Source organism: Ruminococcus sp. OA3, assembly GCF_022440845.1.
Lineage (GTDB): Bacteria > Bacillota > Clostridia > Lachnospirales > Lachnospiraceae > Ruminococcus_G.
The window spans coordinates 864434-922104 of record NZ_JAKNTO010000001.1 but is presented as its reverse complement, the minus strand read 5'-3'; the positions used below and the strand labels follow the sequence as shown (position 1 = coordinate 922104).

The following is a 57671-nucleotide window of genomic DNA, read 5'->3' as shown; positions in this document are numbered from 1 at the left end:
GCTGATGAAATAGTCAAAAAAATAATCGGGGTGTAGTCTTATGAAAAAAATGCTGTCATACAGCGGCCTCGTAACAAAGATACGTGCCATGCAGAGCAACCTGCTGACGGATGACCAGTATCGGGAGCTTGCGGAGATATCTTCTGTCCCTCTGGCCGTCGCCTATCTGAAGCAGCGGCCCGCGTACAGTCAGATCTGGGCGTCGCTCGACGAAAACGATCTGCACCGGGGTCAGATTGAGAAACTGCTGATCAACGCAGTCTATAATGATTTTGCCCGGCTGTACCGCTTTGCGAATATGGAACAGCGTAAATTTCTGGATCTTTATTTTAAACGTTATGAGATCTCTCTTCTGAAAAACTGCCTGAACAAAATATTTGACCACCGTGAGGTAGATCTGGACCTGTCCATGTTCAAATCATTTTTTGACAGGCATTCAGAGCTTGATATCAGCCTGCTGGCTGCATCAGGCTCAATAGAGGAGTTCATTGCAAACCTAAAGGGCACGGAATATTACGAGCCGCTCAATCATCTGCGGGAAATCGAATCCCCGACACTGTTCGACTACGAGACAGCGCTGGATTTATATTATTTCCGCATCATATGGAAAATAAAAGACAAGATTTTTGCCGGAACAGATTTAGAGCAGGTCAGAGCCGCATACGGCAACAAATTTGACCTGCTGAACCTGCAGTGGATCCACCGTTCCCGAAAGTTTTATAACATGTCATCTACCGATATCTATGCACTGATCATACCGATCCACTATAAGCTGAAGAAAGAAGAGATCGCCGCTTTAGTGGAAGCTGAGAATGATGCTGCTTTTGAAGATATTTTAAGCAAAACATATTACGGAAAGCATTACGAGATGCTTTCACCAGACACCATCGAAGATATGTATATCTACATCATGAAGCATGTACTTACGAAAGAATCCCGCCGGGATCCCTATTCGGTTGCTTCCATGTACTATTATCTTTACTTTAAGGATCATGAGATCCGACGTCTGACTGTGGCCCTGGAGTGTATCCGATACAGCATTCCTCCAGAAACTACGGTACAGCATATATTCAAATTTTAACGAACCCGGAGGTGTACTTCATTGATTGAAAAAATGAAATTCATAAGCATCACCGGTCCAAAAACGGATATTGACCGTGTCGTAAAAGAATATCTGTCAAAGTATGAAATCCATCTTGAAAATGCCCTCACAGAACTGCAGGGTGTACAGAATCTGGACCCCTTCATTCAGATCAATCCATATAAGGATTCCCTGAATAAGGTCAATGAATTCTGCAATCTGTTCGATGCACAGTCCACAGCAGCCGGCAGTCAGCTATCACTTGAGGATTCTCTTAAACTGGTAACAGAAACAGACAGAAACTATACGGAATACAATACCGGCCTTTTGGATCTGGAACAGCAGCGTACGCAGCTGGAAGAATCCATGAAACGGATACAGCCGTTTCGTGACCTTCACTATAACCTGTCTTCACTTTTAAATTTTGAATTTATCCGTTTCCGTTTCGGGCGGATAGAGAAGGAATACTACAGTAAATTTCGGGATTATGTATATGCAAATTTTGATACATTTTTCCATCCCTGCGGCGAAGATGATACTTATATCTGGGGTGCTTATTTCTGTCCGAGAGCACAGCTTCAGAAAATTGACGCAGTATACGCGTCCATGCATTTTGAAAGAATTTATCTTCCCGATGAATATTCCGGAACCCCGGATGAGGCATTCAACTCGATCGAAAAAGATCTTGAAGAGGTTAACTCCAGGATCAAAAACCTGAAGAACAAAATGAAAAGCCTCATGCATGACAACGCTTCCGGTCTCCTTGCCGCACAGAGCACGCTTTCGTCCTATTCAACCAATTTTGATGTGCGCAAACTTGCCGCGTGTACCAAAGACGAATACGAGGTGTTTTATATTCTCTGCGGCTGGATGACAGAAAAAGACTCCATCGCGTTCCGTCATGATATCAGGAACGATGAAAATATCTACTGCTTCATGGAAGATGAAAACGGCCATGATCTGGGAACTCCGCCTACCAAACTGAAAAATCCAAAACTGATCCGTCCTTTTGAAATGTTCATACGGATGTACGGACTTCCTGCCTATAATGAGATTGACCCGACGATTTTCGTATCCATTACGTATGCCTTTATCTTTGGATGGATGTTCGGCGATGTCGGTCAGGGACTGTGCCTGTTTATCGGCGGTCTGATTCTTTACAGGCTTAAAAAAATGGATCTGGCAGCGATCATCAGTACGGCGGGTATCTTCTCAACATTTTTCGGCTTTCTGTTCGGCAGTTTCTTCGGCTTTGAATCGGATCACCCGTTATGGTTGAAACCCAAGGAAGCGACGATGACACTGCCATTTATCGGCACACTGAATACTGTGTTTGTCGTTGCGATAGCATTTGGAATGTTCCTTATTATCGTAGCAATGATCTTCCACATTATCAATGCCGTTAAGGCAAAGGACACAGAAAATATCTGGTTTGACCACAATGCCGTAGCAGGCCTGATCTTCTACGGGGCAGTCGTAGCAGTCGCTGTACTGTTCATGACCGGTCATACACTTCCGGCAGCCATTGTTCTGATCATCATGTTTGTGGCACCGCTGCTTTTGATTCTATTCAAGGAGCCTCTGACAAACCTGGTAAAGAAAAAATCAGAGATCATGCCGGGTTCAAAAGGGATGTTTTTTGTACAGGGCTTTTTCGAGCTCTTTGAAGTTTTGCTGAGTTACTTCTCCAATACACTCTCATTTGTGCGTATCGGTGCGTTTGCAGTCAGCCACGCCGCAATGATGGAAGTAGTTTTAAGTCTGGCAGGCGCTGAATCTGCTGGCGGCACTAACTGGATTGTAATCATACTCGGAAATATATTTGTCTGCGGACTGGAAGGACTGATCGTTGGCATCCAGGTTCTTCGTCTTGAATACTATGAACTATTCAGCCGTTTCTATAAAGGTAATGGACGTGAATTCTGTCCCTTCATTAAACGGCAACATAAATAAAAAAAAGAACATATCAAAGGAGGTCATCCATTATGACAACATTAGTACAAATTCTCGTAGCTGCTGCATTGGTGTTAAGCATCATCATTCCATTCGGTGTATACCTGATCGGTGAGAAGAACAGGGGGCGCTATAAGACTGCCATAGGCGTCAATTCCTTCTTCTTTTTCGGAACCATGATCGTAGCCGCAGGAGTTATCCTGGCAGGCAAGGTAAATGTCCTGGCTGCTGCCGGTGATTCCATGACTGTCGGTGCCGGCATGGCATATCTTGCCGCAGCGCTCGTAACCGGATTATCCTGTATCGGCGGCGGTATCGCAGTAGCCAGTGCTGCTTCGGCTGCCCTCGGAGCGATCAGCGAAGACTCCAGCATCCTCGGTAAATCCCTGATTTTCGTAGGTCTTGCCGAAGGTGTCGCTCTCTACGGCCTGATCATTTCCTTTATGATCTTAGGTAAACTTTAATGAAAATGTATTTGATCAGCGACAATGTTGATACCCAGACCGGAATGCGGCTGGCAGGCGTTGAAGGTGTCGTAGTGCATGAACGGGAGGAACTGCGCCATGCACTGGAAAACGCACTCGCAGACAAGGATATCGGGATCATCCTGCTGACAGAAAAATTCGGCCGGGAGTTTCCGGAGATTATCGATGAGGTGAAGCTTTCCCATAAGCTGCCTCTTCTCATTGAGATCCCGGACCGTCACGGCACGGGAAGAAAACCGGATTTCATTACTTCTTACATTAATGAATCCATCGGATTAAAACTATAACCATCCAGTAAAGAAGGTGATTAATTTGACTACAGAGGAAAAGCTGCAGCATTTTTATGATCTCTCTATCGAGGGAGCGCAGGCCGATGCGCAGAAGCTCATCGACACTCATAAAGCTGCTTTAGATAAAATGTTCATAGAACATAAAGAAGTGAAAAACCGTCAGGCGGAATCCGAACTGAAGGCAGAATCTGACAAACTGAAACGCGATTTCAACAAGGAAATCTCCAAAGAACAGCTCCTCATCAAGCGTCAACTCTCTGCCGTGACTTCAGAACTCCGCGAAAAACTTTTTGCCGAGGTGGAACAAAAACTGCTTGAATTTAAGAGAACCCCGGCCTACCAGGAGATGCTCTGCCGTCAGGTAAAAGAGGCGCTGGATTTTGCGGCCGGAGATGAGATGACTGTGTATCTGGATCCTTCCGATACCCATCTTGCAGATGCCATCGCAGAGAAACTCGATATTACAGGATTTGCCCCTACTATCTCAAAGGAAAGCTTTCTGGGAGGAATGCGGGCCGTCATCCGTTCCAAAAACATCCTGATCGACAATTCTTTTACAACATTGATGAATGACGAAAAAGAGAAATTTACCTTGGAGGTATAGCACATGAACAACACAGGAATCATCTACGGAATTAATGGTCCTGTTGTCTATCTGAAAGGAAACACCGGTTTTAAAATGTCTGAAATGGTGCATGTCGGAGACGATCATCTTGTCGGAGAAGTCATTGCCCTGACCAGGGACACCACCACAGTGCAGGTGTTTGAGGAGACGACAGGGCTGAAACCGGGTGCCGAGGTAACTGCAACCGGCGATGCGATCTCCGTAACACTCGGACCGGGAATCCTCAGCAATATATTTGACGGCATCCAGCGTCCTTTAAGCGAGATAGCAGCCCAATCCGGTAAATACATCAGCCGTGGTGTCAGTGTCGAGTCCCTGAACACGCAGAAAAAATGGGATGTACACGTAACTGTGAAACCCGGTGACGAGGTAATCGGCGGTATGATATTCGCTGAAACCCAGGAGACCAGATCCATCCTTCACAAGTCCATGATCCCGCCTTTCCTTGGCGGTACGATCAAAGAGGTAGTGCCGGATGGAGCTTATACCATTCAGGATAAGATCGCCGTACTGGAGCTCGCAGACGGTACCACGCGTGACCTCACGCTGTGCCAGAAATGGCCGATCCGTATCCCCAGGCCAACGTTAAAACGTTACCCGGCATCCCGTCCTCTGATCACTGGCCAGCGTATTCTGGATACCATGTTCCCCATCGCAAAAGGCGGCACTGCAGCCGTACCGGGCGGATTCGGAACCGGAAAGACCATGACGCAGCATCAGATTGCCAAATGGTCTGACGCTGATATTATCATCTATATCGGCTGTGGTGAACGTGGCAATGAAATGACACAGGTACTGGAAGAATTCCAGGAACTTGTCGACCCAAAAAGCGGTAATCCGCTGATGGACAGAACCTCACTGATCGCCAACACATCCAACATGCCTGTGGCTGCCCGCGAGGCCTCTATTTACACCGGTCTTACCCTGGCTGAATATTACCGCGATATGGGCTATGACGTCGCTATCATGGCAGATTCGACGTCACGCTGGGCGGAAGCACTCAGGGAACTCTCCGGACGTCTGGAGGAGATGCCTGCCGAGGAAGGTTTCCCGGCTTACCTGGCATCCCGGCTGTCCGCATTTTATGAGCGTGCGGGTATGATGCAGAATCTGAACGGCACCGAAGGGTCTGTCACCATTATCGGAGCCGTCTCCCCGCAGGGCGGCGATTTCTCAGAACCTGTCACGATGAACACCAAACGTTTTGTCCGCTGTTTCTGGGGACTTGATAAAGCTCTGGCATATGCCCGCCATTTCCCCGCTATCCACTGGCTGACCAGCTACAGTGAATATCTCACAGATCTGGCGCCGTGGTATAAGGACAACGTGAACAAAAACTTTGCGGACCTTCGCAACCAGCTGATGGCCCTTCTGAACCAGGAGAGCTCCCTGATGGAGATCGTAAAACTCATCGGAAGCGATGTGCTTCCCGATGATCAGAAACTCGTGCTTGAGATCGCGCGTGTGATCCGTCTCGGTTTTCTCCAGCAGAACGCCTTCCACAAAGAGGATACCAGCGTGCCTCTGTCGAAACAGTATCTGATGATGGAGGTCATCCTGTACCTGTATAAGAAATCAAGAGCCCTTGTGGCGCTGGGTATGCCAATCTCCGTGCTGAAAGAAGAGAATATATTTGAACGCATCATCGCCATTAAATATGATGTGCCGAACGACAAACCGGAACTTTTTGACCAGTATATGAAAGATATTGACGCGTTCTACGACCGCGTTCTTGAAAAGAATGGATAAGGAGGGTACCACTCATGGCAATTGAATATTTAGGTCTGAATGAGATCAACGGCCCTCTGGCAGTATTGGAAGGCGTAAAAAACGCTTCCTATGAGGAAATTGTTGAATTTATCATAGACGGAAGCGAAAAGAAACTGGGACGTATCGTGGAAATCTACGAAGACAAAGCCGTCATTCAGGTTTTTGAGGGTACAGAGAATATGTCCCTTGTCAATACACATACCCGTCTTACCGGGCATCCGATGGAGATCGCACTTTCACCGGATATCCTGGGACGTACTTTTGACGGTATCGGGAAACCGATCGACGGCCTGGGACCCATTGTTTCCGATACCAAACTGAATATCAACGGTCTTCCGCTCAACCCGGTTACCCGTGAATATCCGCGTAACTATATCCGCACGGGTATCTCTGCGATCGACGGCCTGACCACCCTGATCAGAGGTCAGAAACTTCCTATCTTTTCCGGGAACGGTCTGCCCCATGACCAGCTTGCAGCCCAGATCGTACAGCAGGCTTCCCTCGGTGACAACTCTGATGAAGAATTTGCCATCGTCTTTGCCGCGATGGGCGTCAAATACGATGTCGCTGAATTCTTCCGCAGGACCTTTGAAGAAAGCGGTGTTTCTGACCACGTTGTCATGTTCCTGAATCTGGCAAACGACCCGGTGGTAGAACGTCTGATCACACCGAAGGTGGCGCTCACAGCAGCTGAATACCTGGCGTTTGAGCAGGGTATGCATATCCTTGTCATTATGACGGATATCACCTCCTTCTGTGAAGCCATGCGTGAGGTTTCCTCATCGAAGGGTGAGATCCCATCCCGTAAGGGTTATCCGGGCTATCTGTACAGCGAACTTGCCACGCTGTATGAACGCGCGGGCATTGTGCGCGGCGGAACAGGGTCTGTCACACAAATCCCGATTCTGACCATGCCAAACGACGACATCACACATCCGATCCCCGACCTCACCGGCTATATCACAGAAGGCCAGATTGTTCTGGACCGTCAGCTGCACGGACAGTCGGTCTATCCTCCGATCAATGTGCTGCCCTCGCTTTCCCGTCTTATGAAAGATGGAATTGGTGAAGGTTATACGCGCGGTGATCATCAGGATGTCGCCAACCAGCTGTTCTCCTGCTACGCAAAAGTGGGGGACGCACGTGCGCTTGCATCCGTTATCGGAGAAGACGAACTTTCCCCGATCGATAAAAAATACCTGGTCTTCGGCAGGGAATTTGAAGAACAGTTCGTCGGCCAGGGGCCGTTTGAAAACCGAACGATAGAGCAGACACTGGAAAAAGGCTGGGAACTGCTGGGCATTCTTCCACGCGAAGAACTCGACCGTATCGATACAAAGGTTCTGGACCGGTATTATCGTCCGACCGAAGTTGACCTTGCAGCTAAGGCAAAGGCTGAAGCCAAACAGATGACAGAATAGAGGTGATTGTTCATGGATCCAAATACCTTCCCCACCAAGGGAAATCTGATTCTGGCAAAAAACTCTCTGGCACTCGCTAATCAGGGATTTGACCTGATGGACAAAAAGCGGAACATCCTGATCCGGGAACTGATGGAACTGATCGACGAAGCAAAGGATATTCAGTCACAGATCGATATCACATTTCGTGAGGCTTACGCTGCGCTTCAGACTGCCAACATGGAAATCGGTATCAATCACGTGCAGACGATCTCCTATTCCATTCCTGTCGAGGATTCCATCCGGATTAAGACGCGAAGCATCATGGGAACGGAAATCCCCCTGGTGGAGGCGGATCCGATCGCCCCGCTGCCCACCTACGCTTACTACAGCACGCGGGAATCCCTGGACGAAGCCAGGCAGGCATTTGAACGCGTGAAAGAACTGACCATCAAATTGTCCATGGTGGAAAATTCCGCGTACCGGCTGGCTGCCAATATTAAAAAGACACAGAAGCGCGCCAACGCGTTGAAGAACATTACGATTCCTCACTATCAGCAGCTGTCAAAGGATATCTCCAATGCCCTGGAAGAAAAAGAACGTGAGGAATTTACACGGCTTAAGGTAATTAAAAAAATGCATTCCGGAAGATAACCGGAATGCATTTCTATTTCTCACAGTTTCATCAGATACTCCTGTACCGCTGTGATCGCATTGGCTCCATCCGCCGTCGCTGTGATGATCTGGCGGAGCATCTTGGTCCTGACATCTCCTGCCGCGAAGATTCCTGCATGTGTCGTCTTCGTGTCTTCCCCTGCAATCATGTAACCCGCCTCATCTACATCCGCCAGATCACGGAATGCCTCCGAATTCGGCTGAATTCCCACCGCTACAAAGACTCCGTCAACTTCACACATTTCTTCTTTTCCAGTCTTCACGTTATGCAGCTTCACAGCTTCCACCTGCTCCTCACCAACGATTTCATCCACGACACTGTCCCATTTCATCACAACATTGTCAAGTTCCATCAGACGTTTCTGCAGGATACCCGCAGCGCGCAGCTGGTCACGGCGGTGCACAACATAGACTTTCTTACAGCCGCGTGCGAGAAAGATTGCATCTTCCACCGCGACATCTCCGCCGCCTATTACGGCTACTGTCTTATTTCTGAAAAAAGCTCCGTCACACGTTGCACAGTAGGATACGCCCATGCCTGCAAGTTTCGCCTCTCCCGGCACACCCAGCATGCGGTGGGTGGCCCCCGGTGCCAGAATGACTGCTTTTGTCCTGTAATTTCCGTCTTTCGTGTGAACGGTCTTGACACCTCCGTCCTCCGTGATTCCCGTCACCTCAGCCCTCACAAACTCTGTGCCCATGTTCTCGGCATGTGCCCTGAATTTCTCAGCCAGTTCCATTCCGCTGACACCCGGCAGGCCCGGATAGTTGTCAACCTCATACGTATTCTGCACCTGCCCTCCGCTCACATAGGAAGCTTCCATGACAATCATAGACAGCCCTGCTCTCTGTCCGTATATAGCTGCACTCAAGCCGGCAGGACCGCTTCCTACCACAATCACGTCATACACCTGATTCATCTTTAAACCCCTTTCTGAATTGCTTCCACATCTTCCATCGCCTGGATAATCTGCACCTGATTCTTTTCACCTTCCTGATAATGTACCACTTTAATTCCGCTTACCATGGAGAGAGCGCTGTCAACGGTAACCGACGTATAATCCAGCTTCTCCTCGTCCAGATAGAAAAAGTACGTACTGGTCTTCGTCAGTTCATCGTCACTCTTTTCATAGGTCAGATCTTCGATTGCCGCCAGAAATGCACTCTCCCGCATCCCCAGCATAATATCATGCGCCACGCGGATCGGAACCTTGGTAACCGTCAGATCTCCATATACGGAAGTCACAAAACAATTCTGTATTACCGTGGCGTCGCTTCCATAATTATAAACCACCACATAAAGATTCTGCCCCTCTTTCACAAGTGTCACATATCCGTATTGACCGCTTTTGACCACTTCATCCGATCTTTCTTCATCGACCTCCCAGCCATTGTCGATAAACGCCTGTACCGGTGCCGGAAGCTGATAAAGACTGCCTCCGTACTCGACGGTAAAGTCCATGATATTATTGGACACCATAAGCGGTGCCTGGTAATCTTTTACTTCCTGCGTGGCACCTTTTTTGACTGCCTTATATAATTCCGCATCCTCCGGATTGGTCTGATTACACAGTTCTGCGGTATTCAAAATCTCCGTATCAGCGTCAAACGTGAGAACGGCTTTCCGGTAAACTCCATACTCATATGTCAATGTAATAGATTCCTGATCCTCGTACCGGTCCCTCGGCGTCCCGTATGCATCCGTCACCTGTACGACAGTCGCCTCCTGCATCACGATATTTCCCGGCAATGTGATCTTCTCCCCCGCGTCCTGAGTTTTCAGGGTCACTTTCCCTATATGGCATTCACTGATTGGCATTGGGTCAACCGAAAAATTCGTAATGTCCGCACTCAGTGATGCGCCTTCCATCTGAAATTTTTTATCTTCCAGATAGGATTCCCCGGAAATCTCTTCCGTATCCTCCCCTTTATACTCCCATCCATTATCCGTCAGTTCCTGATATGTCACGGGAAGCCGATAATTCACGCCTTTAATAGAAAATTCAAAGCTCTGCAGTTCCGATTCAATGCTTACTTCTTCGTCCTCCTGCTCACTCTCTTCCTGAGAAGCCAGAGGGACGCTCTTTTCTTCCTGTTTGCTGCAGCCGCCCAGCGCGAACACCGCGATCAACAGACAAAAAAGTACTGCTCTCTTCATATTCGTCCTCCTATCTACTATGCAAATTGTATCACAAAGACTAGTGTTTTCCAATGAATTTGTTTGTGATCTTCATCATAAACTGTTACCAACGGACGTATGCGGACCACTTATCCGGTCCCGAAAGGAATCCCATGTTTCATTTAAAAATTAAAAAGCCGGCGAAAAGCATTGTTGTACTGTTTCTGGCGGCAGTCTTTGTCCTCGGCCTCGTACTCGGTATATGGCGGGGTATCTCCTCCCCCGCCAACCGGAAGTTCGAAACGTATACAAATGACCTTTTCGAAGACCAGGTATCCCAAAATACACTCAATCTGCATTATACACTTGCAAATCCCAAAGAATACGGAATTGACGACTACACTGTTACACTTGGTGCCGCAGCCATCGAAGATGCCGATGAATATTACGCTGCCCTTGAAAACAGCAGAAATATCCTGTCTGATTTCTCGTATGACAGTCTGTCCAGGGAGAACCAGCTGACATTTGATATCCTGGATCTTTATTTCGAAACAGAACTGTCCCTCGGCGATCATTACATACTTTCAGAAATGTTGAGTCCTTCTCTCGGCATCCAGGCGCAGCTTCCTCTTCTCCTCGCCGAATACAATTTCCAAACCCGCCAGGATGTCACAGACTATCTAAAACTGCTCATGGATATTCCTTCCTATTTTGAAGATGTTCTGCGATTTGAAAATAATAAGGCAAAAAATGGCTGTTTTATGAGTGATACTACCGTTGACCGGATTATCGCCCAGTGCAGTTCCTTTATTTCCTCCGGCGAATCCAACTATCTGAATACGGTCTTTCAACAAAAAATAGAAGAAAACACGTTTCTGTCTGACAGGGAGAAGGAAGCCTGTCTGACAAAACATGCAGAGATCGTTCAAAAATATGTACTTCCCGCCTACGAGAATCTGATCAGCGGCCTGACACAGTTAAAGGGGAGCGGTTCCAATGACAACGGCCTGTATTATCTGGACGGCGGTCAGGACTATTACGAATACCTTCTGAAGAGCAACTGCGGCATATACAGCTCCGTCGAAGAGCTTCAGACACGCCTGGGCAAACAGCTGCTCAGTGATTACCGCGAGATCCAGTCCCTGCTCGAGAGCAATCCGTCTCTTACAACGTCCGTATTCAACCCCGTCATGACGGATATGACTCCTCAGCAGATGCTGACGGACCTTCAGACGGAAATCACCCGTGATTTTCCGGATCCTCCCTCTGTTACCTATGATATCAAATACATACACGAAGACCTGAAAGAATACTTAAGTCCTGCATTTTACCTGACCCCTCCGATCGACACGCATACCCCTAATATGATCTACCTGAATCCCGCATCCAGCCTCACAGGAGTCGAACTCTACACAACACTGGCCCATGAAGGTTTTCCCGGTCATCTCTATCAGACGAACTATTTTGCTCAGAGCAGCCACGCTCCCATACGCCACCTGCTGAATATGGGCGGGTATATCGAGGGCTGGGCAACCTATACAGAATCTTATGCCTACAATTACGCAGGGCTGGAGTCAGGCCTGGGACGCCTGCTGTGGCTGAACCGCTCCATGAATCTCTGTCTGTACTCCCTTCTCGATATCGGCATCCACTATTACGGCTGGACTCTGACCGACACCACCGAATATCTTCAGAGTTTTGGTATCTCTGACACTTCGGTCATCCGGGAAATCTTCCAGTGTATTGTGGAAGACCCCTCCAATTACATCCGGTATTATGGCGGCTGCCTTTCTTTCATGGATCTCCGTGAGGAAGTTGCTGCACTCGATGAAGACATCCAGCCGGTGGATTTTCACCGGGAAGTTCTGGAGATCGGTCCCTGTCAGTTCCCGATACTTGAAGAATACGTACTGGACGCATTTTAACCAATACAAAGAACCCGGATCGGATGCGTCAGCTCTGACAAATCCGAACCGGGTTCTTTTTTTACATTCTGCCTGCCAGAAAAACACTCGCCGCAATGCCGGCAGCCGTGGCAATGAGCGCACCCGCCAGCGTATACCGGCTTTTCTTTACTTTTGCAGCGATAAAGTATACACTCATCGTATAAAAAATAGTCTCCGTGCAGCTCATCATGATAGAGGCGGTTCTGCCCAGCATGGAATCTGTGCCGAATTCTTTATAGATATCCAGCAGAAGTCCGGAAGCCGCACTGGATGAAAACATTTTCACGACAGCCAGAGGCACAAGTTCGGCCGGAAAACCCAGCCCTCTCAGCAGATGCCCCATTCCAGCTCCCAGAAGCTCCAGCAGTCCGCTTGCCCTCAGAACCCCGACCGCCGTCATCAGCCCTATGAGCGTCGGTACAATCTGATAAACTGTGATCAGACCGTCCTTTGCCCCTTTTACAAAGGATTCATACACGTTCTGTTTCATCAGCAGACCGAAGCCGACGATATAAAAAATCACCAGCGGAATTATCATATCAGAAAAGAACAGAAGGAATTTCATTCAAACCTCTTTATCATATTCACTCTTTTCATTATATGTGCCGATAAATTTTTATATCCGGCTACCAGTAGACTTTTCCATATCGAAAGTACAACTTTTTAAGTCCCCACAGACTCTGGCAGACATGGCGGCAGGTCTTTTCATATATGATAAGCACTGCATCCGTATCTTTCCGCGATATGCGTTCCGGACCGAAAGCCTCCCTGAACACCGTCTGAACAGCAGTATATGCCTCCGCCGGAGAGATATCCGGTACCACCTCTGCAAGCGCATCCGGAAATCCCTTTTCTGTTCCATCATATTCCCTCAGGTGTCCGCCAAAATGCAGCACTTCCAGGACACGGGCATACAGCCGGTCCGCCCTGTACCTCCGGTACAGGTGCTTTCTCCGCCTTCTGCGGAGCACCAGGTACTTCCACATGCAGACTGCCGCTGTGCTCACAGCCGCCAGCACTCCCAGCATAAAGACTGCCGTTTCCCATCCTTCACGTATCGCCGTGCTCTCACGGTCGGCATCCTGCTCCTCACCGGAACGCTCCGGTTCTTCCGCCGCCCCGGGAGTACTTTGAACCTGCTGCTGTTCCTGCGCCGCATTTGCCTGCACCGGAGCAGATTCAGGAGACACGACACTGCCTGGGGGTGTGGTCTCCACCGGAATCCATCCCCTTCCATCCAGATAAACTTCCGCCCATGCATGTGCTCTTCCATCATCCAGTACCGCCCGATAAGTTCCGTCTTCCTGCTGTGCGAACGCATCTGCCTTCGCCAGGTATCCCGTCACATAACGTGCCGGAACATTATAATACCGATACATCAGCACCGCCGCCGAAGCAAAATGCTGGCAGTATCCGCTGCCCTTTTCCAGCAGAAAATATTCAACCGGGTCCTGTCCGTACGGTGCGACTCCAGGTGTAAGGGTATACGTTGCCGTAGAATGGAGCGTCCCGAGAATAAACTCCGTAATGCCCTCATAATCTGTCATCGGGTGTTCCTCGCACAGAGCTTTCAGCCGGGACAGACTATTGTCCGGTACCTGCAGATACGTCTCGGCGACATATTGCCGGTACCTCCCCTCCAGCATCTGATACTCAGGCCAGGCATCCACGGGCATCCCCGAGACGGTATCCTGGAATTCCTTCTCGCCATAAATCTGTGCGGTATACCCCTCTCCTGAATGCTCCTGAAGCTTTGACACCGTAGGCAGATATATCTCTGTTCTATTTTGATTTACATAACGTGCGGATAAGGTCTGTCCCTGACCGCCTGCGGCGGACTGCATCAGATAAAATTTTCCATTCTCAAATCTGTCCCGAACCTCCTGAAGGTCCTGCCCGCTCTCCTGCGCCGCCTCCTCAAGAAATGGAGTCTCATCCGCCGAAGTCCAGCTGCCATCCGCATACGCACCGCCTGTGAATCCCTTCAGATACAGATTTTCCTCCGGTTTGGCGGTGAGCACGAGTTCCAGCTGGTCTTTGCCGGTCGGGTAACTGTTGGAACGGCTGATCTGACCATTACTCTCAGAATCCGCGAACAATTCCGACACGGTCTGCCTGATATATCCCTCTGCTCTCGCAGGTATCGTCAGCATTTTCTCCATCTGATCCACAGTCAGCAACTGTGCCAGCAGCAGAAAAGCCAGCATGAATACGCCGAGCAGCGCCGTACACCTGCCCGCAGCGGCCGTCTGACTGCCCGGGGTCGTCAGCGGCGACTGTCTTCTGTCACGGGCTATACTGCCCATCACACTTGTTCCCATATGAAAGAAGGCGAACAGACAGAGCTCCGTCACATCCAGTACCTGTCCAAGCAGCGGTCCTGCGAAGACAATCGGAATGCTGAAAAAATAAAATATCCAGGCTTTCCTGACGATAAATACCAACCAGAAAATCAAAATGCCACAGAGAATCCCAAGCAATACCAGGGTCTCTGTAAGATCGATACGCTCCGGCACCGCTGCCTCTCCCTGGCTGATCTGAATCAGCAGCTTCAGCTGATGATGTACATCCCTGACATAATACGCTGCTGCGCATGCAGCTGTGATGCCGAGAATCCGTGTCAGTACGGGATGCCTGTTTCTCCCGAAATATGATAACCAGATAACACCGCAGACCGCAGTGACCACGAGTGCTCCCTCCACCTGCCGGCATGTCAGGATCAAAATAAAAGTCAGTGCGTAGAGAATACCCAGAACACCGCATACATAACAGAAAAATGTGATTACAGACCACAGGATACCCGTTTGGGTCAGCGGTGCACGATACCTGTCCTCCCATATCTCGGCTCCCGGATCCGTAATGTTTCTGTTCTTATGTTTTTTCTCAGCCAGAAAACCACCCCTTTTCAAGCTCCTGTTCATAATCCTCTTCTGAAAAATGAGCCAGCTGCTGCTGGTCCAAAAAGAGCTGGAGTTTCATATTCAGGCACAAAATCGTTTCATCCGGTCTTAAAAACTGAGACACTTCAGGCATCTCCTTCAGGTTCTCACCGGCACCTCCGGAATATGAGGCACATAAGATGATCTCTTTTAACATTCCCCGGTAATCCTCTTCATTTCGAATCATTTTCTCTTCGCCGCTTTTTTTCTCCATATCATGCCAGCACACACGGAATTCTCTCCCCGCATCCAGGAATCCGTGCAGTACGGAGGCTGACAGCTCACAGAAGGCATCCAGACGGCGGATATCCTCATCCCCGCTTTTTCGGAAGTCCAGATAAATGGTCGCTGTACACTGTGATTCCGCCGCAAACTGCCTGCTCATCATCTGGTCCATCTTGGCGCTCAGCTTCCAGTGAATGTCTCTCATGGAATCACCATCCTGATACTGCCGGATCTGGTACAGTTCAGGAGGCTGGCTCCCTGGCATGTCCGGTCTGGGCTCTCCCCCGGAGGGATAGATGACAGCAGCATTCCAGTCAGCCTCAATCTTCACAGGCCGTCCTGAAGGAAATACCAGGACCCTGAGATCCTCCACTTTTTTGCTGCGGCCTCTGAACAGCATGAGGTAATCATACACTCTTACCCTCCTGATCCCCACATGCAGAATCCCGCAGTATCTGGAAGCCGCCTGGAATTCCATCTTCACAGGCTGCCTGTGCCCCGCCATATATCCGTACAGTTTCTTTGTTCCCCGGACTGCAATTTCCGGATTATAGTATTCCAGCTCCACTTCAAACTGTGCCGCCGGCAGCCGGGATCTGTTCGAAACCCATACCCTCCCGGTCACCGACTCTCCTTTTGGCACGGTGTCACTTTCCAGCTCCAGCCTCACGTCCAGTCTGCCTGAGAGATACCTGGACAGCAGAAACATCCCCACCAGAAAAAAAAGCTCCGCCACAAACAGCATCATCAGGGCATTAGACCGGTATACTCCCGCCAGATAAAATGTAAGTGCCGAAAAGATCACATAACAGTTTCTTCTCATCCGCTATTTCCTCTTTAGTAATGGTTTGGGAACACTCTCCAGAATATCTTCCATGATATCTTCCCGGCTGATTCCGTCCATGCGTCCACGCACATTCATCTGAATCCTGTGCCGGACTACCGCCGGAAACTGGCTGATCACATCCGCCGGGGATACGAATTCATTTCCCTGCAGCCAGGCGATCGCACGCGCCATCTTTACCAGTGCGATGGTTCCCCTCGGACTCGCCCCTGTTTCAAGATACTTGCTCTCTCTGGTCGCAGTAATCAGTCTTACAATATATTCATAGATCGAATCATGAATATATACTCTGGAAACTTCGCTCTGCATATCCAGCAGCTGCTCCATCGTGACTCTCGCTCTCAGATTCTCCGTTCTTGTCCCTTCCTCGACCTCTTTCGCCATGGCGAGTTCACTTTTAAAATCCGGATACCCCATTGTCATACATACCATAAAGCGGTCCATCTGCGCCGGCGGCAGCATCTGCGTGCCCGCCGACCCATAGGGATTCTGCGTCGCAATGACGAAAAACGGAAACGGTACTGTCCTCGTCACCCCATCCACCGTCACCTGCCTCTCCTCCATCACTTCCAAAAGTGCTGACTGTGTCTTCGGGGACGTGCGATTGATCTCATCTGCCAGCAGCAGGTTGCAAAAGACTGCTCCCGGCAGATAAACAAATTTCTGCACGTCTTTTTTGTATACGGAAAACCCCGTAAGGTCAGACGGCAGGACGTCCGGTGTGAACTGCACACGTTTCCATTTCAGTCCCATCATTTTCGAAAATGCCAGAGCCAGCGTCGTCTTTCCAACTCCCGGAATATCCTCCAGCAAAATATGCCCGCCGGCGAGCAGTGCCGCCAATGCCTCCAGGGTAAATATTTCTTTTCCCAGGATCACCTGATTGGCGCCCGCCAATATATCCCAGGCTATATCTCTGTTCTTGTTCATTTTATATTCCCTCCAAATTATGATCTCCCTTGTCTTTCTATTGTATCATACTACCGGGACTTAACTGGAGGTCAAGTCATAATATATGAAATTTTTGTTAAACCGTTACTATTTACAGCTGATATGGATATATAGACAGACTCGTCATGCTTGCATGTAAGAGGATGACTGTACATCCATATCAAGCCTGCGAAGCAGGAACTCCACCCACATAAGCAGTCTTAGCTCCGTAAGGAGCGAGACTGGAGCCTCAAAGAGGCGACGAATGCGCATGTGGGTGGTGGGCTGTGAATAGTAACATTAAACCAACCCAATACCCCATTATGCCCTGCCCAGCCCTCTTGTATACCGCGCAATCAGCCAGATCACTGGAACTGCTAATAAAAGTTCTGTAAGCGGCATTGCAAACCACATCGCATTCGCTCCCGCCGCCGCAGGCAGGACATAGATCAGAATCCCGCTGATCAGAGTACCTCTGGCAAACGACACCAGAAAGGACGCCGCCGGTTTCATGAGCGCCTGAAAATAATAGGTGGAGAAAATATTCAGCGGAAGCAGCAGAAATGAAATCCCGTAGCATCTGATGATGAAAGGCGCGATTTCCAGCACCGCCTCCGTGGGTGCCATAAATATCCGCACAAAAACGTTGGGAAAGCCAATAATCGCTGCCGTCCACACAACACTGAAAAATCCCGCAGACAGCAGTGCATATTTCAGCGTTTCTCTGATCCTTCCCCATTTTCCGGCTCCGAAGTTCATGGAGATGACCGGCTGAGCCGCCTGACCAACACTGTATGCACAGCACTGCACGATCGTACTGATATTCACGATAATTCCGTAGACAGCGAGCGCGTCCGAACCCAAATACCTCATGATCTGGCGGTTAAACAGCATTGTCAGGATTCCCATCGCAATATCGATGAAAAAAGTGGAAAACCCGGTCACAATCACACGCCGCAGTTTTCCCGCCGCCTGCACCGGCCAGACCAGTCTGAGGGAACATTTCTTTGTGAGAAAATGCGTCCCCATCACCAGAAAGGTGATCAGCGCCCCCAGTGCCGTCGCAAGCCCCGCACCGAAAATCCCCATATCCAGAGAGAACACAAAAATATAGTCCCCGGCAATGTTAAAAATCCCTCCTGCAAGGACACCTGCGGTGGCAAGGCCCGGATTCCCATCATTTCTCAAAAAAGCTGCAAGCATCTGGTTGAATAGAAACAGCGGTACGGCAAATTTGACCGGAAGCAGATACTGCCTGGCGAGTGGAAGCAGTGTTTCTTCTGCTCCGAACAGCGTCAGAAGCTGCCTGTCAAAAAAAATAATGCCAAGCCAGCTAACCGCTGCAAAGACCACGGTTCCGACCAGTGCGACTGTAAAATACGCATTTGCACTGTCTGTGCCTGATCTGTTCCGCCCTTTCTCCGTGGCAAACAAAACGGACCCGCCGATGCCTGTCAGCAGCCCAAGGCTGTATATGATGTTCCATACCGGAGCAACCACCGCGAGCGCCGCGGTACCATTGGGACCCTGGTACTGTCCCACCATCGCCATATCCACCAGACCATAAATGGAACTTATCATGGCACTCCCAAAAGCCGCCGCCAGATACTTAAAATAAACCGTCCTGATTTTCCCCTGCAACAGATTCATAATAACCTCCTCCACACGTTCTCTTCAAAATATAAAAACCGGATAAAATAACAGACATCTCAGCCTGTCACCTTATCCGGCTTACCATTTCCACTGAATGATTCACCCTCCGAGTGAGCAAGAAAATTATAGTATAAACATTATAATATGTCAAGATTTGTATTAATACCATCCGCACATTTTTTCACTTCTCTATCAGTCTCTCGGTTTCATTACCGGAAGATCACAATTGTCCAGCACTCCTTTGGACAGCAGAAAACATACTGCTCCGGCGATCAGCTCCCATGCTGACAAGACAAAAAATCCAAGCGCCATTCCAGGCGTTCCCCCTATCGCAACTGCCGTTATCACCGATGCCGCCACCCCGGGCGCAATGATGATCATAACCGCAAAGCAATAGATCATGATCAGCAGACCGCTGCTTATATTCGCACCGGTAAAACGCATCGACAGATAATTAACCCCAAGTAAAAGAACGGAAAACAGCGTGTACGCCACAATACTGCCCAGAATGACCACTGCACCGGTCCCTGCCAGCAGTCCGCCGATTCCGAAAATCAGAACACTCTCCAGCAGCGTCTTCACCACAGACTCCATATTGCTCCAGACGATCTTCTTAAACGAAGATTCCGGAATCATGTAGATATAATGCGTATACGTCTCCCTCAGTCCCCGTCCTGTACCGATCAGGAAGATCTGCATCCACATCAGTATCTGCAGAACCATCATGAGCTCTTTCGTCATATACATCACGGTGATTGCTGAAATGACAACGATCACAGAAGTGAACGACAAAAATCCCAGCCGGCTCTGCCGAAAACTTTCTCTCACATGTTTTCCAAATAATGCCGCGGCCCCGCTGCCGGAGATCCCCGTCTTCGATACGTTTATCCGCTTTCCGGTATTCTGCGCTTCGTTGATATTGCCAGATGCAGCTGCTCTCTTTTTCTCAAACACCGTCTCGGTTGCCACCAGTGTATCTTCGTAGTAGTCCATCCTGCTCATTAATATATAGACGATCATGCAAAGGCCAAACACCAGATTTGCACTCAGGTACAAGAACCCCTGCAGCAGCTGTCCCTGAAAGAGATATGTCACTCCAGCCGCCGTCCATCCCGCAATCGGTACAAGCTTCATAAACGGCGAACGGACAGCCAGTTCAAGTGCGTGCGGAAACTCCTGCGTCTCTATCATTTTTACTGCCATATACGCAGCCAGCGGCACAAACATAAGGACCGCAATGATCCTGACCGCCATCTTTCTGTGCGGCCTGCTGTTGGTCACATTGTAAAGAAGCAGCGATACGATGGAGAGAACGACAACATCCATCATAAAACAGATCCAGACGAGAAGCAGTCCGCCAAAATCAATGCCGAACATGGCAAATGTACTTGCCTGAAACAGAAGAAAAAAACCTGCAAAAAATGCAACCTTCGCCAGACGCAGGATCCCGTACAGCAGGATTTTCCGAGGGCTGACAGGTGATACAAACAACAGGTTGACATCATTCATCTCAAAGATCTGGTCACCGCCGGAAACACCCTTTGACACACCAATGCCAACAAAAAATGTAATAAATGCAAACAGGACCCCCGTGAACACAAACATCGGCGCCTGCTCTTTGGCACCTGGTTCCGTAAAAAACGACATCACTGCAACTCCCGCTATCATCGCAATGATAAACAGGTACATGATAAGTTTTCCCGGTTTTTTCAGGAGCTCCTTCAGACTGTTTCTGGTGCTTTTCAGGACGATATAGATGAGACTGTTCATTTGCCTTTTTCTTCCCCCTCTGTGATTGAAAAGTAGATATCCTCCAGCGTCTGTCCGTCCGATAGTTCACCCCTGCGGCACAGTGCGGCAATCTTTCCATCTTTCATGATGCAGGTCGTATCCCAGTCCTCCTCCACACTGTCGATCATATGAGTACTGACCAGAAGTGCGCAGCCGCTCTTCTTAAGGTCCGCTATCATATGTTTGATCTCGCGAATCCCGTGCGGATCCAGTCCCACCAGAGGTTCATCCAGTATCACAACATCCGGACGCGGCAATACGGCACAGCAGACACTCACTTTCTGCTGCATGCCCTTGGAAAGCTCCTTCCCCAGCTTGTTTTTCTTGTCCGTCAGCTCGAATCGCCCGAGCAGCTCTTCGGCGTAATTCTCCCAGTCTTTCAGCCGGTAGGCTCTGGAGATGAATTCCAGATGTTCATAGACTGTAAGCATCGGATAAAGAGCGGGTACTTCCGGTACATATCCCAGCCTGCGTTTTGCCTGGGCAGAATGGTTGTCAAACCCATCCACGGTAATCGCCCCTTTAAATCGGAGTAGCCCGCAGATCGATTTAATCAGCGTAGATTTCCCGGCACCGTTTGGTCCGAGCAGTACTGTCAGCTCTCCGGGGCCAATACTGAGCGATACATTGTCATTTGCCAGAAACTTTCCGTATTTTTTTGATACTCCCTCAATCTTTATCACACATGTACTCCTTTAAACTGTATTATGCTATTTTTTTTTCGATTCTTTGATCAGCTGTTTCAGGTCTTCAAGCGCAGACTGATATCTGCTTGACACCATTGTGGGATTTCCGAGAATTCGTCCTCTGTGTTTTCTTCTCGGAGGATTTTTGAGGCTTCGCAGTTTTTCCATCGCCTCATTGACGGCTGATTTCAGCTCGTCCAGTTTCTGCATGGGAACTGACTGCTCCTCCACACTCTTCTCTTCCGGTCTCACATCTGCGAATGCCACCAGGGCGTCCAGACGCCGCTGCATGACTGCCAGATCTTCCTTTGCCCTGTCGATTTTATCCAGCAGGCTGCGCAGATTCAGTGCTCCTATGAAAGAAATCGTAAAATCTGTTGCTATATACGAACTCAGTGCCAGCACGGCTATCAGTGTTGCAAACGGCGGAAGCCAGCTCAGAAAAGTATCGATCGGCTTATGCACAAACCGTGTCATGAGTATAGTAAAAACCCCCCAGGCAAGCGAAGAACCCAGACAGATATATCCTTTGTAATTAAATTTTTTGTAACTGTAATCCCAGTACCTGACCTTAAACAGAGCTTCCATCAATATCCCTGTGACCAGTTCCAAAAGCGTGGCCCCGATCATACCGGAGATGAACGTCAGTACCAGATTGTCCTGGTATGGCGCCGACGCAACCAGCATCATAACTGCACCGCTGCCGTAAATTGGCAGGAACGGCCCATGCATAAATCCCCTGTTGATCCACTGTCTTTTCTTGGCTGATACGTATGCACTCTCCCAGCACCATCCGATAAAACAGTAAATATAAAAACACAGTATCCACTGAAGCATTGAATATTGATACATTACCAGATATCCTCCTTTATAGCCATACGCTGCACTCTCCTCTCTCTGTCAGACGATTTTCCAGATCCTCCCTGTGAAACAGAAAGTTTTTATCTGTATAGTATCTGGCTTTCTGCGGACATTTTTTAACACACGCTCCGCACTTGATGCAGATGCCCGTATATTCCCGGACATCTGCCCTGGAAATGGAACCCATAGGACAAACCTCCGCACATATCCCGCAGTTATCACAATTTTCATTTACATAAGATTTTACTCTGCGAATGTCGATGGGATTTCCATCCGGTCCCTTTGGTTTAAAGTACTCTGACTGAGGACTTTCCCCCGGCACTTCAATTCTGTTCTTCGCCGTCCCATTACAGACCATAGCTGCAAGTTTCAGCGCAAACTGATCAGCAAATGCAAGATCATCCTCATCCGGCCGGCCTTTTGCGAGCACATCTGAAAAGGCATGTTCTCCAACAAATGCAGCAGCGGCGGTACAGACAAACCCGTCTTCCGATAAAATGTCCCTCAGTTCTGCAAGTGCATCATCAAAATTCCTGTTTCCGAACAGAACAACCGGAATCGCCAGGGCATTGTTTCCACACACCGTTCTCAAAAACGGAAGCAGTACATTCGGAACCCGTCCCGCATACACCGGAGTCCCAAACACCACAAGGTCATGCTCTGAAAACGAGTATACCTTTTCCCTTGCCTCCGGATAAGTAAAGTCACACTCTCCCTTCTCACATGCAAACACCTCTGTCAGCTTATCCGCAATACGGCACACTGTTGTTTTCGTTGTATCCGTAGCGCTGAAATACATTGCCCATACTTTCTCTATCATACCCAATCCTCCAGAAACTGACCCGTATCGCCTGAATCAATAAGCCAGTCCTTTCCCTTTTTTACCATATGTAGTGTTGCGCTTCCGCTGTCTTCATTTCCCATAAATGAAATTTTGTAGTCTATCAGAACAGTACAGCCCTTATCCTCGTCATAATGTGTGTCCGTCACCTTAAATGCCACATCCGGACCAATGCCCAGGCTTCCGGCAAGACTGAGAACTCCCGTTGCCTCCAAATGCATTTCCTCACGATATTTATCCTGCAGGTCCTTATCAAAACATGCCAGCATCCCGTCTGTGTCCAGTCCGCTGACAGCCTTCTCCAGCTTCCTCACAGTGTCCTGAGGCGTTTGGGGCTTCAGCAGAAATGTATAAAGAAGCAGGATCAGCACTGCGATCCCCGCCGTAACAGCCGCAATGATCACTCCACTTTTTATTCCCCCTGAAAACTTGTCTTTTACAGATTCCCGGCAGGCCTCCGGCGTCTGTTCCTGCCGGGAACTTCCGCCTTTTTCCAGGTCTCTCAGGTTTCTTGTGGGCGCCCCACATTCCGAACAATACACAGCATCCTCCGCGAGCGGCGTCCCGCACTGACTGCAAAACATGGTCTGTTTCCTCCCTTATTTCAATATCCCGTTTATTATAACACAAAGGACGGTGTTTTCACACCGTCCTTTGGCTGAAACAGGGTTTACGGTTAAACCAGTTTCATCGTATTGATTTTTACGCCCGGTCCCATTGTCGGAGCGATTGTAACGCTCTTTAAAAAGGTTCCCTTCAATGCGCTTGGTTTTGCTTTGTTGATAGCATCTATAAGCGTCTGGAAGTTGTCCGCTAACTGCTCCTCTGAGAAAGAAGCTTTTCCAATTGGCACGTGAATGATATTTGTTTTATCAAGACGATATTCAATCTTACCGGCTTTGATATCCTGAACAGCTTTTGTAACATCCATTGTTACCGTTCCGGCCTTCGGGTTCGGCATCAGACCTTTCGGTCCAAGTACACGTCCCAGGCGGCCTACAACGCCCATCATATCCGGTGTAGCAACAACTACATCGAAATCAAACCAGTTTTCGTTCTGGATCTTCGGAATCAGCTCCTCTGCTCCTACGAATTCAGCGCCTGCTGCTTTCGCCTCCTCTGCCTTTGCATCTTTTGCAAATACAAGGACACGAACCTGTTTACCGGTTCCGTGAGGAAGAACAACAGCACCACGAATCTGCTGATCTGCATGACGTCCGTCACATCCTGTTCTGATATGTGCTTCGATTGTCTCGTCAAATTTTGCAACAGCTGTTTTTTTAGCTAAAGAAATGGCATCTGCCGGATCATACAGTACTGCACGATCTACTGCTTTTGCAGCTTCTAAATATTTTTTTCCATGTTTCATTTAAAATAACCTCCTGTGGTAATTGCGGGTTTTTCCCTCCCACTTATTGTTTGTCAGTTTCAATGGAAGTTTGCTTAAGATATATTTGTCTAAGCCTTATTCCTCAACAGTGATTCCCATACTTCTTGCAGTTCCTGCAACCATACTCATAGCCGCTTCAAGAGAACCAGCATTTAAGTCCGGCATCTTCATTTCTGCAATTTCCTGGATTTTGGCTTTGGAAATTGTAGCAACTTTCGTCTTGTTCGGTACACCGGAACCAGATTTGATGTTGCAGGCTTTTTTCAGCAGAACCGCTGCCGGCGGAGTTTTTGTAATGAAGCTGAAACTTCTGTCTGCATATACAGTGATAACAACAGGGATCAGCAGATCGCCTTTATCAGCTGTTCTTGCATTAAACTCTTTTGTGAACTGTACGATATTTACACCGTGCTGTCCGAGTGCAGGACCAACTGGTGGTGCTGGTGTTGCCTTACCAGCAGGAATCTGTAATTTGATATAACCTTCTACTTTCTTTGCCATTTTTGGCACCTCCTATAATGTGGTAATTACGGGGATTTCCCTCCCACGAGCCGGAACAGTCCGACTCTTTTTACGTTACAATTTCTTGATTTCTGCGAAACTGATTTCTACCGGCGTTTCGCGGCCGAACAGCTCAACATTGATCGTCACAACCTGCTTCTGCGGATTGATACTCTGGATCATACCTGTTGTATCCTTCCATGCACCGCCTGTAACAACAACACTGTCTCCTTCTTCGAAATCGACCATGACATTTTCAGCCTGAATACCCAGGGGCTTCATCTCTTCCTCTGTCAGCGGTACCGGTTTTGATCCCGGACCGACAAATCCTGTGACACCGCGGGTGTTTCTCACAACATACCATGTGTCATCGTTCATGACCATATTCAACAGAACATAGCCGGGAAACATTTTCTTCTGAACCTGCTTTTTAGCGCCGTTCTTCATTTCCACAACATCCTGCATGGGAACACGAACTTCCAGAATCTGATCTTCCAGGTGACGGTTTTCAATTGTTTTTTCAATATTGGCCTTCACTTTGTTTTCGTAGCCCGAATACGTATGAACTACATACCAGTTTGCTTCTGACATTTAACCACCCTTGTCCTTATTTAATCACCAGATTCATAAATTGCAGTACGAGACTGTCCAAAATCACGATAATTACTCCAAGGATCACTGTAATGGACACAACCGCTGCCATTTGCTTTCCAAGTGTCGTTTTATCGGTCCAGATGATCTTTTTAAATTCAGACTTAAGCCCTTTGAACCAGCTCTTTTTCTGAGCCTTTCCAGATTCTGCCATTCTCTCACCTCTTGCCAATTACTTGGTCTCTTTGTGCATTGTGTGTGCTTTACAGAATTTACAGTACTTCTTGGTCTCCATTCTTTCAGGATGGTTCTTTTTCTCTTTTGTCATGTTGTAATTACGCTGTTTACATTCTGTACATGCCAATGTGATTTTTACGCGCACGACTTCCACCTCCATGTGTTCTTTTGCGTTTTACGACAGTCAATTTTTTAGACATAAAAAAAAGACCTACTTCCACGTCGTTACATAAACATACCATGTAAAGTCCTGTTTTGTCAAGTATTTTCAGGAAATATACCGCCCTATATTCAGATTACAGATTTGCAGGAAACAAGCCTGCCGGGCGGACAGGCTTGTTTCCCAAAACTTTTATTATATATGTGACTGCATGCTTTGGATATAATATAATATGAAATCCACCGTCTGTTCTATACCCAGTCTGCCCGTATCCAGTGTCAGATGATACTCATCTGCACTTTTCCAGTTTCCTTTCATATAATACTGATAAAATTTCTCTTTTCTTTTGTCCTCCTGATCAATCAGCTTTTTTGCTTTGGATGCTTTAAGACCACACATTTCCATAACCTTCTGTATCCTTTTTTCTTTATCCGAATGAAGAAAAATGCTGACAAGATCTTTTCTTTCCCGCAGTATACAGTTTGCACCCATTCCGAGTATGATACAGGGCTGACGGCCGGCAATCTTTCTCATCTGCGAAAATGGAATTTCCCCTATCTGAGTACAGCTGTAATTTTCCGCTATCGCATACAGCAGACTGTCATAATATTCCTCTGTCAGAAACATCTTCATGTCCTCATAGAGACCACTTTTTTCAGCCTCTTCCTTCAGCCCTTCTTTTTCATACAGCCTTATTCCGAGCTTTCTTGCGAGCTGTTCGCCGATCTCCGGCGCTCCGCTTGCATATTCCTGCGAGATCGTAAGAATCATATGCTATCCTTTCCCTGTTCCTGTTGTTATCAGTTGCGGCTGGTTTTTAAATCCTGCGGCTCAACTACGACTGCTACAATAACACCGATCAGCAGAGACCAGAATGCAGAGCCTATCCCTAAAAAGGATAGCTGAGACAGTGCAACTATAAATGCAATCACCGCAGAAAGCTGAAATCTTCCCGCCTTAAAGGCATCCTGAAGTGATCCGAGAATGACTCCGATCAGAGACAAACCGCCAATGATATAAATCAAGTTAATCGGCATTGTATCCAAAAACGGTACAACAATACTGGCGAATATCGCCACAAAGGACGTAAAAATCATACATATGACAGCTGCCGCATAGCGGTCTTCCTTTGGACCTGATTCCGGTGATGCTGTCATCGCCGTCATTGGTCCTGCAATATTGGCATTGTGTCCCCCAAACAGAGAAGCAAGCACACCTCCAATTCCGGATATTACTGTCATTGCCTTAACCGGAGGCTCATACCCCTGTCCCTTCAAAACACCTACAGCCTGTGTATTTTCTGCACCAATGACAAGCAGGGTCAGCGGAATTGTAATAGAAATAAAGACCTTTCCCAGGCTTTTAAATGAATAACCCACAAACTTCGGACCGCTCCATTTCAGACCTGCCAGTGCGCTGGTATCATAAAGTCCACAGACCAGTACACCCACCACCACGATCACCAGCGCCGCCAGTACCGGTGGAATTGCGGGGATCTTCAGTCGTGTGAATGCAACCCACGCCGCAATCGCCAGAAGTCCAATCAGCAGCAGCTGAACATTTGTAGTCTGCGAGAGATCTGATGACCAGTTAAACAAATACTGTACGATATTGGTCCCAAACTTAAACAGGCAGCCTGCCGTCATTCCCATAACAATCGGCATGGGTATAAATTTCATCACCCTGCTGACAACTCCGCTTATGCCGAGCAGAAATACAATGATCCCGGACAGCAGATATCCTGTGCACAGCTGCGGAAGCGTCAGTCCGGCAGTCACACCGGACACCGCAATCGCCGCGCCGGAGATTGACCAGGCCCCGGGTATCGGCGTTTTATATTTCAACGAAAGTATTAGTCCGTTCAGGCATCCAAGCCCCCAGCACGCGAATATCCAGGAAACAACCGTCTCTCTTGACCACCCGCAATCATTGCCATAGGCATACAGCAGCAACGCAAAACACCATCCCGCAACTCCAGTTACAATACCCTGAGTGACACTCTTTATATGCACATGCTTTGGAAAATCTTTGATACCATCTATGATCCGATGTTGATTATCCATAACTTACGCCCCCTTTAACAAACCCCTTTTAGCTGTTGATCTCTTCAACACTGCGTCCCTTGGTCTCTGTACCGAATATCAGAGTAGAAACCGCACCAATTACAAAGACAACAGATGCCAGAATGAAAATATAGATCTGCGGCATATTCGCCTGCATCATAGCCCCGAACAGTGTCGGCGCAATCAGCGACGCCATTCGTCCGGCAGAAGAGGTTGTGCCCGTACCGATACCACGGATACGTGTCGGGAACACTTCCGAAGCGTAGGTGTAGATCAGCGACCAGATACCGAAGCTGAACATCTGCAGCAGCCCGCCGAAGATAATGATCTGCGTCATGCTTGTGGCTCCGCCATACATATAGGAAAAGACGGCAGCCAAAATTAAATACGAAAAGATCATCTTTTTACGCCCGACAATTTCCACCAGATAAGTAGCAATCAGGTAACCGGGAATTGCCGGCAGATACATCAATATTACAAAACCGTTGGACTTCACCACATCAAAGCCTTTTCCAACCAGCAGATCAGAGATCCATGTATTGAGACCATAGTGGCCGAACAATACACAGAACCACAAGATCCACATGGTCAGCGTTTTCCTGGTCTGATCTTTGGATTCAAACAGCTGGGCAAATTTTGATTTTCCTGAATTATCAACAACCTCTGCAACCGGATCCGGAATCGGAGCCAACGCTTTTCCTGTACATGCCTTTACCCGATCCTCATAATTGGTTACGATACGCTTTGCTTCCTCTATGTTTCCTTTCATCTCATGCCATCTGGCCGATTCAGGGATCAGGAAGATGACGATGAAAATGCACAGGCCGCCGAGCCCCTGCGCCAGAAATACGGCGCGCCACGGGAAGAACATCTGAAGTATCCATCCATACAGGCCGGCAACGATACACGCAAGCGGATAACCGCCTTCCAGCAGACAGATGCAGCGACCGCGGCTTTTTGCCGGAAACAGCTCTGCCAGCATGGACTGCGTGCACGGAAAATGAGCACCCATGCCGAAGCCAAGAATCAGGCGCAGCGGCCAGAACAAAGTTACACTGCTCGTTATCGCTATAAGCAGACTGGAGATGGACCACAGGCAGATTGCCGTGATCAGCATTTTTTTACGGCCGATTTTGTCTGCCAGTAAACCGGAGATCGTTGCGCCTAAAAACATACCGATATAAACGATCGTTGCAACCAGACCTTTTGTCGTCGAGTCAAAACCATATTCTGCTGCTATGTTTGTCATACAGAAAGTTGTAGTACCCAGGCCAACGGAACCCAGGATCCAGCAGATTTCATGGCATAACCACTGTTTCCACTGCACCGAGCACGTAGGAAGCCTCTCAAGCCGCCCGGAGATATTATTCATATTTTTTTCCATGTTGTCCCCCTTGTTTAAGCCCCGTTAATATTTGCAGTTATCCTGGAATGTCTCCCACATTGCCATGAAGTTTTCAACAGGTACGTCATCCTGAATATTATGTACCGGTGAGAATACAAAACCGCCCCCAGGTGCAAAGAGTTCTATATTTCTCTTGGTCTCCTCGCGCACTTCCTCAGGAGTTCCGTTTGGAAGCGTCGCCTGCGTATTGATGCCGCCGCCCCAGAATACGATATCATTGCCGAACTCTCTCTTCAGGCGTTCCGGCTCCATATTGGCCGCTGCGATCTGAACAGGGTTCAGACAGTCATAGCCTGCCTCTATAATATCCGGTATGACAGCCGTCACAGAACCGCATGTATGCAGTGTCGTCTTGATTCCAGGCTGGCGTTTCTTAATAAATTCATTGAGTTTCTTATGGAAGGGGAATACCAGCTCACGCAGAATCTCCGGTGAACAGAAGGTTCCCCTCTGTGTGCCGAAATCATCCGCCTCCGCTGTGACATCCAGCAGCCCGTCATACTCATCAAACAGATATCCGTACCACTCAACCTTTTTGTCATACAGTTCCTGAATAAACGGTTCGCATCTCTCCGGCTCTGCCAGCATCATTGCCAGCCAGTCTTCATATCCCCATACCAGGGGTCCCGTCTGCATAAATCCGTTTCCAAATACCTGACACGTTGTGGTCGCATATCCCGCAGCACGGTAATCCTCCATTTCCTTTCTGATACCCGGCACCAGTCGATTTGGTTTTGGGAATATATACCTGGCGTCTTCCTCCGCACTCTCTGACCCTCTCAGTGCACAGTCATACAGGTCATAGTACAGGCCATTCTTTTTCGGCATCCTGTACGTGGTGCCGAAGTCATTAGTAAAATAGGTATACTTATCATCTTCCCAGTTTTTCACATAAGGACTCACGTAATCTTTCTGATATCTGATCCGCGCATTCCTGACATCACACTTCAAAAGATCCATAACTTTATCGGATGCGTATACTAACTGGTAGGGTGTCTGGCAGATTTCGAGCTGCTCCTCTTTTAATCCAAAATAGTCAAGCAGCTTCACATAAAAATATTTGGTGAATTTGCAGGCATGCCCTGATCCCAGGTCAAGCGGAATGCGGTCAGGTTCTTTGTGGTCCAGTGCCATTTTTAATCTTTCGCGTGAATTCATATACGTATCCTCCCGTCTGTAATGTATTCCCGATACAACTAAAACCTGCATCTTGTATTGTTCCTCTGTTCAATACAACAAACAACTCAAAAATAAAGATGTATATTTTGCAAGATTTTAGAATTTTTAATCTACATACCTATAATATCTTACTTTTATGTTTTTGTATATATTATTATGTTTCAAAATTTCACAAGAAAGATTGTATCATTGATACATTGTTATTTAGGACGATATTCTATTTTTTTGTAGATTTTTTTGTATTCTTGTAACAATGTGGGGGATTTGATTGCATTCCTTGTTTCAATAGACTAAAATGTAAGTCATACAGGACAACCTTCATATATTAACGGAGAATTTACATCATGCTGGAAAAGGAATTTGCGCAGCGCTTTATTGAAAAGATCAGCGAGTACACGGATTTAAAATTTATGGTTTTTAACACCGAGGGTATTATCATTGCCGCAACAGAGAAAGAACGGGTTGGCGTCTTCCACGAGGCGTCCTATAATATGATCACACAGGGACTTCCCTATATCGTGGTACATCCTCAGGATGTCAAAAAATATCTCGGCGTCAAAAACGGGGTTGATATGACCATCATGAACAATAACAGAATCGTAGGAGGGATCGGTATCACCGGGATTCCTGAAGAAGTAATGGATATTATCACTATGGCAAAGATTACCATAGAAGCCATGCTGGAGCACGAGGTATATAAAGAAGAAATGGATCAGAAAAATAATGAAAGAGACGAATTCTGCAGCCTGCTTTTAAAGTCTGATTCCAAGGATACGGATAAAATCCACCTGATGGCACGTCATCAGATGATCGATCCCGGCATTCCACGTTTTGCTGTCATTTTTGAGGTGATCGACGAGGACTGCAGCCGCCAGAATGTCCTGGATATTCTTTACAGCAGCCCGGGATTTACCCAGCAGGATATTGCCTTTATCAGCAAGAGACAGGAGATTGTACTCTTTAAAAGCATGGACCGGCCACTGAATCAGATCTTCACTGAGTATAAAAATCATATCCGGGATTTTCTGATCCCGGTATACGAAAAACTCCTGAAAAAACAGATTCCGTGTCAGTATTACATTGGCAGCATGCAGAACAAACTGGAGAATTATAAGTTTTCCTACCGGCACTGCACCTGGCTTCGGGACTATGAAAATCCACGATGTTATTTTTATGATTATATGAACGAATACATACAGTCCCAGATCCCCGCTCTTGAGATGTATGGAGTCTTTAATTCGCTGGGTGATCTTATGTCTGACTCGCTGCGGCAGGATTTTGTTGAGATCATAACTGCACTGAACTGCTGCAACTATAACCTGGTGGAAAGCAGCAGATCTCTGCATATCCATAAAAACACCCTGATTTTCCATCTCAATAAGATCAAGGAACTGTACAACATCAATCCCCTGCAGGACGGAGAAGACCGTGCTTTTACAGATTATCTGTGCCGGTATCTGAAGTCCAGAAAATAACAGCAAGATTGACTTTCCCGAAAATCAAATGCTATACTTAATGGAGTGTGGGGAGGTGGAAAATATATTGAAAATTATAGTATCAGGCTCTGATATGCTACAGCATGTCATCTGTAACGGGGATGGCTTTGCACCCGATATCTCTCTTGACAGAATACCCCTTACCGATCGTTACTCCTCAGAAAACCTGTCAAATGTATGCCCTGATAAAAAAACGTGGCTCATCCTGGAGCTGGCAGATTTTATTCATGACGCTGTTCTGACAGAAACTGTGTCAGATGTCCGTGACCGCCTGTCTGAATACGTTCAGTTTATGAAAAATACCCTTGATCCGTCAAGAGTCATTCTCGTCAGGACTTTTTATCCGCAGAAGGCTGTCGACCGGAACCGCGTCAGTACGCTGTACCGCAAAAACAGGGAACTCATTAACCGTACCCTTACAGAAACTGAAGAGTGGATAATACAACAGCTCAAACCAGTCGTCATTGATATTGCCCGGTTCTATTATCTGGATCTCCAGAACAAAGATTACGGTCCGATCATTTCCTACGAGCCATCTTTTTTCGTTCATCTGGAGGCAATCCTTCGAAAAATCATACTGCATAATGTTCATCAGCCCGTATGGAATGCACATGACTGCGGGCTGATGCTTGATCGATGGCTTTCATACTATACCTATCACAGCTTCGACTATCATGATTCCCTGTATACAAACACTGTCATTGACCAGATCGTCCCTTCTTTAAGTAAAGATGTTGTCAGAAGATATCAGCATGAAATATTAAAAATGGCCGCTCATAATGCAGAATCCCTGCATGACCTGCTGGAAACTTTTGATTTTTCAAAGTGCCGGGGATTAAAAACGCTGCTCTCATTGACAGAACTTATTCACTCTGATGGATTCGCGCGGGAATTGAATGATCTGTCATTGATTTTCCGGGAGAATCTCGGTATCCGAACTGTACTGCTGATGAAATTGAAAAAGCTTTATCGCGAGGAAGGCCTTATCACACCGGAATACATCAACCTGCAGAATCTTGAGAATTTCTGGAATGCATGGGTGCTGTATCAGAAGGAAAACTACCGAGGCGCCGCGAAATGTCTGCTCCCGCCCCGTCAGTTTTATCGTATTGCAAGGTGTAATTCTGAATTTTCACTGAAAAAAACATTGGGGAAATACAGCTTTTATCATTCCATTGCCCCTGTGGATGTATGGGGGAGCTATCTGTCCAGAAATCTGGCATTTGCCAACCCGGATGCTTACCGTGTACAAACACATGTCAAAATCAAATACTCCAGTGCTTTACACACGGACCCGGACCGCACCGACAGGCTCCTCAGACGCCATATGGGCTGGATCATCGTGGATATGTTCGCCTTCGGCGAAAATGTTGATATTTTAACTTCAAAGGCCCTGCATAATATAAAGCAACTGGCTGTATCATTTTTCCAGATACTTCGTTCTTTTTACGGGGAACACATTATATTTAACCGGATAACAGTAGCCGGAAGTGATGCCATGGCATTCCAGGATCATCTGATCAAAACGTATCATTTACTCACAGTCCACTCCTCTCTGGATGAATTTATCCCCGGAAAGAAAGTAGAAAACAGCCAGCTTTCACAGATCATCAAACGCGATCAGATGATCTATGCGGACGTGCTGGTCTATTTCTACGGCAATGGTAACGTAGGTGACGATCTTTTTTTCGATATCCTTGTAAACAGATATAAAGATAAAGAATTTACCGTACTTTTACAGTCCGCCTCCGCGAAAAGCTTTTGCAGCCAGTATAAAAATGTGAAAATTTACAGCCAGGACAGCATTCTGAGGGTCAAATCCTGCAACACATTTATTTTGATCGGCGGCTCCATGTTCACGCAGCCTTTGAACTGGTACCGTAAAATTGCCGAAACGAGAGATTTTTTAAAAGTTTCCCGAAAGAAATTTATGCTTGGCATCAATTTCGGACCTTACACCGACGAAAACTATCTGCAGGAATATCGTAAAATTTTCAGACTCTGCAGCGACGTATGCTTCAGAGAACAGTACTCTTTCCACCTGTTCAGGGATTTAAAAAATGTGCGCTGTGAAGCCGACATTGTATTTTCCCAGCGCTACAGGGCCTGTGGAAACACCGGTGCTGCAATCTCTTTGATCTCCCTCTCCCACAGGAAAGAGCTGGAGCAATACCAGGATACGTATATCAGAAGCATGACTATGATGTGCCGGGACATCATCCGGGAAGGCCTGACCGTCCGGCTCCTGTGCTTCTGCGTAAATGAGAAGGACAATGTCGCCGCAGAAGCCATCTGGGAGAACCTGGATGAATCAGAAAAGGCAATGACTGAAAAGGTCTTTTACCATGGGAACCTGAATGAGTTCCTGCACATCCTGGGCAGTGTTAAATATCTGATCGGCACCCGATTCCACGCCAATGTCCTTGGGTTTTTAATGCAGAAAACCGTCTATCCGATCGTCTATTCCCAGAAGACGGTTCACATGCTGGAAGATGCCGGATTCAATGGTGCCTGTGGTGACATCCGGGCTTCCGAACTGATCACCTGGGATAAGGTAAAACAAAATGAAGGGAGTTGTTTAAAGAACCTGGACTTATTAAGAACAAGTGCCGGGCGTCAGTTTGCTGCCCTGGACAGGCATTTTTCCAAAAAGCATTAACGATTCTGCTCGCCCAGTTCCAGCCGTAAAAATGCATGTTTTGAATACAGGGAGAGCAGAATTGCTATGAAAGCTGCTCCGAACATGACGACCTGGGGTATGTTTTTACATGCTTCAAACAACACCCCGTAAGCGGCCTGCCCCAGCGGAGATGCACAGTTGACGACCGCCATTATGGAAGCCATAATTTTGCCGAGCAGATGGGAAGGTGTCTGGCGCTGCACGGCAGCACACATCTGGATTGTGAATAATGTAGACACTGCCATTGAGAAAAAACTCATGACACTGATCAGTATATAACCCCAGAGCTGCGGAACAAATGAACACAGGCCAAGTCCCATAAAGGCTGCAGCGACGGAGCAGATCACAAGAAGCCAGTGACTGTTGCCGAGTTTCCATCTGCTGCCAAGTATCCCTGTCAGACAACCGCCCGCCAGTCCTCCCAGCCCAAGAGCGCCCTGCGTGATTCCCAGCATGACGTCGCTCATCCCCAGAATATTTACAACCATCACGGGAATCCCTACGATGATCACCGCAGACAATACCATATTAAACAGTGCAAGGATGACGACTACCGGTATGAACACCGGTTTCTCATCATGCACGAATCTCCAGCTTTCCCGCAGATCGCCCCGGATGATCGAAAATATCCCTTCCCTGATCTGCTGTCTCTCAACCGGAATCCGGATAAAAATCTCCATTACCGCAGAGCTTATAAAACAGCCAATGCTGACCAGCAATATGGGAGTCAGTCCCCATGTTCCGAATAAAACACCGCCTATGACCGGTCCAAGCAGACTGGACAGCGTGCTGACCATGTTGATCACTGCATTAGCCTGCATCAGCTGTTCCCGTTCCACGAGGACGGGAATGCTGGCCTGCACGGACGGCTGGTAAGTCCCCGAAATACCATACAGTATCATCAGGCAGACGATCATCAGCGGCACAATGGGTACCGAGCCGTGAAGCAGATAAAAGACGAGGATCAGTCCCGCGGTCCCGAAATCCAGTCCAACCATGATATTACGTTTGTTTACCCTGTCTGCCAGCACCCCTCCAACCAGTGAAAAAAGAATCATCGGAATAAACGAACAGGCTGTCACCGCGCCAAACAGAGATGAAGATCCCGTCTCCCTCAGCAGATACAGCGGAAGCGCAAAGCGTAAGATTGCATTGCCAAAAAGGGAGACGATCTGACCGATCACAACAAGCGTAAAATCCTTTCTGAACAATGTCTGTTTATTTGTTTTCATAGTGTTCCTCCTTTTAATTAAACCGACCGTCGGTTTGTATTTATGTAAAAGTAAACTGCCTACATCAGGGCAGTTTACTCTGTGTTTTTAATTTTCTCTCTCTGGTCCTGCAGTATCTGACTGTAAGTTATCATAGCAGTAATCATATCTTCATCAAGCAGTTCAAATCCGATAAAAGCCCTGGTCATCTGATTATATACCTCGCAGCGGGCTCTCATCTCCTTTGGAGTTGTCGGCTTCAGCAGAGGATGCAGCCAGACATCAGCCATCATCATCAACACTTCCGCAACTTCCCTCGTATGTTCTATACGAATGGATCCGTCCGCAATCCCCTCCTCCAAAATGGGCTGGATAAAATACGGTACAACCTCTTCGTAAATCTCCCGGATATTCATCACCAAAAACTTTGGACTGTCCAACAGATAGGGAACCATACAAAGCATCGTCTCCTGATTGGTGTGCAGAAGTGACGTGCGAAAAATCTTTTTCAGCTTTTCAATGCCATTCAGCCTGCTGTCATCTCTGATTTCGCTCAGAATCGCACTATTTTCATCCCCAATACGGGTACAGATCTTTATAAAAATTTCTTCCTTGGATGAAAAGTGATGATAAATAGCACCCTTTGATAATTTTGTAACATTAATAATATCCTGTAATGTGGTTTTATCATAACCCTTCTCTGCAAACAGCCTTGCGGATGTATCCAGAATCCGTTTTACCGTCTCCTCAGGGTATTTATTTCTTGCCATGCCATCCTCCATACAGACTGTTGGTCTGTAAAAATAGTAGCATGAATTTTATGCTATGTCAATGGTCGGAAAAATTTATTCCCCTTCTGTTTTCTGTTCCTCGGCTCTGCAGCATTTGCCATAACTGCAATTACATCATACGCATCCTCACGTTGTTACAAAATCGCATTGACATTAGCAATGTTAAGTTGTATAATAACCGATAGTTAGTTGAAACTAACTTATTAAAACAAATTGAGGAGGAAAGGTATGAGTACCAAAACCAACAAGCTAAAAACCAAAGACCTGATCGTTGCCGGAGCCTTCGCCGCCCTTTATGTGGTCGTGCTGTTTGCGGTAGTTTCCATCATGGGGTTTGTCCCTGTCCTGTATCTTATCGCACCGTTTGTAAACTCAATCATTTTAGGATGCATTTATATGATGTATGTTACAAAGGTGCCTAAATTCGGGGCAATTCTGATTCTTGCGGCTGCCGTAGGGCTTCTCACTTCCACCGGTGGCGTATGGGTATCTCTGATTTGGTGCCTGGCTCTGGGGATCACAGCGGAACTGATTGTCCGGGCAGGAAGGCGTAAATCCAAAAAATCCTACATACTCAGCTATGTTGTTTTTGCCTGCTCCAGTATGTCTCCTTTCTGGATGCTGGCCTACGCCAAGCCAGCCTTTATCCAGTCCTGCGAAGCTTACTATGGCGCTGATTATGCCGCAACGCTGGATAAGTTCACCCCGAGCTGGATTATTGTGGTTCTGATTGGAATTGCCATGTTAGGCGGACTGATTGGCGGGCTGGTCGGATCCAAACTTTTGAAAAAACATTTCCAGAAGGCAGGGGTGGTTTAATGCAGCTTATTGAAGCTACCCAGCAGCCCCTCCTTCGAATTGACGCCCGCACAAAATTTGCGCTGCTCTTTGGGGTGGGCATATCATCTTTAATGTTCCCGCCCTTTTGGCTGGAGGCAACAACCTTTGTACTGATAGCGCTACTTTTGGCTCTAAACAGACGGCTAAAAACCTCAGGGAAGTTTACTGTCGCATTCCTTATTATGCTCCTTTTGGACTGGGCGGTATCTTTAAAAGTAAGCGGTGGCTTTGCGGCGCTGTTTTTCTCTCTTGTAAGGTTAGGGAGACTCATGATCCCGATTTTTATGGCGGGTATATTGCTGATGAAAACCACTTCCGTCAGCGAGTTTATGCTTTCCTTTGAACGGATGCATCTGCCCAGCAAACTAACTATTCCATTGTCGGTTATGTTCCGCTTTATCCCAACGATTTCTGAGGAATGGCACAGTGTTCGGGATGCCATGCGCTTTCGTGGAATCGGTATTTCTGTGCGTTCTGTGCTGACAAAACCGATGATGACGCTGGAATATACCATGGTGCCGCTACTGATGTCAACTGCTACGATCGCTGATGAGTTGGCTGCGGCTTCCCTTTCCCGTGGGCTGGACGCTGATATCAAGCGTACCTGTATTGAGGATGTGAGGCTACGGGTGCAGGATTATCTGTTAATTTTGTTTTCCTTTGTAATCGCCTTGACGGGAGGAATGTTATGATTGAATTGAAGCATGTCACCTTCTGGTACGAAAATGTTCCGGAAAATGTCTACAGTATCCGCGATATCAATTTAACCATACAGAAGGGAGAATGCGTTGTCCTTTGCGGCAGAAGCGGCTGCGGAAAAACAACGATCACCCGATTGATCAACGGTCTTATTCCTCATTATTACGAAGGAAATTTGTCGGGTCATGTCTCCATCAATAGAGTAGAAATAAAAAACCAGCAGCTTTCTAAAATCTCACAGCATGTTGGTTCCGTATTTCAAAATCCCCGCAGCCAGTTTTTTAACGTGGATACGACAGCGGAACTGGCATTCGGATGTGAAAATCAGGGACTGCCCAAAGAAAACGTACTGGATCGAATTGAGGAAGCAGCGAACCGCTTTTCTCTGAACGGTTTGCTGAACCGAAGTATTTTCGAACTTTCGGGCGGTGAGAAACAACGGATTGCGTGTGCCAGCGTTTATGCGGTCCATCCGGATATTTTTGTTTTAGATGAACCGTCTTCCAATTTGGATCCTGTTTCTATCCTACAGCTAAAAGATGTTTTACTAAAGCTGAAAGCGGAAGGAAAAACGCTGGTAATTTCCGAACACCGCCTGTACTACCTTATGGATATAGCTGACCATTTTGTTTGTCTTGATCAAGGCGAGATCCGTTCGGTATACAAAAGGGAAGAAATTGCTGCTTTCAACCCGGCACAGATCTCTGCGATGGGATTGCGGGCACTGAACCTGAACCAAGTGGATTTACGGACTGAACCAAAGAGTTCGGAATACTCAGGGCATGAATTTGCGTTTCAAAATCTGAACTGTAAAATATCCGGCCGCAGCGTACTACATATCGAATCCCTGCGGATTCCCGCAGGAGAGATCATTGCGGTGATCGGGCACAATGGGGCTGGAAAATCAACGCTTGCCGGATGTCTTTGCGGTATCCGGAAACATACGGGCAGAGTGCTTTATGACAAAACGGAACGGACTCCCCAAAAGCGCCTGAAAGAAAGTTACATGGTCATGCAGGACGTGAATCACCAGCTGTTTACGGAGAGCGTGCGTGACGAAGTGATGCTGAATATTCCGGAGGAACAGGCTGAACAAGCGGAAAGTATCCTGAGCGATATGGGAATTGACGAGCTTGCGGACTGCCATCCGCTGGCACTATCCGGAGGGCAGAAACAACGTGTTGCCATTGCAAGCGCCCTGTGCGCAGGGAAAAAAATCCTGATTTATGACGAACCAACTAGCGGACTGGACTATGAAAGCATGCGCAGTGCCTGTACTTTGATCCAGGAGGTTTCCCAACGGACGGAGTTGTCGCTTGTGATTACTCACGATTTGGAATTCATCATGTCCTGCTGTACTTTCGTACTGCATATTGACCATGGGACAGTCAAAGCATTTTATCCACTTGACAGCAAGGGTAAAGCAAGGGTAAAAGAAGAATTTTTATTATGCAGAGAAAGTGAGGAGGAATTATGAGCAAGCAGAAAACTAAAACGGGGATGGCCAGGATGATGCAGCTGGCAATGACCAAAAAGCCTTTGGTGATTGCCTCTGTTATTTTGTCCTCGCTGGCGGCGGTAGCCAGTTTTATTCCCTATATTGCGATTTATTTTATTATTCGGCAGATCTTATCTGTATATCCAGACCTGAGCGCATTGGGGCAGACCAGTATGTTTTCCTATGGCTGGATGGCGCTTGGAGGAGTTGCAGCGAATATCATCCTGTATTTTGTAGCCCTCATGTGTTCACATTTGGCGGCCTTTGGTACGCTGTATGAACTGAAAGTGAATTTTCTTTCCCACCTGGCAAAGGTGCCTCTTGGATTTCATGTAATGATTGGAAGTGGCAAACTCCGGAAAATTACAGATGAAAATATTGAAAATGTTGAAAAATTTATTGCCCATCAGCTTCCGGATATTGTGGCCGCATCTGTTTCTCCGGTTGTGATGGCTGTGATTCTGTTAAGCGTAGACTGGCGGCTTGGCCTGGCAGCTATCATTGGCGTAATTCTTGGTTTCGTAATCCAGAGCATCGCCTACGGTCGGGAAGGCGCCAAAAAAATGATGGACCAGTATCAAAATTCTTTGGAGAACATGAATAACGCAGCGGTGGAATACATCCGTGGGATTTCGGTCGTCAAAGCTTTTAAGCAGACAGTCTACTCTTTCCACCGTCTGCACGAAACTATCAAGGAATACACTTCCATGGTTATTCCCTACACGCTGAGCTGGGAAAATCTAATGTCTGCTTTTATGACGATTATTAACCATATTTATCTTTTTCTTTTGCCGGTGGGCATTCTGATTGGCATGAATACTGGAGATTTTAAGGACTTTGCATCCCGATTTATTTTTTACTTAGTCTTCGTGCCTTCCATTGCGGGCGTTCTTTCAAAAATCATGTATGTAAATTCGGATGCCATGCGCATTGCCAACGGCATAGAAGCGATGGATCAGATTCTGGCAGAGCCAGAACTTGGACAACCGCCAGTTCCTAAAACAACTGGCAGCTATGATATCAAGTTCGAAAACGTGTCCTTCTCTTATGAAAAGGACACGGGAAAACAGGCGATTTCCAATGTAAATTTTCATGCACGGCAAGGTGAGGTAACAGCAATTGTGGGTCCTTCCGGTGGTGGAAAGAGTACGATTGCTCATCTGATCCCGCGCTTTTTCGATGTGGATCAGGGCACTGTTTTCATCGGATCGGTGGACATTCGACAGATGGAAAGCCGTTATCTGATGGAACAGGTCAGCTTTGTATTTCAGGATGTTTACTTATTCAAACAGAGTATCCGGGATAATATTCGGCTTGGGAACCAGAATGCCAGCGATGAGCAAATTCAGGCGGCAGCTAAAGCCGCCCAATGCCATGATTTTATCATGGCGCTGCCGAACGGTTACGATACTGTCATTGGAGAGCAAGGTATCCATTTAAGTGGCGGTGAACAGCAGCGGATTGCGATTGCCCGTGCCATTGTAAAGGATGCGCCTGTGGTAGTGCTGGATGAGGCCACAGCCTTTGCTGATCCCGAGAATGAACATTTGATTCAAAAGGCTTTTGAAAAGCTGATGCGCGGAAAAACGGTGATTATCATTGCGCACCGTCTTTCCACTGTCCGTAACGCCGATCATATCATTGTGATGGACAATGGATGTGTAGCCGAAGAAGGGAGCCATGGTGACCTCCTGCAAAAAGGCGGACGGTATGCATCCATGTGGAAGACCTACAACGAAACAGCCAGTTGGACTATGGAAAAGGGGGTGCCGGTCAATGGCTAAGAAAAAATCAAGCTTTCAGGACGCGCTGATGCTGACAGACAAGGGCTATCGGGATTTGAAAAAAGCGATTGTTGCCTGCACGTTGACGAATTTCTCTATGTTTATCCCGGCCATGGTGATGCTTCAGGTTGTCATGGAAGTTCTGAAGCCGTTTACAGGAGGAAGCATCTCATGGACAAATATGTGGGTTTATTTTGGACTCGGCATCATTGGCGCAGTGATCGTATACCTCTGCAATAAGAACGACTACAAAAAGACTTATGTGGCCTCTTACATGGAGAGCGAAAACACAAGAATTGCTTTGGCGGAACACATCCGAAAGTTGCCTATGAGCGTGTTCAACTCCAAAAACCTTTCGGAACTTACTACAAATCTTATGGGTGATGTAGCGACTTCCGAACATGTGTTGAGTCATATTTATCCGCAGATCATCTCTAATGTGATAACCATTACTGTTGTCTGCATCATGTTTGCCTTTTATGATTGGCGTATGGCACTCGCCATTTTCATTTCTGTACCTGTCGCCTTTTTCATTATTTTTGCAAGCAGACGGCTTCAGGAACGGCTTGGGAAAAAACACGCCCAGGCGAAGCTGGAAGCTTCCGAACAGGTTCAGGAATATATAGAAGGAATCAAGGTGATTAAAGCCTGCAATCTGGACAGCCAGCAGTTTCAAGCATTGGAAAAAGCACTGCGCACTATGAAAAATCTCGCGATCAAATTTGAATTTGGTTCCGGAGTTTTTGTGACAGGGGCACAGATGATTGTCCAGTCTGGTATCGGAATTACAGTATTTGCAGGGACCTCCCTGCTGTTAAGCGGCAAAATAGAACTTGTCCCGATGTTGCTTTGCCTTCTGATTGTCACCAGAATTTATGGACCCATCATTACAGAACTTACGCTATTACCAGAACTATTCTATCACCAGATTGCTATCCGAAGGATGAGAACCCTGATGAACATTAAGCCAATGGAAGGAGACACCGAAAAACCGATAAAAGAGTATGAAATCGAACTGAAAAATGTCAGCTTCCGGTACAACACGCAGGGTGAGGAAACTATTAAGAATGTGAACGTTACCATTCCTGCGGGAGCAATTACGGCGTTGGTTGGTCCAAGCGGAAGCGGTAAAAGTACTCTTTCCCGTCTAATCGCACGTTTCTGGGATGTCAATAAAGGTCAGATGGAAATTGGCGGGATGGATGTAAAGGAGCTTGATCCGGAACACTTGATGGAATACATGTCCTTTGTATTCCAGGATGTGGTTCTTTTTAACGACACAGTTTACAATAACATCAAAATTGGAAATATGGATGCCACCGAAGAACAGGTGCTTGCGGCAGCAAAAGCTGCACGCTGCGACGAATTCATCGACAAAATGCCCGATGGTTATAATACCATTTTGGGAGAAAACGGTAGTACCCTTTCCGGCGGAGAACGGCAGCGCCTGTCTATTGCAAGAGCTTTACTAAAGGACGCCCCGATTGTTCTTTTAGACGAGGCAACAGCCAGCCTTGATCCGGAAAGCGAAGCCAGCATCCAGCATGCAATTGGGCGGTTAATACAAGGAAAAACGGTTCTTGTCATCGCCCACAGGCTTCGTACCATTGCAAACGCCGATAAGATTATTGTACTTGATGATGGTGAAGTTGTAGAGCAAGGAACACACAGCGAACTGATATTACAGGAAGGACTTTACAAAAAACTGTATACTATTCAGCAGGAGAGCCTTGGCTGGAGTGTATAGATGGTATACAAACAGCAGTAACCTAAAATATTTCAGAACACCCTTGACAAATCGCTTTCATTCCGTTTCCACACTGATCGTCAAGGAACTCCCCCGTCTATAACGTCCGGTTTATCGCCATCGACGATGATGTAGACAGCGCAAAGGGCGAAAATGACTTCGCTGTGTTTAAAAATGTATTTAATGACTATTACGCCAAGAATGCAGGTCACGATTAAAGTTTTTTTACTTATGTCGGAAAAATCCGAATTCCGCTTGCAAAACCGGAACTACTGACAGATACGAAAAAACTGGCGTGACCTCTTCTTGTCTGTGTTTCTATTTTATTCTTCCTGTCCCAGCTTCTTTTTCTCTTCCTCCGACAGCCCATCCAGCAGATAGTTTCTGCCCGCCCGCTGCTTCTTAAGATACTGCTCCTGAATCGCGGCATTGGCTTCCCGTATTTCCTCCTGCAGATCCCGCGCCGAGAGCAGCCCACAGCCCTGACCCCGGATGATGATCTGTTCCAGCCCGTCTGAGGTTGCCACCACGACCTGATATTTCTCCCGGTTTTCATGAGCAAATCTTTCTATATACTGATCTGCCGTCTCCGCCTCTTTCGTATATACCACATGTATATTGTGATACTCCATAATCTCCGTAGTATGGCCCCCAACGCGGTAAGCGTCAAACACAACGATCAGGTGACATCTGCGGATGGCCTGATAATTTGACAGAATATCCAGCAGCTTTCCTCTGGCACCGTCGATATTGACCTGTGCCAGCTCTTTCAAATCCTCCCAGGCAAAGATGATATTATATCCGTCTACCAGAAGATATTCCTCCAGCTTTCGCCTGACACTGTGTTTTCCGGGCACAGGCACCTCCACCGTACGTGCACTTCGCCGCTGCTTCCAGCCCCCGGCAGTTTTCCTGCCCTTTTGATTTGCGCCATATGCCTTCGCCAGAATGGCGTCCACTTCCTCAGTATCAATCCACGGTTCCTCAGTCTGGGCTCCAACAGGATACTGTCTGGGCGCCTCCCGGGACTCCCCCGCCTGCTTCTCCCCCTCAGGAATCAGCTGAGGTTCCAGGTGCATATACTCCTCCACCTGATCCCAGTTTACCACGAACCCGGCACCATGTGCGCAGAATACGGATCCCGTGGGGTTCTCCAGGTCGTGCTCCGAATCATAGCCTGTTCGCAGGATGACCTCCTCAGCATTGTGGCATGGACCGTATCCCTGCAGACTGCAGAAAAGTCTCCCGTGCCCCTTTGTGTAGGATACTACCTCCTGCGAATAGCCCCGCATCGCAGACACCGGCGCGCTTCCGGTCAGCACGGATAGTCCCCCCTCAGATACCGGCTGCCGAAAAGTGCCGTGCATGCGCTCCAGATCAGCCATCGCACGGCCTGTCATCTGCGACGGAACTTCCAGGCGGTATTCATAAAATGGTTCCAGCAGCACGGATACTGCCCGTTTCAGCCCGTGCCGCACCGCACGGTACGTCGCCTGCCTGAAATCTCCGCCTTCCGTATGCTTCTTATGCGCCCGGCCCGCCGCCAGTGTGATTTTCATATCGGTGATCGCCGACCCCGTCAGCACTCCCCGGTGTTCTTTCTCTTCCAGATGTGTCAGTATCAGCCGCTGCCAGTTTCTGTCCAGTACATCCTCACTGCAGCTCGACTCAAAGACAAGACCGCTGCCGGCTTCCCCCGGCTCCAGGATCAAATGTACCTCTGCGTAGTGCCGCAGAGGCTCAAAGTGTCCGACACCTTCCACCTTATCGGCGATTGTCTCCTTATAGACAATATTTCCGGCACCGAATTTCACATCTGCGCCAAACCGCTCCTTAATCAGACTCTGCAGCACCTCTGTCTGCACCTCACCCATCACCTGAGCCTGGATCTCCTGCAGATTTTCATCCCAGACAATGTGAAGCTGGGGCTCTTCCTCTTCCAGCTGCCGTAGTCTTGGAAGCATCGTGCTGACGCTGTCTGACGGATCCAGTATCATCTGATATGTCAGAACGGGTTCCAGTATCGGCATGATAGATTCCTCCTCGATCCCAAAGCCCATGCCCGGCCGGGTCACTGTAAGTCCCGTCACAGCACATATCATACCCGCCGCAGCCTCGCTGACAGTCTCATATTTTTCTCCTGAGTAAATACGGATCTGGTTGATCTTTTCTTCCCAGACAGTATCTCTGTCCATTCCTTCCCTGCGGTTTGTAAGTGATGTTTTTGTCTTCAGGCTCCCGCCGGTAACCTTGAGGTATGTCAGACGGCTGCCCTGATCATCCCTGGCGATCTTAAAAACCCGTGCACCAAATGCCTCAGGATAACATGGCGTTTCTGTATACTGCACGAGACCCGTAAGAAATTCTTCCACGCCCGTAAGCTTCAGCGCCGAACCAAAAAAGCAGGGAAATACCCTGCGTGCCGAGATCAGGCTTCGAATGTCTTCAGATTCTAGCGTCTCATGTTCCAGAAAATGCTCCAGTGCCCTTTCATCGCACATCGCAAGACTCTCATAAAAGTCATATTCATGAGGTCCGCCAAAATCAATACAGCCATCATCCAGCCGGCTTTTCAGCTCTGCAAGAAGCTTCTGACTGTCCGTCCCTTCCTGATCCATCTTGTTGATAAACAGAAATACTGGTATCTGATACCTCGCCAGCAGCCTCCACAGTGTCTGCGTATGCCCCTGTACACCGTCCGCTCCGCTTATCACCAGGATCGCATAGTCCAGCACCTGCAGCGTGCGCTCCATTTCCGCAGAAAAGTCCACATGACCCGGAGTATCCAGCAGTGTCACCTGCAGATCCCCCAGGCTCATCTGTGCCTGTTTGGAAAAAATAGTGATTCCGCGGGTTCTCTCAAGGGCATACGTGTCCAAAAACGCATCCTGATTGTCGACTCTTCCCATCTTTCGGATACTGCCGCTCTTAAAAAGCATCGCCTCCGATAATGTTGTTTTGCCCGCATCCACGTGGGCCAGAATACCAATTACTGTCCTTCTCATCCGTATACTCTCTTATTCTTTATTTTTCATTCTTCCATTTATGAATCTGTTCCAGCCGCTCCCTCACCTGCTTTTCCTGCCCTTCCTCTGTGGGCAGGTAATATCTTCGGTCTGCAAGCGCATCCGGCAGGCATTGCATACGGCTCAGCTTCTCCTCAGTGTCGTGGGCGTAGATATAATCCTGCCCATACTTCATATCCTTCATCAGGCTGGTCGGTGCATTCCGGATCGGAAGAGGCACCGGCTCGGCAGGCAGCTCCCGCACGTCTTTTTTACAGGACTCACACGCCCTGTAAAGTGCATTGGATTTGGGTGCCATTGCCAGACAGACCACCGCATGTGTCAGATGAACATCGCACTCCGGCATCCCGAGAAAATGACACGCCTGATATACGGCCACAGCAGTCTGAAGCGCTTCCGGTTCCGCCATTCCAACATCTTCGCTGGCAAACCTCACCAGGCGCCTGGCAATATACAGCGGGTCCTCCCCTCCGTCCAGCATACGGCACAGCCAGTACACTGCTGCATCCGGATCACTGTTTCTCATGGACTTGTGCAGCGCCGAGATCAGATTATAATGTTCTTCCCCGGTCTTATCATACAACAGAGAACGCCGATTCATACACTGTGCCAGAGTATCCTCATCCACACAGATCTTTGCCTTCTCATCCATCCGGCCGTTTAGTACTGCCATTTCAAGCGTATTCAGTGCAGTCCTCGCATCGCCGTTGGAAAAACGTGCAATCGCGGACAGCATGTCATCATCAATTGCGATATCCTGATTTCCGAATCCCTTCGTACTTTTCAGGGCGTACAGCAGCAGCTCCTTCAGGTCCTCCTCCCCGAGCGCTTTTAAAATAAATACCTTACACCGCGACAGAAGCGCTGAATTGATCTCAAAAGAAGGATTCTCAGTCGTCGCACCCACCAGAATAATGCTTCCTTTTTCCACGTACGGCAAAAAGGCATCCTGCTGAGCCTTATTAAACCGATGAATTTCATCAGCGAACAACAAAGTCCTGACGCCTGACCTGCGGTTAAACTCCGCCTGGCTCATAACTTCCTTTATCTCTTTGATCCCGCTGGTCACCGCGCTGAACTCCACGAATTTGGCCCTGGTCTGATTCGCGATAATCCTCGCCAGTGTCGTCTTACCCACACCGGGAGGCCCCCAGAATATCATGGAAGATACCTGATCTTTTTCAATGAGCTGCCGCAGGATCTTCCCCTCTCCGATCAGATGCCGCTGGCCCACATATTCATTCAGCGTTTCCGGACGCAGGCGGCTGGCCAGGGGTGCACTCGTCCTGCGGTCATCAAACAGGCTTAACTGCTCCATCATGATCTAAACACCTCTTATCCTCCCTTTTATGCTCTTTTTTCTCCTGATACATTCGTTGATCCGCAAGTTTGAGCAGTTCCCGATAATCAGTACCGTCCTCCGGATAGTATGCACATCCGGCGGAAAACCGCACTGTAACAGCCACATCCGAACTCAGTTTCACCGTGTAGCCCTGCATCGCCTCACGTATGATCCCGATCCTCTCCGTCAGTTCTTCCCTGTCATCAGCACAGATGATCAGTGCAAATTCATCACCGCCCAGCCTCGCGACGATTCTGTTCTCTGAAGGTCCGGTGCATAAAATCCGGGCAACTCCACACAGATAACGGTCACCGCTTTCATGTCCATACTGGTCATTGACTCGTTTCAGCTGATCCGAATCAGCGAGCAGGATCACAGCATATTTAAATTCCGGTGCGGGCACAAAAAACGCTTCCAGACGACGATAAAACGCCCTCCGGTTGTATAATTCAGTTAAAAGATCAATATCCCGTTCACGTTCAATATGCTGGCGTTCCATCACATCATTCGTTACATCCATGAGAATACCCAGCATATTCTTTTCATACGTGATCGACTCCATACGGATAAAACGTTTAATTTTCCCGGGAAGCTGATAAATTTCTTTTCTCCCATCCACCATATGCCCGCGGATTTCTTCCAGCTTCCTCTCAAACAGCATACAGTCCGACAATATCAGCCTTGCCTCATCCTGCGACAGTTTTAAAATCTCCGCAATCCGCCTGGTCGCCATCACACGTTTCATATTCTGCCTGTACTCATAGACTCCCACCGGTATACTGACAACATCCAGAACTGTCGAGAGCTTATTGGTGGTGTCCAGCAGACTCCCTATCATTTCATTGATCTGTTCACTCAGCTCCGCGAACTCCGGCGTGGTATCCACATCAACCTTCGTATCAAGATCTCCTCCCGTTATCACTCTCATCTTTTGGTTCACGGCAGAAATGCCTTTTAATATATAGCGGTCCAGATACCGGGATATTGCAGCTATCATAATAATGCCGAGAAGCAGCAGGTAGCCGCCGAGCATAAGACAGTTTCTGTTGACATTCTGATACATGCTGTCATGGGGAACGATACGTCCAAGAATCACCGATCCGTTTCTTTCAAATACACAATAACTTTTCTCACCGTCCACAACCGCATGGAACCCGTTTCCACCGGCGTTTACTTCCTGGGGATCAATCCCCAGCTCCTCTATATTTTTATCAATATAACCGGAACCTGTAGCGCCGAGTACCTGATATGTCTCAGGGTCCAGCGCACAGATGACCGCCCCTTTATCCGCCGTAACGATGGAAAAAATATAAGACAGCTCATTGCGCTTCATTGCCTCAAGAACTCTGTGCGGTTCCATACCTATCTGTACAATCCCTTCACCGTCTTCTCTCCAGACCGCCGCATACTGCATCAGTTTCTGCTCCGCTGTATTCGGGGTTATCTCCTGGCATAATTCCAGCGACCGGTCTTTCAGCATCGGCAAAAAAAACCGCATCTGTTCTCCGGAGTTGAAATTCAGGCCAAAGTACTTTGGCTGTGAACCCGCATACAGATTCCCCTGTGTATCAAAAATGTGAAATTCATCGATCTGGAGAAATTCTGCAATCTTTTCGAGTTCATCCTGATCGTTAATGATGTCCGGATTGTTCTGAACAATATAGGCTGCCGCCTTGGCGTTTACCAGACAGCTCTTTGCAAAATCTTCCTTAATCTGTTCTACCTCTTTTTCATTCTGGACCAATATCTGATTGATCTGCCAAAATAACTCCTGGGAGTTCACGCGCATGGTATCCTGAGCCTGGAAAATTTGAAGCAGATAGTTCAGCAGAAGCGAAACCAGCATGGCCGCAAAAATAATAATACACAGCCTCTTATTTATCTGTTTTTTCATCGCTTACTCCTTTTCACAATTTCACATGTGTCAGATATACTGTTTGCTCCACTCCTCAAATGCCGATATGGGAAGAGGCTTTGAAAATATATATCCCTGTACCATATCACAATGTACAGACCTCAGATACTCCAGCTGCTCCGGGGTTTCGATCCCCTCTGCAACCGTCTGCACCTCCAGCTTGCCGGCAAGCTCGATCAGACAGCTAATAATCTCCTGTCCTCTTTCGTCGGAAATATTCATGAAAAATGAACGATCCAGTTTCAGCGTATCCACGTCAAATTCTTTCAGAAGCCCCAGCGAAGAAAAGCCGGAGCCAAAGTCATCAAGAGAACACAGAAATCCCATTCTGTGCATATGGCGGATGCTTTCCTGTACCGTTTTAATTCTTTGAGTATCAAAAAAAATAGACTCTGTCAGTTCAAATTCAATCATTCCGGGCAAAATCTCATACTCATGCGCAATTTCAGCAAATTCTTCCAGAAAACCGGCATTCAAAAAGTGCAGCCTGGAAAGATTGACGGATATGGGCACAGGCTTTTTCCCTTCCTTTATCCAACTGTTCAGAAGCATACAGACCTCTTTAAACACATAGAAGTCCAATGTGCATATTTTATCGCTGCGTTCAAAAATCGGAATAAACTCTGCCGGGGAAATCATGCCTCTCTGCGGATGATTCCACCGAACCAGTGCCTCGGCACCTTCCAGCCGATTCTCCCCCAAGCCTATTTTAGGCTGAAGGTATATCTCAAAATGGTGTTCTGAAACAGAACGCTCAAACAACTCGTTGAGTTCATGTTCTTTCCTCAGTTTATCCGTAAAGCTGTTGTCATAGAAAGAACATTCCTGCTGCATTCCCGGACTCTGATTCTGATAAGCGGTCCTTGCCCGATCCTGGAGAAGCATGATCTCCATTCCAGGATCCTCCACAAGACAGGCTCCCTGTTTAAATGAGAACTGATAACAGGGCAGATCAACGCCGTGAAAAGAATTAATATCCTCAATGATCACACCCAGTTTTGCTTTGATCGCCTCGGGGGCGTGTTCTTTTATGCAGAGAAAAAAATGATCCGACTCGCTGCGCGCTGCAAACTCATTCTTCTCCGCTCTCATATGATGTTCCAGTACCCGGCAGACATAGCGCAGGATATCATTGCCGACACTGATTCCAAACCGTTCGTTGATCATCTTGAACCCCTTCACATTGAGCAGGACGATCGTATAAGTACAGGGTTTTATTTCATGCGATATTTCCCGGAATTTCATTTGAAAAGCTGCGTTGTTCATTCCTCCCGTTACAGGGTCAGTAAATGCAGCCCGTTCAAGCTTTTTCCGGTAATCGTTATAAAAGCGAAAAACCGCAAATAAAAACATGGAGAAAAAGGCTATCGTAACTCCCACGATGATGAACGACTGGTAGATATATCTGTCAGCACCTCCGGATATGATATCGGCCGGAATAATGGTAAGCAGTATCCAGTCATTGATCCCAAGCCCATTATACGCTAAAAAAAGCTCCTCATGTGTGACAGCTGTGAACTTCAGCATACCATCCTGCCCGGCACGCATTTTCTCCTGCATCTCCCGGATCCCGGCAGCCACTTTCTCATCTGATTCGAAAATATCTTCCAGTTGCATAAATGGATTTAAATCTTCGGGTGAAATCACAACCTGACCATCACTGTCGATAATACAGCTCAATGCATTTCCATTAAAACTTTTCGATGCGATCATCCGCTGCATATTTTCCTTACTGCGGCCACCAATCAATACTCCTGTCACCTGACCATTTTCATAGACCGGAACAGAGTAAACGATAATTTCGCCGCCCAGGTAGCTGGCACAGACTTCTCCCTCAAATGAAGACTGCACGCTCTCCATCTGTAATAGCATCTCTTGTTCCCGCTTGCCAGAGAATAATTCAGATTCCGAGGAAACGGTATTACCGTTGCGGTCCAGCACTACCAGAGGGTCAAACTCCTGAATATGCGCTTTTCTGTTCAGAAATTCCTTCAGCTCTTCTCTGTCCTGTCCACTGTCAAACCGTGAAACCGAATCAGACAACTCTTCAAGATCTGTCATCTTATGCTGTATGGTGCCCTGTATATCCCCTGACATCTGTGTAGTTACGTCATTCAGATATTCCTTTGTACTGTCGTTCAGTACAATACGAAGCTGCGCCGCATTCCAGATCGAGGCAGTAAAAACCATAATTAAAATTATGGACAATAATCCGATCTGTGCGCCCCGGACAATAAATGCCTTTTGCTTTTTCATAGTCTAACAATCTCCATTTTATATGAAATTCAGTCTCTTTGCACTACCTTTTATTACGATAACTATATTTTAATTTATAAAAATCGAAAAAACAATTATATATTTGTGTACGTTTGCATATAGCTTGCCCCATTTTATGATATAATGAGCGTCAGTGAGGAAAGCGTGTCCGCACGTTTGACGAAGGGAGGATCTGTATCTTGGAAAAAAAGAGAACCTTATTTCATTATCTGTACCAAAATCTTAGTTATCAGATCACAACCGGGTATCTGCCGCATGGTGCAGCTCTGCCCTCGATCAATCAGCTCTGTCAGATTTATCATGTAGGAATCCGTACGGTAAAAGATGTGCTCGCCGCCCTGAAATCTGAAGGCCTCATTTGTTCCCAAGAGCGGAAGCCTACCGTTGTTATTTACAGACCTCCTGACGGAGATTCTGCTTTGAGCCCCACCAGGAATATTTTGGAGCAGAAAGATTCTATCCTGGATGTCTACGAAACGATCACTCTTTTAATGCCCCGCCTTTTTTCTTTTTCAGCCCTCTCCTGCGGGGATGAAGTACTCAGTCCACACTTTCATTCGCTCACCCGGTGTAAGCCTGAATGCAGTGCGCAGAGATGGCACATATGTTCATCGCTGCTTCACGATATGCTGGATTCCACGGGAAACCTGTTATTCCGCGACATTTTTACAAGTCTCGAACTGCACGCACGGGTCCCGTTCTTCCTGAACAGCAAGGAAGCAATGTCTGTCATCGCAGATTATACGGACGGCGCACGCACGCAGTGGGTAATGGATTCATTAAAAGAAAAAGACCCGGGTGAAATCCAGGCACGTTTTAGCTCCATTTACTGCGGAATGCAAAATGCCATAGCCCGGTACTTGAACACGCTGTCACAAACTCCGGACATAAAACCATCACAAAAAAACAATTGCTTTTTCTGGAATGCAGAAACCGGGCGGGACCATTATTACATGCAGATCACACGGGATCTGATCGACAAGATCGGAATTGGCCTATACAAAGACGGGGAATTCCTGCCGCCGCAAGCTGAGCTTGCCCTGCAGTACAATGTCTCTGTCTCGACGATACGCAAAGCCATGTCAACATTGAATGAACTCGGTTTTGCGGAAACCTTTAACGCAAAAGGGACACAGGTCACGCTGTTCAACGGCCAGGCAACCTGTTCCTGCATGAAAAACAGGACCTACAAAAATGACACCCTTCTGTATCTTAGTGCACTGCAGTTTATGGCGATCGCCATACAACCGGCCGTGCGACTTGCATTTCCTCATATCGAGAGGAGCACATGGGATGCCATGCGGCAGAGGTTTGGACAGCCTGACATCATCCCCCTTGATCACATCCTTCAGTGTATAACAGAACAACTGCCCCTTCAGCCTTTATGCCTCCTCCTCCAGGAGACGAATAAATTACTGCATTGGGGATATTATTATTCCTTTTATCTGGATGGAAATCGTTCTTCCAATACATTGAATCAGATGTGCCTGCAGGCGTTAGACCTGCTGAATACAAAGGGTGCCGAAGCCTTTTCCAGGCAGCTTTCTTTATGTTACTGCCACGTTTTTGAATTTGTACGCGATTTTATGGTTGGCCGGGGCCTCCCTGAAGCCAGGTCTCTGGTCACGCCGGACCCCGGATTATAGAAGCCGCACCGGCCTCACATCTGAATGTTTGTGACCGCTGATGACCACAATTAATTGAAAAATTACAGTATTTTAGTTATTCTATGTCATAATGGGCAGGAGGAAAAGTAGTGAAGAATAAAGACACTCGTTTTTCTTATGTATACAACGATCTGAAGGGCAGAATCAAAAGCGGACAATTGCAGCAGGGAAAACATCTGCCTTCAGGCAGGCAGCTCTGTAAAAACTACCAGGTCAGCATCCGCACTGTCTCGGAGGTCTTAAATGCATTGAAGCAGGATGGGTTTATCCGTATTGAGCCCCGCACTGCACCATTGGTGTGCTACGAGCACCCGGACAGAAGTTCTTCTGCCATGATAAAATCTGTACTGTCACAGCGCGACGGGATTTTGCAGATCTACCAGACAATGGTATTGCTGATTCCTCCGCTGATCGCTTTTTCAGCGGAGGGATGTGCCGTCAAAGAACAGCCCCATTACAGGCAGCTTTTAAAATCAGGACTCTTGCAGCCGACTATCAGCGAATGGCGCACCGTCTCTGACCTGTTCAAGGACGTTCTCTGCTCCAGCGGCAATTCACTGTTTGGCGATGTCTATGCAGCATTTGAACTGTACAGCCAGATGAGCTTTTTCACAGAAGAACAGCAGGCTTTCACAGACATCTCCTTCTCAGGACTTGCCCCCCGCATGATCCCGCTGATTAATTTATTGTGCACAAACGATCCGGACCAGATCCACGGCCCATTCAACCAGCTGTACGAGGACACGGCCAGATTAACCGCCAGATGCCTGAAACAGCTGGAAACCCGGTTTCCGGACTGTCCCAAGCAGGATACTCCGGTCTTTGCCTGGAGCGCACTGCGCGGTCAGGATTACTATTACACGCGTATCGTCCGCGATCTGATAAATAAAATCGGAACCGGCTTTTATCCGGCAAATGCCTATATTCCACATGAAGCAGAACTTGCACGCCAATATGGGGTGTCCGTCTTTACGATTCGCAAAGCCCTTACCGAGACTGCACGTTTAGGCTTCAGCAAGACGTTGAACTCCAGGGGAACCGTCGCCCTGATTCCGAACGATTCCGTTGTATTCCGTCCTCTGCAGAATCAAACAAGCAAGCGGACCACCCTTCTGTATCTGTACGCACTTCAGTTCCTTGTATTTGCCATACGTCCGGCTGCCACATGCGCCGCACCTCATATTACACCCCAGGACCTGGAGGCGGTCGCTCACAGGTTTAAAGAACCTGATAACATTCCTCTCGCAGATATTCTGCAGCTCATTCTGGACCGGCTGAATCTGCATCCCTTAAAAGTAATTCTGGGAGAGCTGGGAAATCTCTCACACTTCGGATTCTATTTTGCATTTTACCGCAGCAAACATGACAGTACCAGCCTGATAAATGAAAAAAGTCTCCGCGCGTTTGACTGCCTGCATACGGGTGACGTGGAGGGCTTTGCGAACGGCCTTTCTGAATGTTACAGTCATATACTGCGTGTTGTCCGGCGTTTTGTTATAGAAAAATACAGCCTTTATGAGGCGAAATATCTGAGAATCCCGGATATTTCTTTTATAACATCTTTAAATGATACTATAGAATAACGTTTTTTCACAGAAAATACATATAAATTTCTGTTTCAGGTGCTATAATATAGAGGTGCATACAGAACTTTGCTTTAAAGAGCTCATAACTACACCTGTAGAGAGAGTTCTTTTTGTTTTTTGTTATGTGCGGTAACATATCACATGATTACAGGAGGTATCAGATATGACTACATTGAAAGCAGAAAAAAGAAACCCGGAAATAAAAGCAAAGAAATTAAGACGTGAAGGCTTCGCTCCTGGCGTACTGTTCGGAAAGGGAATGGATGAATCCGTTCCGCTTCAGTTTGCCGAAGCAGACGTACTGCAGTTTATCAAAAAAAATGGGGAGGGTTCTCAGGTAATTCTGGACCTTGGAAGTGAAAAGACGAATGCTGTCGTCAAAAGTATTGATTATAATTCAATGAAAAAACAGGTCATGGCATTTGACCTTCAGGCATTAGTCCACGGTGAGGTGATTTCTACTTCCGTGCAGGTGAAACTGGAAAATTCAGACTGTGTACAGGGTATAGTGGAACAGGATCTTTCCGAAATCAGCTACAAGGCTGACCCGTCCAATCTTCTGGATACGATCATTATTGATTTTGAAAAACTCGCACCTGAGATAAAAGTCATGCATGTAAAAGACCTGGTATTGCCGGAAAATAAAGATGTTCAGTTCATAACACCGGAAGACGCCATGATTTTCCATATTTCAGATTATGTTAAGAACACAGAAGCTGAAGAGAGCGAAGTTAACGAAGCTGAAGACTGACCATAACATTTTACAGAGCAGTGATATAAAAAAGACCAGAGACAGATAGATACTGTCTCTGGTCTTTTTATGTTCAGACCCTGAACCGGTCATAAGAATCATAACAATCCAGACACAGGATCTGATCTCCTTCGAGACGCATCATATTCTCAGACGCCGTCTCACCGCAGCAGCTGCAGGTCAGAGACCTGAAGATTCTCGCTTTTTCCGGGAGTGGGATCGCAGTCTCTTTTACATCAAACAGTTCTTCCGGCCCATGCCCCTGATAATATGCAAAAGATTCCTCCCTGGTCATCCCTTCCGGGCGGGGTTTCAGCACAAGGCGGACGGATTTTCCGGTGTTTCTGTTGTAGAAGGAAAATGCCTGTTTCCCCCTCATGTGAAACAGCAGATTACCCTTGCCGGCACTGCAGCCCAGTATTACCTGAATCGCATCAATGCCGCAGGCATCATTTTCAGCTATACATACTACCTGCTCATCCTCAGAGATGCAGCATGATTTCTCACCGTTGCCAGGAGCAAGCTCTAATAGCCTGATCGCATACATTGCCGCCTTGTATCCGATCGTCAGTCCGCCGCATTCGTGGCCGTGAAATGCCACGCAGGTTTCCCATATTTTTTTGTCCATATCACGTTTCCCCTAAGTCTTTCATTTTCAAACTTGTTTTTTATTATACCACGTCAGTTCATAAATGCTATTAAGTTTTAATATTTTCTACAAATCTCTTCCCTCATAATCTGCGTCCAGCGGATCAGATTATCGGGATTATTCCCAATGGTGTGGTTATCCTTCATAACAAATTCACAGATACCGCCAAATGTTTCCTCGACTGCTCTGCGGCACTCATTTCTTACATGCTCCTCATTCATGGTTGACATGGCAAGCGGTGTCGGTTTTAATTTCACACTGGCCACATATTGTTTACCAAGAAGCTCTGGGACCAGGTGGTACTTTGCCCACGGAGATACGGATACATGACGCAGATTTGGAATCTGTTTTAAATATTCCCATCTCACATCGAAAGGTTCGCAGCAACCATAATGGGCAAGCCCAAAGCGTTCAGCCAGACGAATAAAATGTGGCAGTACGTACTCCCCAAACATATCCGGATTTACAGATACCGTTTCCTGTGCCTGGAGTGTCAGCCACATATCTGTGGTCCGCACTTTTCCGGCAAAATCTGAAGCAGGCAGATCAGTGGTATAACCCTGTCCCCCAGTCCCCAGGTATGTATCATCGTTATTCAAAGATAATAAGCCCTGTTCCTTCAGCCAGTCAAATCTTTTGATAACTCCATCCGTCAAAAATTGCATCATGCGGTTCACCCATTCCGGGTCTGTCACAAAATCACACATAAAATCTTCCATACCACGCAGTTCAACATAATTGCACAGGAACGAATCATCCCAGTGCCACTTCATGGAAAATCTGCAGTTTAAAATATCCCCGAATACATCTTTCGCACATTCCATGATCTGAAAACTTTTTTCTCTGTCAATTGTCAATTTTGGAAAATGCAGCTTTTCAAAATCCTCTTCATAATTTTCAATTGCAGCCAGGACATGATAGGCTCCGCCCTTCATATCCGCATATTCAATGACAGGGTTGATACCAAAGCCATCATCCGTCCAATACCACGGTACATTAAAATCCTTTGTGATAACCGTATCATCCTTAATAACTTCCGCCGAATATATTTTTTTCCTGAGCAGATTTTCCC

49 protein-coding genes (2 of these 49 running past the window's edge) are annotated in these 57671 nt (G+C 47.4%); 20 read left to right on the top strand and 29 right to left on the bottom strand.

Features of this window, described 5'->3' with window-relative positions:
* The 9 genes in view from MCG98_RS04240 to MCG98_RS04200 are tightly spaced (at most 32 nt apart) and all read left to right on the top strand, a layout consistent with a single transcriptional unit that may run on beyond the window.
* On the top strand, positions 1 to 36 hold the 3' portion of the coding sequence (locus tag MCG98_RS04240) for a hypothetical protein (RefSeq protein WP_240300586.1). 276 nt of this gene lie to the left of the window's left edge; 36 of the gene's 312 nt are visible here — the last part of the coding sequence; the start codon falls outside the window, past its left edge; its stop codon occupies positions 34 to 36.
* Positions 37 to 40: 4 nt separating this feature from the next.
* A complete protein-coding gene (locus MCG98_RS04235; protein WP_240300585.1) occupies positions 41 to 1081 on the top strand; it encodes a V-type ATPase subunit in 1041 nt (346 codons plus the stop codon).
* Between the two features lie 21 nt (positions 1082 to 1102).
* On the top strand, positions 1103 to 3034 hold the full coding sequence (locus MCG98_RS04230; RefSeq protein ID WP_240300584.1) for a V-type ATPase 116kDa subunit family protein: 1932 nt from the start codon (positions 1103 to 1105) through the stop codon (positions 3032 to 3034).
* A 32-nt stretch (positions 3035 to 3066) separates the two neighbouring features.
* Complete coding sequence (locus tag MCG98_RS04225) at positions 3067 to 3498, top strand: ATP synthase subunit C (protein ID WP_240300583.1); 432 nt, start codon at positions 3067 to 3069, stop codon at positions 3496 to 3498.
* Positions 3498 to 3806 carry a V-type ATP synthase subunit F gene (locus MCG98_RS04220; protein ID WP_240300582.1) on the top strand — a complete coding sequence of 103 codons (309 nt, stop codon included), beginning with the start codon at positions 3498 to 3500 and terminating at the stop codon, positions 3804 to 3806. The genes MCG98_RS04225 and MCG98_RS04220 overlap by 1 nt, the downstream gene beginning before the upstream one ends.
* A 25-nt stretch (positions 3807 to 3831) precedes the next feature.
* Positions 3832 to 4413 (top strand): V-type ATP synthase subunit E, encoded by a 582-nt coding sequence (locus tag MCG98_RS04215; protein WP_240300581.1) that lies wholly within the window; start codon positions 3832 to 3834, stop codon positions 4411 to 4413.
* Between the two features lie 3 nt (positions 4414 to 4416).
* Entirely contained in the window at positions 4417 to 6183 is a 1767-nt protein-coding gene (locus MCG98_RS04210; protein ID WP_240300580.1) for a V-type ATP synthase subunit A, read from the top strand.
* Between the two features lie 14 nt (positions 6184 to 6197).
* Positions 6198 to 7625 carry a V-type ATP synthase subunit B gene (locus tag MCG98_RS04205; protein WP_240300579.1) on the top strand — a complete coding sequence of 476 codons (1428 nt, stop codon included), beginning with the start codon at positions 6198 to 6200 and terminating at the stop codon, positions 7623 to 7625.
* A gap of 12 nt (positions 7626 to 7637) precedes the next feature.
* Positions 7638 to 8258 carry a V-type ATP synthase subunit D gene (locus MCG98_RS04200; protein WP_240300578.1) on the top strand — a complete coding sequence of 207 codons (621 nt, stop codon included), beginning with the start codon at positions 7638 to 7640 and terminating at the stop codon, positions 8256 to 8258.
* 20 nt (positions 8259 to 8278) lie between these two features.
* Here the strand turns inward: MCG98_RS04200 and trxB are convergent, their stop codons facing one another.
* Together trxB and MCG98_RS04190 are read right to left on the bottom strand one after the other, a co-directional pair.
* Positions 8279 to 9199, bottom strand: a complete 921-nt coding sequence (gene trxB, locus MCG98_RS04195; RefSeq protein ID WP_240300577.1) for a thioredoxin-disulfide reductase — start codon at positions 9197 to 9199, stop codon at positions 8279 to 8281.
* Between the two features lie 2 nt (positions 9200 to 9201).
* Positions 9202 to 10437, bottom strand: coding sequence for a hypothetical protein (locus MCG98_RS04190; RefSeq protein ID WP_240300576.1), 1236 nt, complete (start codon positions 10435 to 10437; stop codon positions 9202 to 9204).
* A 134-nt stretch (positions 10438 to 10571) separates the two neighbouring features.
* Here MCG98_RS04190 and MCG98_RS04185 point away from each other — a divergent pair, with 134 nt between their 5' ends.
* Positions 10572 to 12323 (top strand): DUF885 domain-containing protein, encoded by a 1752-nt coding sequence (locus tag MCG98_RS04185; protein ID WP_240300575.1) that lies wholly within the window; start codon positions 10572 to 10574, stop codon positions 12321 to 12323.
* Between the two features lie 61 nt (positions 12324 to 12384).
* Here MCG98_RS04185 and MCG98_RS04180 read toward each other — a convergent pair whose 3' ends face one another.
* The 19 genes from MCG98_RS04180 to MCG98_RS04090 all read right to left on the bottom strand — a co-directional run bounded on the left by MCG98_RS04180 (position 12385) and on the right by MCG98_RS04090 (position 30619).
* Entirely contained in the window at positions 12385 to 12909 is a 525-nt protein-coding gene (locus tag MCG98_RS04180; RefSeq protein ID WP_240300574.1) for a nucleoside recognition domain-containing protein, read from the bottom strand.
* 61 nt (positions 12910 to 12970) lie between these two features.
* Positions 12971 to 15265 carry a transglutaminase family protein gene (locus MCG98_RS04175; protein WP_240300573.1) on the bottom strand — a complete coding sequence of 765 codons (2295 nt, stop codon included), beginning with the start codon at positions 15263 to 15265 and terminating at the stop codon, positions 12971 to 12973.
* Positions 15228 to 16331, bottom strand: a complete 1104-nt coding sequence (locus tag MCG98_RS04170) for a DUF58 domain-containing protein (protein ID WP_240300572.1) — start codon at positions 16329 to 16331, stop codon at positions 15228 to 15230. Before MCG98_RS04170 ends, MCG98_RS04175 begins: the two co-directional genes overlap by 38 nt.
* Before the next feature lie 3 nt (positions 16332 to 16334).
* Positions 16335 to 17282: a MoxR family ATPase gene (locus MCG98_RS04165; protein WP_240300571.1), complete on the bottom strand. Its 948-nt coding sequence runs from the start codon at positions 17280 to 17282 to the stop codon at positions 16335 to 16337.
* Positions 17283 to 17603: 321 nt separating this feature from the next.
* On the bottom strand, positions 17604 to 18932 hold the full coding sequence (locus MCG98_RS04160) for an MATE family efflux transporter (RefSeq protein ID WP_240300570.1): 1329 nt from the start codon (positions 18930 to 18932) through the stop codon (positions 17604 to 17606).
* Positions 18933 to 19127: 195 nt separating this feature from the next.
* Positions 19128 to 20705 (bottom strand): putative ABC exporter domain-containing protein, encoded by a 1578-nt coding sequence (locus tag MCG98_RS04155; RefSeq protein ID WP_240300569.1) that lies wholly within the window; start codon positions 20703 to 20705, stop codon positions 19128 to 19130.
* Positions 20702 to 21409, bottom strand: a complete 708-nt coding sequence (locus MCG98_RS04150; RefSeq protein WP_240300568.1) for an ABC transporter ATP-binding protein — start codon at positions 21407 to 21409, stop codon at positions 20702 to 20704. Before MCG98_RS04150 ends, MCG98_RS04155 begins: the two co-directional genes overlap by 4 nt.
* Before the next feature lie 27 nt (positions 21410 to 21436).
* Entirely contained in the window at positions 21437 to 22264 is an 828-nt protein-coding gene (locus tag MCG98_RS04145) for a hypothetical protein (RefSeq protein ID WP_240300567.1), read from the bottom strand.
* A 16-nt stretch (positions 22265 to 22280) separates the two neighbouring features.
* On the bottom strand, positions 22281 to 23093 hold the full coding sequence (locus tag MCG98_RS04140) for an EFR1 family ferrodoxin (protein ID WP_240300566.1): 813 nt from the start codon (positions 23091 to 23093) through the stop codon (positions 22281 to 22283).
* Entirely contained in the window at positions 23090 to 23698 is a 609-nt protein-coding gene (locus MCG98_RS04135; protein WP_240300565.1) for a zinc ribbon domain-containing protein, read from the bottom strand. Before MCG98_RS04135 ends, MCG98_RS04140 begins: the two co-directional genes overlap by 4 nt.
* Before the next feature lie 92 nt (positions 23699 to 23790).
* Entirely contained in the window at positions 23791 to 24483 is a 693-nt protein-coding gene (gene rplA / locus MCG98_RS04130; protein WP_028528459.1) for a 50S ribosomal protein L1, read from the bottom strand.
* 96 nt (positions 24484 to 24579) lie between these two features.
* Positions 24580 to 25005 carry a 50S ribosomal protein L11 gene (gene rplK / locus MCG98_RS04125; RefSeq protein WP_240300564.1) on the bottom strand — a complete coding sequence of 142 codons (426 nt, stop codon included), beginning with the start codon at positions 25003 to 25005 and terminating at the stop codon, positions 24580 to 24582.
* A gap of 75 nt (positions 25006 to 25080) precedes the next feature.
* Positions 25081 to 25596, bottom strand: a complete 516-nt coding sequence (gene nusG / locus MCG98_RS04120; RefSeq protein WP_028528457.1) for a transcription termination/antitermination protein NusG — start codon at positions 25594 to 25596, stop codon at positions 25081 to 25083.
* Between the two features lie 16 nt (positions 25597 to 25612).
* Positions 25613 to 25810 carry a preprotein translocase subunit SecE gene (secE, locus tag MCG98_RS04115; RefSeq protein WP_240300563.1) on the bottom strand — a complete coding sequence of 66 codons (198 nt, stop codon included), beginning with the start codon at positions 25808 to 25810 and terminating at the stop codon, positions 25613 to 25615.
* Positions 25811 to 25828: 18 nt separating this feature from the next.
* Positions 25829 to 25993: a 50S ribosomal protein L33 gene (rpmG, locus tag MCG98_RS04110; protein ID WP_083963268.1), complete on the bottom strand. Its 165-nt coding sequence runs from the start codon at positions 25991 to 25993 to the stop codon at positions 25829 to 25831.
* Positions 25994 to 26188: 195 nt separating this feature from the next.
* Positions 26189 to 26764 (bottom strand): cytidylate kinase-like family protein, encoded by a 576-nt coding sequence (locus MCG98_RS04105; RefSeq protein ID WP_240300562.1) that lies wholly within the window; start codon positions 26762 to 26764, stop codon positions 26189 to 26191.
* 29 nt (positions 26765 to 26793) lie between these two features.
* Positions 26794 to 28056 carry a benzoate/H(+) symporter BenE family transporter gene (locus MCG98_RS04100; protein WP_240300561.1) on the bottom strand — a complete coding sequence of 421 codons (1263 nt, stop codon included), beginning with the start codon at positions 28054 to 28056 and terminating at the stop codon, positions 26794 to 26796.
* 28 nt (positions 28057 to 28084) lie between these two features.
* Positions 28085 to 29440 carry an MFS transporter gene (locus tag MCG98_RS04095; protein ID WP_240300560.1) on the bottom strand — a complete coding sequence of 452 codons (1356 nt, stop codon included), beginning with the start codon at positions 29438 to 29440 and terminating at the stop codon, positions 28085 to 28087.
* Between the two features lie 24 nt (positions 29441 to 29464).
* Entirely contained in the window at positions 29465 to 30619 is a 1155-nt protein-coding gene (locus MCG98_RS04090; RefSeq protein WP_240300559.1) for a uroporphyrinogen decarboxylase family protein, read from the bottom strand.
* 365 nt (positions 30620 to 30984) lie between these two features.
* Between MCG98_RS04090 and MCG98_RS04085 the strand changes: the two genes are divergently transcribed.
* Together MCG98_RS04085 and MCG98_RS04080 are read left to right on the top strand one after the other, a co-directional pair.
* Positions 30985 to 32115 carry a sugar diacid recognition domain-containing protein gene (locus tag MCG98_RS04085; RefSeq protein ID WP_240300558.1) on the top strand — a complete coding sequence of 377 codons (1131 nt, stop codon included), beginning with the start codon at positions 30985 to 30987 and terminating at the stop codon, positions 32113 to 32115.
* Positions 32116 to 32182: 67 nt separating this feature from the next.
* Positions 32183 to 34795 carry a polysaccharide pyruvyl transferase family protein gene (locus tag MCG98_RS04080; RefSeq protein WP_240300557.1) on the top strand — a complete coding sequence of 871 codons (2613 nt, stop codon included), beginning with the start codon at positions 32183 to 32185 and terminating at the stop codon, positions 34793 to 34795.
* Here the strand turns inward: MCG98_RS04080 and MCG98_RS04075 are convergent.
* The gene (locus MCG98_RS04075; protein WP_240300556.1) at positions 34792 to 36048 is read right to left on the bottom strand and encodes an MFS transporter; all 1257 of its coding nucleotides are present in this window, start codon (positions 36046 to 36048) and stop codon (positions 34792 to 34794) included. The two genes, MCG98_RS04080 and MCG98_RS04075, sit on opposite strands and share 4 nt — an antisense overlap.
* Positions 36049 to 36122: 74 nt before the next feature.
* Positions 36123 to 36797: a TetR/AcrR family transcriptional regulator gene (locus MCG98_RS04070; protein ID WP_240300555.1), complete on the bottom strand. Its 675-nt coding sequence runs from the start codon at positions 36795 to 36797 to the stop codon at positions 36123 to 36125.
* A 249-nt stretch (positions 36798 to 37046) separates the two neighbouring features.
* Here MCG98_RS04070 and MCG98_RS04065 point away from each other — a divergent pair, with 249 nt between their 5' ends.
* From MCG98_RS04065 to MCG98_RS04045, 5 genes are read left to right on the top strand one after another with little or no spacing between them, the layout of a single operon-like run.
* Positions 37047 to 37637 carry an MptD family putative ECF transporter S component gene (locus MCG98_RS04065; RefSeq protein WP_240300554.1) on the top strand — a complete coding sequence of 197 codons (591 nt, stop codon included), beginning with the start codon at positions 37047 to 37049 and terminating at the stop codon, positions 37635 to 37637.
* The gene (locus MCG98_RS04060; protein WP_240300553.1) at positions 37637 to 38350 is read left to right on the top strand and encodes an energy-coupling factor transporter transmembrane component T; all 714 of its coding nucleotides are present in this window, start codon (positions 37637 to 37639) and stop codon (positions 38348 to 38350) included. Before MCG98_RS04065 ends, MCG98_RS04060 begins: the two co-directional genes overlap by 1 nt.
* A complete protein-coding gene (locus tag MCG98_RS04055) occupies positions 38347 to 39834 on the top strand; it encodes an energy-coupling factor ABC transporter ATP-binding protein (RefSeq protein WP_240300552.1) in 1488 nt (495 codons plus the stop codon). Before MCG98_RS04060 ends, MCG98_RS04055 begins: the two co-directional genes overlap by 4 nt.
* Positions 39831 to 41639: an ABC transporter ATP-binding protein gene (locus MCG98_RS04050; protein WP_240300551.1), complete on the top strand. Its 1809-nt coding sequence runs from the start codon at positions 39831 to 39833 to the stop codon at positions 41637 to 41639. The genes MCG98_RS04055 and MCG98_RS04050 overlap by 4 nt, the downstream gene beginning before the upstream one ends.
* Positions 41632 to 43386: an ABC transporter ATP-binding protein gene (locus MCG98_RS04045; RefSeq protein WP_240300550.1), complete on the top strand. Its 1755-nt coding sequence runs from the start codon at positions 41632 to 41634 to the stop codon at positions 43384 to 43386. Before MCG98_RS04050 ends, MCG98_RS04045 begins: the two co-directional genes overlap by 8 nt.
* A gap of 323 nt (positions 43387 to 43709) precedes the next feature.
* Here the strand turns inward: MCG98_RS04045 and MCG98_RS04040 are convergent, their stop codons facing one another.
* Genes MCG98_RS04040 through MCG98_RS04025 form a run of 4 tightly spaced genes read right to left on the bottom strand, consistent with a single transcriptional unit; the run spans position 43710 to position 51925 of the window.
* Positions 43710 to 46391, bottom strand: a complete 2682-nt coding sequence (locus MCG98_RS04040; RefSeq protein ID WP_240300549.1) for a TetM/TetW/TetO/TetS family tetracycline resistance ribosomal protection protein — start codon at positions 46389 to 46391, stop codon at positions 43710 to 43712.
* 19 nt (positions 46392 to 46410) lie between these two features.
* Positions 46411 to 47733 (bottom strand): replication-associated recombination protein A, encoded by a 1323-nt coding sequence (locus MCG98_RS04035; protein WP_345891619.1) that lies wholly within the window; start codon positions 47731 to 47733, stop codon positions 46411 to 46413.
* The gene (locus tag MCG98_RS04030; protein ID WP_240300548.1) at positions 47708 to 49648 is read right to left on the bottom strand and encodes a diguanylate cyclase; all 1941 of its coding nucleotides are present in this window, start codon (positions 49646 to 49648) and stop codon (positions 47708 to 47710) included. The genes MCG98_RS04035 and MCG98_RS04030 overlap by 26 nt, the downstream gene beginning before the upstream one ends.
* A 30-nt stretch (positions 49649 to 49678) precedes the next feature.
* A complete protein-coding gene (locus MCG98_RS04025; RefSeq protein ID WP_240300547.1) occupies positions 49679 to 51925 on the bottom strand; it encodes a GGDEF domain-containing protein in 2247 nt (748 codons plus the stop codon).
* Positions 51926 to 52125: 200 nt separating this feature from the next.
* Here MCG98_RS04025 and MCG98_RS04020 point away from each other — a divergent pair, with 200 nt between their 5' ends.
* The 3 genes from MCG98_RS04020 to MCG98_RS04010 all read left to right on the top strand — a co-directional run bounded on the left by MCG98_RS04020 (position 52126) and on the right by MCG98_RS04010 (position 55950).
* On the top strand, positions 52126 to 53592 hold the full coding sequence (locus MCG98_RS04020; RefSeq protein ID WP_240300546.1) for a GntR family transcriptional regulator: 1467 nt from the start codon (positions 52126 to 52128) through the stop codon (positions 53590 to 53592).
* Between the two features lie 110 nt (positions 53593 to 53702).
* Complete coding sequence (locus MCG98_RS04015) at positions 53703 to 55196, top strand: GntR family transcriptional regulator (RefSeq protein WP_240300545.1); 1494 nt, start codon at positions 53703 to 53705, stop codon at positions 55194 to 55196.
* 166 nt (positions 55197 to 55362) lie between these two features.
* The gene (locus MCG98_RS04010; protein WP_240300544.1) at positions 55363 to 55950 is read left to right on the top strand and encodes a 50S ribosomal protein L25; all 588 of its coding nucleotides are present in this window, start codon (positions 55363 to 55365) and stop codon (positions 55948 to 55950) included.
* A 73-nt stretch (positions 55951 to 56023) separates the two neighbouring features.
* Here the strand turns inward: MCG98_RS04010 and MCG98_RS04005 are convergent, their stop codons facing one another.
* Together MCG98_RS04005 and MCG98_RS04000 are read right to left on the bottom strand one after the other, a co-directional pair.
* Positions 56024 to 56578 (bottom strand): FmdE family protein, encoded by a 555-nt coding sequence (locus MCG98_RS04005; RefSeq protein WP_240300543.1) that lies wholly within the window; start codon positions 56576 to 56578, stop codon positions 56024 to 56026.
* 77 nt (positions 56579 to 56655) lie between these two features.
* Positions 56656 to 57671: the 3' portion of a hypothetical protein gene (locus tag MCG98_RS04000; RefSeq protein ID WP_240300542.1), read on the bottom strand. It continues 316 nt past the right edge of the window; 1016 of the gene's 1332 nt are visible here — the last part of the coding sequence; its start codon lies beyond the right edge, outside the window — the gene reads right to left on this strand; the stop codon is at positions 56656 to 56658.

Bases quoted from the DNA above. Each gene is read 5' to 3' on its own strand.
- MCG98_RS04235 (WP_240300585.1), top strand. From the start codon at position 41: ATGAAAAAAATGCTGTCATACAGCGGCCTCGTAACAAAGATACGTGCC.
- MCG98_RS04225 (WP_240300583.1), top strand. From the start codon at position 3,067: ATGACAACATTAGTACAAATTCTCGTAGCTGCTGCATTGGTGTTAAGC.
- MCG98_RS04220 (WP_240300582.1), top strand. From the start codon at position 3,498: ATGAAAATGTATTTGATCAGCGACAATGTTGATACCCAGACCGGAATG.
- MCG98_RS04210 (WP_240300580.1), top strand. From the start codon at position 4,417: ATGAACAACACAGGAATCATCTACGGAATTAATGGTCCTGTTGTCTAT.
- MCG98_RS04205 (WP_240300579.1), top strand. From the start codon at position 6,198: ATGGCAATTGAATATTTAGGTCTGAATGAGATCAACGGCCCTCTGGCA.
- MCG98_RS04200 (WP_240300578.1), top strand. From the start codon at position 7,638: ATGGATCCAAATACCTTCCCCACCAAGGGAAATCTGATTCTGGCAAAA.
- trxB (WP_240300577.1), bottom strand. From the start codon at position 9,199: ATGAATCAGGTGTATGACGTGATTGTGGTAGGAAGCGGTCCTGCCGGC.
- MCG98_RS04190 (WP_240300576.1), bottom strand. From the start codon at position 10,437: ATGAAGAGAGCAGTACTTTTTTGTCTGTTGATCGCGGTGTTCGCGCTG.
- MCG98_RS04185 (WP_240300575.1), top strand. From the start codon at position 10,572: ATGTTTCATTTAAAAATTAAAAAGCCGGCGAAAAGCATTGTTGTACTG.
- MCG98_RS04180 (WP_240300574.1), bottom strand. From the start codon at position 12,909: ATGAAATTCCTTCTGTTCTTTTCTGATATGATAATTCCGCTGGTGATT.
- MCG98_RS04175 (WP_240300573.1), bottom strand. From the start codon at position 15,265: ATGAACAGGAGCTTGAAAAGGGGTGGTTTTCTGGCTGAGAAAAAACAT.
- MCG98_RS04170 (WP_240300572.1), bottom strand. From the start codon at position 16,331: ATGAGAAGAAACTGTTATGTGATCTTTTCGGCACTTACATTTTATCTG.
- MCG98_RS04165 (WP_240300571.1), bottom strand. From the start codon at position 17,282: ATGAACAAGAACAGAGATATAGCCTGGGATATATTGGCGGGCGCCAAT.
- MCG98_RS04160 (WP_240300570.1), bottom strand. From the start codon at position 18,932: ATGAATCTGTTGCAGGGGAAAATCAGGACGGTTTATTTTAAGTATCTG.
- MCG98_RS04155 (WP_240300569.1), bottom strand. From the start codon at position 20,705: ATGAACAGTCTCATCTATATCGTCCTGAAAAGCACCAGAAACAGTCTG.
- MCG98_RS04145 (WP_240300567.1), bottom strand. From the start codon at position 22,264: ATGTATCAATATTCAATGCTTCAGTGGATACTGTGTTTTTATATTTAC.
- MCG98_RS04140 (WP_240300566.1), bottom strand. From the start codon at position 23,093: ATGATAGAGAAAGTATGGGCAATGTATTTCAGCGCTACGGATACAACG.
- MCG98_RS04135 (WP_240300565.1), bottom strand. From the start codon at position 23,698: ATGTTTTGCAGTCAGTGCGGGACGCCGCTCGCGGAGGATGCTGTGTAT.
- rplA (WP_028528459.1), bottom strand. From the start codon at position 24,483: ATGAAACATGGAAAAAAATATTTAGAAGCTGCAAAAGCAGTAGATCGT.
- rplK (WP_240300564.1), bottom strand. From the start codon at position 25,005: ATGGCAAAGAAAGTAGAAGGTTATATCAAATTACAGATTCCTGCTGGT.
- nusG (WP_028528457.1), bottom strand. From the start codon at position 25,596: ATGTCAGAAGCAAACTGGTATGTAGTTCATACGTATTCGGGCTACGAA.
- secE (WP_240300563.1), bottom strand. From the start codon at position 25,810: ATGGCAGAATCTGGAAAGGCTCAGAAAAAGAGCTGGTTCAAAGGGCTT.
- rpmG (WP_083963268.1), bottom strand. From the start codon at position 25,993: ATGGAGGTGGAAGTCGTGCGCGTAAAAATCACATTGGCATGTACAGAA.
- MCG98_RS04105 (WP_240300562.1), bottom strand. From the start codon at position 26,764: ATGATTCTTACGATCTCGCAGGAATATGCAAGCGGAGCGCCGGAGATC.
- MCG98_RS04100 (WP_240300561.1), bottom strand. From the start codon at position 28,056: ATGGATAATCAACATCGGATCATAGATGGTATCAAAGATTTTCCAAAG.
- MCG98_RS04095 (WP_240300560.1), bottom strand. From the start codon at position 29,440: ATGGAAAAAAATATGAATAATATCTCCGGGCGGCTTGAGAGGCTTCCT.
- MCG98_RS04090 (WP_240300559.1), bottom strand. From the start codon at position 30,619: ATGAATTCACGCGAAAGATTAAAAATGGCACTGGACCACAAAGAACCT.
- MCG98_RS04085 (WP_240300558.1), top strand. From the start codon at position 30,985: ATGCTGGAAAAGGAATTTGCGCAGCGCTTTATTGAAAAGATCAGCGAG.
- MCG98_RS04075 (WP_240300556.1), bottom strand. From the start codon at position 36,048: ATGAAAACAAATAAACAGACATTGTTCAGAAAGGATTTTACGCTTGTT.
- MCG98_RS04070 (WP_240300555.1), bottom strand. From the start codon at position 36,797: ATGGCAAGAAATAAATACCCTGAGGAGACGGTAAAACGGATTCTGGAT.
- MCG98_RS04065 (WP_240300554.1), top strand. From the start codon at position 37,047: ATGAGTACCAAAACCAACAAGCTAAAAACCAAAGACCTGATCGTTGCC.
- MCG98_RS04060 (WP_240300553.1), top strand. From the start codon at position 37,637: ATGCAGCTTATTGAAGCTACCCAGCAGCCCCTCCTTCGAATTGACGCC.
- MCG98_RS04055 (WP_240300552.1), top strand. From the start codon at position 38,347: ATGATTGAATTGAAGCATGTCACCTTCTGGTACGAAAATGTTCCGGAA.
- MCG98_RS04050 (WP_240300551.1), top strand. From the start codon at position 39,831: ATGAGCAAGCAGAAAACTAAAACGGGGATGGCCAGGATGATGCAGCTG.
- MCG98_RS04045 (WP_240300550.1), top strand. From the start codon at position 41,632: ATGGCTAAGAAAAAATCAAGCTTTCAGGACGCGCTGATGCTGACAGAC.
- MCG98_RS04040 (WP_240300549.1), bottom strand. From the start codon at position 46,391: ATGAGAAGGACAGTAATTGGTATTCTGGCCCACGTGGATGCGGGCAAA.
- MCG98_RS04035 (WP_345891619.1), bottom strand. From the start codon at position 47,733: ATGATGGAGCAGTTAAGCCTGTTTGATGACCGCAGGACGAGTGCACCC.
- MCG98_RS04030 (WP_240300548.1), bottom strand. From the start codon at position 49,648: ATGAAAAAACAGATAAATAAGAGGCTGTGTATTATTATTTTTGCGGCC.
- MCG98_RS04025 (WP_240300547.1), bottom strand. From the start codon at position 51,925: ATGAAAAAGCAAAAGGCATTTATTGTCCGGGGCGCACAGATCGGATTA.
- MCG98_RS04010 (WP_240300544.1), top strand. From the start codon at position 55,363: ATGACTACATTGAAAGCAGAAAAAAGAAACCCGGAAATAAAAGCAAAG.
- MCG98_RS04005 (WP_240300543.1), bottom strand. From the start codon at position 56,578: ATGGACAAAAAAATATGGGAAACCTGCGTGGCATTTCACGGCCACGAA.